The following is a 57,671-nucleotide window of genomic DNA, read 5'->3' on the forward strand; positions in this document are numbered from 1 at the left end:
GCCTCATCCTTCTCTGGCTCCAGCGCCACTGAATCCTTCGGACGCGGGGAGCCGTCGTCGCCCCGACGGCTCCCCGCAACTGGCGGCAGATCTACCAGCTGGCGCCGCGCGACCTCAGCCGCCGCCCGTTGCCCGAGACCGGATTCATCCTGGCCGCTGCACTGTCCCCGATCGAGCAGGCCCGCTCGTAACGCTCTCGCGCTACTCACTACGGGCCCCCATCGAAGGCACGATCAGCGAGTTCGTCAACGGCCACGGCATGCGCCAGTGCCGCTACCGCAGCGAAGACAAGGCCCACGTCCAGCACGTCCTGACCGCCATCGCGGTCAACCTCGAACGCATCGACGTCCACCTGCCCCCGCCCGCCTGCCCCGGCGTCCAACCGCTCTCCAGGGCTTCCTCGACTGGCAGCACATCCCGCGATCGCGGTCCTGGCGCGTCGCCACCCACCCCGCAGGCTGAGCTGATCATTCTCACGGTGGCGGGTCAGGAGCTCAGGTCGGCAGAGCCACGATGCTCAACGCTCGGTAGTCGTAGCCGTCTTGTTTGAAGCCGGGGGCTTCCCACGTGAGGTTCACCTGCTGCCCGGGCGACAAAGCGCGGAAGCCGGTCATCTGGATGTTGGAGTAGTGGCCGAAACAGCCGCCGGGAGTCTCGGGCGAATCGAGCACCCCCCACCCCTCTTCATCGCTCCACCATCGGACAGTCGCAGTCACCATGGCCAGGACCCTACGAGTCCTGAGGCCACCGAGCACAGAAGCGGGGGACTTTTCAAGATCCCCGACAGCGTCAGGCACTAAGGCATCGCCTGAGAACACCGGGCTACTGCCCGGCGGAGGCTTCCGGTGCGGGCTCGAATTCGACCTCGGCGTATCCGCAGCCTTCCGCGAGCTTGAGCAGGGCGTCCTGCTCGGAGCGGTCGACAGTGAGCCCCCAGCGCAGCTTCGTCGATACCCAGTCGGACAGGTAGGTGCACCGTGCGTCGGCGAGCGGCGGGAGCCATTCTGCCGGGTCCTGGTCGCTCTTGCTGCGGTTGGTCTTCGCGGTGACAGCCACCAGCGAGCGCTCGGCACCGAGGTCGTTGGCGTATGCCTGCCGGCGGGCGGCATTCCACTGGGAGGCCCCGGAGTCCCAGGCTTCAGCGAGGGGGACCATGTGGTCGATGTCCAGGCCGCCGGGGGCGGTGACGGTGACGCCGTCGTAGTAGGAGAACCAGCTCCCTGAGAGGACCTTGCAGCCCGTGCCGATCTCGGCGGGGGTGCGGGACTCGGCGACGAGGACCTCCTCGCGGGTGTCGCAGGTGTTGTGGTCGGCGTCGACCCAGTGCTTGAACGAGGTGCGCTGGTAGCCGTCGCGGGCCTCGGCGGCCAGCGGGAGAGCGCTGATTCCTTCGGCCAGGGAGATGACCTGCGGGGGAGCGGCCTGTGCGGGAGCGGCCGTGAGCAGTGGGGTGATGGCGAGGGCGGTCGATGCCAGGGCGTAGGCAAGCTTCTTGATCATGAGAACTGCATAGCGGTCCTGGCAGTCCAACATGCCCATATCGCAGGCGACTTCACCCGTGCGAGTGGGTCAGTCGTACTGGGTAGCCGATCCTGCATCGCAGGCCGACGGCAGCCGGCTGTCGACCACGGTGCGCCTGGATGCGGTCGCGGCCGTACAGGTCGGCGCGGCCGTCGCCGGTCGCCTCACCCCTGCCGAGGACTCCGCCGACGGGCGGGCGGTCCACCGGGTGGCCGACGGGCGGGGCGCCGAATTCCGTGTGGTCGACGGACGGCATGGCAGTTGCCGCTCCGTACGGCTGCGGCACGGGGACTGACGGTCGCCAGCAGCTCGCTGGCCTGCTGATCCTTTCGCGCTCGGGAATCCTACCGGCTACCCTTCGAACAAATATTCGAACATGTGTCGAGGTAGGGCGCCGCCGGTCAGGAGGGAGCTCCCGTGCAAAACCGCTTTATCCTTCGCGTCCACTTCCACCTCCCGCCCGGGGCCGGGAGCGAGGAACTGTACGAGGACCTCCTGGACCTCCTGCAGAGCTTCACTCCCCGGGTCCAGCCGCTGCTGCAGGACTACAGCGCGGAACTCGATATCACCGGGGCCCTGCGGCATTTCGACAAGGAAGCCGCCGCGCTCACCGCCATGATCCAAATGAGGGTGGCCGGTTTGCACGGCATTTCCACCAGCATTGGTGGAGGCCCTACCCGCCTGATTGCCGCGATGGCCGCCGACGTCACCGCGCCCGGCCGCGCCACCCTGATCCCACCCGGCCGGGTGGAGGTGTTCCTGCGGCCCCGCCCGGCCGCTGCCCTTCCCGGGGTGGGCCCCTCGACCGCCCGCACTCTCACCCGGTACGGGCTGCACACCATCGGCGCCCTCGCCGACACCCCGCTGCTCACCCTCCAGCGCATCCTGGGCACCGCGACCGGCAAGCTCCTGCACGATCGCGCCCGCGGCATCGACCCCCGCCCGGTGGAACCCGGCGAGTTGAGCAAATCCCTCAGCGCCCGGCACGACTTCCCCCGCGACGAACTCCTTCCGGACGCTCAGCGGCGGGCACTGCTGGCCCTCGCGGAGGACGTCGGACTGCGCCTGCGCACCACCCGGCAGGTCGCCGGCACCCTCTCGGTGACCGTCCGGTACGCCGACCGCTCCACCACCACCCGCAGCCGGTCCCTGGGCGAACCCACCCAGCACAGCCGGGCCCTGGCCGCGACCGTCTACGACATGCACACCCAGCTCGGACTCCAGCGGGCCCGCGTGCGCGCCTTCACGCTGCGCGCGGAAGGACTCGCGCCCGTCGCCGACGCCGCCCATCAGCTCACCTTCGACCCCGTCGACACCCAGGCCCACGCCGTTGAGGAGGTCGCCGACCGGCTGAGGGCCCGCTTCGGCAGCACCGCGCTGGTGCCCGCTTCGCTCGCGGTGGTGGACCGGAGCCGCTCCCCGCGCGCACGCGCGGCCGCGCGCCGCCAGCACAGTTTCCCCAGGCCCGGGGCTGCCGCAGCCCAGACCGCAGGACTCGCCCGAGACACCCGACCGGAACAGCACCAGGAGCCGTTGCCATGACCCCAAAGCCCAGCCTCTACAGGGGCTACGAGGACGAGTTCGCCCAGCTCGCCGCCACCCACCAGGGACGCCCGGCGGCGACCGTGGTCCCCCTGCTGCGCCGTGCCGCAGACCGCGTCCTGCTCGAATTCACCGAGGCCGACCTCCAGGAGCAGGCCGCCGCCATCAGCTCGGGTGCGCCGTACGGCCTGCGGGTCACTGTCAGTTGACAGCCCACGGGCACCGCAGGGGGATCGTCCCTGGTAGACCCTTCAACAGGCCAGGCCACACCCCCAGGGCGCAGAATGCGAGGGCCGTCCGGCATGCCGGACGGCCCTCGCATTCTGCGCCCGTTTGGAGACGGCGGCGTGCGGCGGCGTAGTTCGTCTGGAGTGTGTTTCACGAACTCACCCCACGCGACTAAACACTTCGTTTAGCGTGGGGTGGGTGAACCTACTTCGCCCATCGCGCAGCACCTCACTCGCCGCTGTCGTCAGCAGCGCCGACATCGCCCGGCTGGCAGGGCTGTCCCGCGGCCGCATCACACAGCTCCGCGCGCCCGGCGCCACCGACCCGCTGCCCCTGCCGGACGCCGAAGCGAGCACCGACCAGCGGCCCCTGTGGCGCGGCAGCACCGTCGCCCGCTGGTGCGCGGCCACCGGACGCCGCCTGGATCCTCGGACGGCGTCGTGGCTGCTTCCCGGCCCGGACGGGCCTCGCCTGCGGCTGGCCGAGCGGCGCACGGTGCAGCTGCGCCAGGAAGCGAAGACGGGCGCTGATCTGCGGCGGCCGCCCATCGACGTCCAGCTCGACCGCTACACCGATACCCAGACGCAGGGGCCGTCAGTGTGGCTGGCGACCGTGCTGACCCCGTCGGAGAGCAATCGCCTGTGGGGGTGGCCGCCGTTCTGGCTGCACGGCAGCCCGCTGAACAACCTGGTGCACGAGGTTCTCGACGGCCTGGAGGGCATGACGGCCGGGCCCGGTGGCCTGCTGGGCACTGTGGTCGTGGCGCCTACGGAGAGCAGGGACCAGTTCGGATCCCTTCCCGGGCTGGTCCGCGTCCTGGACCTGTTCGCAGTGGATGCCGTGCGGGCTGGGAAGAGCCAGGAGGCGGAGCGGTTCGACCGACGGCTTCGGACGCTTCCGGTATCCGCACCGGAGATGGCGGATCTCGCGCAGGCTCTGGGGCACCGTCTGGCGTGGTGGGCACCGGGATGTGCCACACCGGTGCTGGCCACCGCCTGGAAACCCGGAGCCCCAGCCGCCGCGGACATCCCGCCCGCGCTCGCCGAAGCTGACGCGTTCCGGCAGCGATGTCTGGCGGTGGCCGCGAAGCTGGAGGGCAGTCTCGCGGCTTCCGTACGGGAGCTGGGGGAGACCCGCTGGGGCCAGGCGACCGGCGACTGGCGTCCCGGCTACGAGGGTGGTCACAGCAGCCTGCCCACAGCGTGCGATCCCCGCGTCTGGGAGCCCGCGGTGCGTTTCGGCCTGTCCGGTGAACTGCACCCGTACACCGGCGACTTCTGGCAGGGATTGGACTGGCTCATGGAGCAGGCCCCGTCCCGTCGGCTGGCCCAGGACGCCCAGCGCGTCTTCGGGGACCCCAACAGCGCACGCACGGTCCTCCTCGACACCGCGCTCCTGCCGGCACCGGCAGCACCGCACCTGACCAGCGCCGTCGCCCCGGCCGGCCCGAGCACCAGCCACCGCGCACAGTGCGTCTTGGAGACACTCGACGCCCACCCGCTCGGTGCTGCGGGCACCCGGCTGGGCACCTGGCCCGCCCCGGCCGGCCCCGCTTGGTGCGCGACCGCACCCGGCACCCCCCTGATCGCCTTGCACGTCCCCCGCGAGCTGCCCGTCCCCGGCCCTTCCGTAGGCGCCTATCTGGAGGCGGTAGTGCTCCCCGCGGTCGACCCCGCAGCGGAGGCCGGACACATCAGTACGCACGGTGTGGCGCTCGTTGTCACCGATCAGGACCAGGTCGTCGTGCTGCCCGAGTACGGCAGAGCTGACCGTCTCGCGGCAGTCGTCGAGCACACCGTCTGGCACCCCGGAACCCGAGTGCTCTCCGTCGGCCTGGCTCCCAGCACGAACAGCGCTCTGAACGACGCCTTGGATTCACTGCTGCGTTCCGTGCCGCAGTGCACGCCCTGGGAACATCTGGCGGGACTGGTCGGCCCGCATCCGACAAACCGGTACTGCCCGTACTGCCCGTCAGAAGAGCAGTAGCGCAGTACCGGCGAACAGCAGCAGATTCCGGCAGCGGGAAGTTGGCCGGCCCCCGGACGCGCCCGCCCTGATCGAGCGGGCGTGCCCGGTGCTTCCGTTATTTGGCGGCCGTACCAGGCTGCCGTCCGGTGGCGGTCGACTGGTTCAGGCCAGCCTTCTTGAAGATCCGGTGGGGCGGTGGCGCGGTCGCGATACTCGAAGCCGCGTACCCGCCGCGTGCGGGGGCCGGGATCATCTGCGACGGGGGAGAAAGTGGCCGAGACGGAACACGAACTGCGCGCACGGCATGTGCTTCTCACACGTGAGTTAGCAGATCAGCACACGCGCGTTGTCGCGTTGGGGCTCGAAGGGACTGTGCCTGACGAGGCGTTCGCGATCCTGGTGGAACGCGCGGAGAAGCTGTTGGCGTTTGAGCAGCAGCTACCGGGCCGGCTTGCCGAACCGCAGCGGCTGCGCAGCCAGAAGGTGATCTTCTGGTCCTGGCGCCTCCAGTCCGGTGTGGCCGCTGTCCTCATCGCCGCGGTCTTCTTCTTCGACTACACCGGGTGGTGGCTGGTGCTGGCTGTGCCGCATTGCGTGGCCACTGTTGCCGGGTGGTCGCTGAAGGCGACACCCAAGGACCACCGGGCGCGTCGTGCGGCAGCCATCGGCCTGCACCTGCTGGGGGCTTTGCTGGTGCTGGTCGTCCTTGGAGTGCTGTCCGCCTGGTTCATCGTCGCAGTCCTTGTCGGCTGGGCTGCCGTGGGAGTGCTGTCCGCAGACGGACAGGAGGCGGCGAAATGAGTGACGACTTCGAGTACCGGATGCAGAAGACCGACCGGCAGGTCAGGGACCTGGACAGCCGCCTGGATGACCTGGAGAGCGAGCAAGAGAGCCTGAAGGGTCGATTCGGGTACACCGACGACCTGGACTACGAACTGCGCAAGATCCGCAGCGACATCTCCGAATGCGAGGAGAAGGTCGAGCGGGTCGATGAGATCGAAGAGGAACTGGGAGACCGCGTCACGACGGCGGAGCAGGCTGTCCGGCGACTCACCCAGCATGTGCGGCTGCTGGAGGGCCAGATCATGTCTGCCGGCGGAGCATCCGCTGCGGACCTGGACACCTTCACCACTGACCAGCGTGCCCTGGCCGGCGCCCTGCAGTCCGGGTGGGACGCCGCCGACGCCCTGCTTAGTGAGGATGTCCGCGACATGCACCGACGACAGGTCAATCGCTTCCAGGATGCACAGGCCCGGCACCGTGGGGCCCGCGGGGAAGTAGTCGAACTGGTCGGCGCCCTGACCGACAGCCGGTACGGCACACAAGGCCACACCGACACCGCCACGCAATTGCGCAGTGCCATCGCCAGCGAGGCCACCCTCCAGCAGGGCCTGCCCCGGCAGTCGAGCCAGGCAAAGACTGCGGCTGCCGCATTGGCAGCCGACACCGCTGCCCGCGCCGACAAACAGCCGGCGCTCGCCGCGGGCGCCCGGGCGGAGAAGCGGCTGACGCTGGCTCTGCGCAGCAGACTGGCAGAGGCGGTCAGCAACCGGTTGCTCCTGCCCGCCTGGTTCGTCACCGTTCTCGGCCCGGCGCCTCCGGCCCGCGGCACCGAGCAGTGGCTGGAGCGCGCCACCCGCGTTCTGCTGTACCGCCTCACCTACGCCATCAACGACCAGGTCCTCGCACTCGGGCCCCAGCCGGACACCGCCGACCAGCACCGGCACCAGTGGCACAAGGAACTCCTCAAGGACCTGCACCGCTGGTAGAACACCCGGTACGGCACCCCGCCGGAAGGCGGTTCGGGGAAAACCGCTCGGTGCGCGAGCGCCAGCTTCGATACTGGCGGAACGTCACACAAAAGGAGCCCGCACCTTGGACGCTGAACAGCAGCTCGCGGCCCTGCTCAACGATCTGCCCGGCCATCACGAGGCCCGTTTCTGGCGCGACTTGAAAGAATCCGCCGGCCTGTACCGCATACGCTCCACCATGGCTTCTGCCGTGCAGGAGGCGCAGGACGGCGACTTCGAGCCGCTGGCCGCGTTCGTCATGGATGTCTTCAACCGCGAGGACCAGCTCAAGGACATCACCAAAGTCCTCGCCACACATCTCGGCACCACGATGCGGGCACGTTCCTGGATCACCGACGCCATTGCGGCAGCAGACCGCATCAACCGGGCCCATGCCGTGGACCCGCTCGAGGGCCTCGTCGATAAGTGGTGAGCACCGCTACTTGTTCGAGGCGTAGGGCGTGGTGGCAGGGTGTGCCCGGCGGCAGCATCGGCTTCACGAGATGGGCACTGCCGGGCACGCACAGCTTCGCATCGGCCCCTTCCCTGCCCTGAGCGCCCTGAGCAGAGTCGTATCGATGCTGTCCGCGGATCAAGTGGACCAAAATCCTCGTGTCACGCAGGCGGCGTCGCCGACGTTCGAGCCGTGGCAGCGTGCACCGGATGTGGCATGCCCCCCTTCTTGATCGAATTTGCGTTCCCTTTCCGTGATGCGGGCATTACGGTCAGTTGCACGCACGTTCAGCAGGGGGATTCTCATGCACACCAGCACCACTGCGCCCGGACGGCCGCCGGGGATCTGGGAGGACGCGGATGGGCTGACCCTCCGTCAGCGAGCCGTCCTGGAGGCCATCACCGAATCGGTGCGCACGCGGGGATATCCCCCATCCATGCGCGAGATCGGGCACACCGTGGATCTTTCCTCCACGAGCTCGGTCGCCCACCAGATGATGGCGCTGGAACGCAAGGGGTTCCTGCACCGCGACCCGCAACGGCCGCGTGCGTACGCGCTCGCCGCCCGGGCCCTGGCCCTGGTCAGCGATCCCGTGCCCACCCCCTCGGACGACTACCTGGCGGAGCGGGCCGAGGAAGCGGAGCGCGAGGCCGCCGTCGCCCGCGTCCCGCTCCTCAGCCCGATCACCACGGGCACTTTGAACCTGGCCGAGGAGCCGGTCCAGGAGCTGCTGGCGATGCCGCGCCGGGCCGTCGGCCACGGGACGCTCTTCGCGTTGACGGTGACCGGCCAGAGCATGATCGATGCCGGAATATACGAGGGTGACGTGGTGACCGTCCGCGCTCAGAAGACGGCCGCACACGGCGACATCGTCGCCGCCCTCCCCGCCGGCGAAGGATCCAGCCCCACGGTGAAGAAGCTGCGGATCACCGAGGACGGGATGTGGCTGATGCCGTGCAACCTGGCCTTCCAGTCGATCCCGCTGCAGAGCAGCACGGCCATCCTGGGCAAGGTCGTAGCCGTCCTGCGCTCCCTGTAGCGCCGTTCTGGTTCTCCCCTTCCGCGACCACCGCCGGGATCGATCCTTGGCGTTGCGAAGGCGCGCTGTGGCGTTGCCAACGTGCCTGCTGCCAGGATGAGTTGAGCTGGGATCAGGAGTCCACCCATGCCCGAAAGCCCCGGCCCAAGCCAGAAAATCACCGAGTGATCTGCCCTCATCGAAGGCTAGCGATCAACGGGAAAATCAACGCGCAGTGCCGGCGTTACGCCGTAGCGTGCATGCATGACGTTTACGTACGTACCGCCGGTTCCGGCAGAGCAGATTCGGCAGTTGCCCACCCGGAACGTGGCCCTTCTCCTGCTGGAGCATCTCGCCAGCGGCGGCGACCTCCAGCAGTACGGCGGAACGATGGGAGGGGCCCGCCAGGCATTCCACGATGAGCCGGATGTCGATGTTCTCCTTGCACGCTTGTCCGACGCCTGGTCCTGGCTGGAAGCGCATGCACTGTTGTCCCGGGTGCACGGTCAGTCGGAGAACTTTCGCCGCCTGTCCCGTGAGGGCCGCGAGCTGGCGAAGGATCCGCAGGGGATAGCGCGATTCGAGGCGCGTCAGCGGCTGTCCGGTGCCCTGCATCCCGCCCTGGAGGGAACGGTTCGCACCAACTACGACCTGGGTGACTTCGAGACAGCGTGCTTCGCCGCAATGAAAGCGGTTGAGGTCGCTGTCCGCGACGCCGCCGGGCTCGATAACTCCCTGGTCGGCGTGAAGCTGATGAGGGCCGCATTTCTGCCAGCCCAAAATGGCAAGGTGGGTGGGGCGCTCACCGATGAGGGAGCAGAAGGAGGCGAGCAGGATGCCGCTTCCGCACTGTTTGCCGGTGCCATGGGCGTGTACAAGAACCCCGCCAGTCACCGTACGGTCGATTTCGAAGATCCGATCGAGGCAGCCGAGATCATTCAGTTTGCCGACCTTCTGCTGCGCAGAGTGGAGCGCGCCAGACGGCGCCAGAACTGACGGGTACGGGTACGGGTACGGGTACGTACCCGTACCCTGGCGTCATGGGAAGGAGCTCCACCATGTCTGATGCCAACGTCCGGATCCCCGAGGAAGCCAAGGACCGGCTCGCCGCGATCGCGGCCGCCGAAGGACTCTCGCTGCGCGCCTACCTGGCCCGTCTCGCCGACACCCTGCTCACCCCGCAGGAGCGAGCCGACCGCGCGGCCGCGGCCCGGGCCGCGCTCCAGGAATGGAACGGGTACGCCCCGTCCAAGGTCGAGGAGCAAGACCTCGACAGCGAGCTCGACCGCCGTCTCGCCCGGGTGCAGCCCCGGTGAGCGGGACGATGCACATCGTCCTGGACGAGAGCGCGATGGCCGCCGTCGGCCAGGGCAACGTCCTCGCCTCCCGACTCATCCACCGCGCCCATGCCGAAGCCGAGTGGTTTCTCTACGCCCCGGCCTGCGCTCTCGTCGAAGCCGACCGGGCACGCCCCGGCACCGCCGAACACCTGGCCGCGATGCCTGGCATCACGGTCCTGGACCTCGACCTGGCCGCCGTACTCGACATGGCCAGGCGGGAGACGTGGGCTGCCGCACACAGCCAGTACGCAGCCCAGCCCACACCCGACCGCCCGGACGGCGCCGTGATCGCCACGACCCTGCCCAGCCGATGGGAAAAGGAAGCGGTCCGCGTGCTCGACCTCACCCCCTGACGTCACCGGTTCGACTCCCGCCAAAGCTCCTCGTACTGCTGAACCGCCTGCCGGGGGAGGGCGCGGGCCATCCACCTCATCGATGCACCAGCTTTGCGCAGGGTGGCGACCTGCCGTCGATAGTCGTATCCCTCAGGGCTGGCGTGAACGCGCAGGTAGAGAGGGCCATCGTCGGGAGCGTGGCCGAAGTAGAAGGCGCACGTGTGGTCCCACTGGTAAGGAGCGCCCTCGGGCGCGCACCAGCAGAAGCGGTGGGCCAGGTGTACGGGCAGTCCCCAGCGCGGGTGGCACAACCGGTCAACGAACCGATCGTGACCGGAGGCCCGCGGGGAGGCAGTGCGGGCGTCGATCTTCCAGCTGTCGCCGTCGTCCCAGATCTGCACGCGGTAAAAGGTGGCAACGGTGTGGAAGAGCGCGCTACGCCGCAGCAGCCCGCTGCCCACAGCTGCTCGATTCGATCGTGAGCGCTCAAGAAGGGGGTAGGCACCGAGGTAGTCGGCTTCCACGGCGTCCAACTGTCCGTTCGCCCACAGAGGCCGTAGCGTGTTGTCCTCGCACCAGCGCCGGTGCCGGCCTTCGATGTCTACCCAGTCCTCTTCCACCTCCCCGGGGAGCACGAGCGTCAGCTCTGTCTGCTCAGGGTCCTGGACCATGCGCAAGCGGAGCCGCCTGCCGTCCGCCGCAGTCCTGTCGATCCGCAGGCCGGGGATGCCGCGCACTTCGAGTCCCCCTTCCGGTCCGGGAGTGGTGGGAAGGAGCCGGCTGAGGCAGTGCTCCGGAAAGGAGTACTGCCGTCCTCCCAGGAAGGCATCCAGGTGCAGGGTGAGGGACGTGGGGGAGCAGGAAACCGACGCGATTCCCAGCGGATGGGCGCAGAGATCAGGAGACGTGCCCAGTTGCTCCAGTACGAGGCTCTCCAGCCTCTGCTGCGCCCCCGTGGCCTCGGGCGCCGGGTGGGTGGAAGGAAGGCCGGAGCGAGGGGAGTTCCCACTGCACTCAGTCCAGTACCGGAGCTTGCGGGACGTCCACGACGAGCGGGTGTTCACAACAGCGCCTTCCTGACGCATGCGGCCCGATCCCGGCGTCAGTTAAACACTGATGAGCTGGACGTTTTGTGCTGTGGGTGGTGCAGGCCGGTGCAGTACCACGCTCCTTGCGCTCCGCTACGCCGGATCGGGCGGCGAGGGAACGCGGCCCGCCTCGGGCCATTCCGAGCCCACTATCCAGCAGTTGAGCAGAAGAGTGCGGCGGCCCGCCGGGCTGTCACCTGGACGGGCGCTGAAGTGCGTTCCGTGCAGGGCCTTGACTGAGGACGTCAGAGGTTTCAGCTATGCGTTCGCCCGACGGCAGCATCGGCTTCAGAAATGGGCACCGCCGGGCGACGTACAGAGTGACACCCCGGCCTGATGCCGCCGGTGCCGGGGGTCGGAAACGCCTCGCCACCGACATCTCGTTCCGTGCGGCGTGCTGACGACGAGGTGCTGGTCGCGCAGGGCGGCGCTCTCCAGCGCCCAGACCTTTCACCCGCCGGCCGCGCAAAGCACGCGGGGCTTCACGGACTGTCAGAGGGGCGATCGTCCTCGCGGCGGGTCGGAGACAGGGGCGGTGGAGCGTCTGGGGTGCGGCGACGGAGCCGTTTCAGAGCCCAAGTGGTCACAGTGACGGAAACGATGGTGGTGATACCACCAAGGAACTCGGACAGGGCCTGGGTAAGTACGTCGGCCATGTGGTGGTTGCAGCGCGCGGCGAAGGGGCCCGGCCGCGCGCCGGCTCCCGTCGAGACGAGATCGGTCGGCAGTGCACCCCCGGGCCCACGGGTGCTGTCGGGAAGCGGAGAGGGCGTACGGACAGCTCCTGGACGGCCTGCGGAGTGCGGCGGTTGCCCCGTCCGAGGGCTTTACCGGTGGGAGCGGTACTTCACCGCCGCGACGCGGTAGATGGCGGCAATCACGACTTCGATGTCATCGCCGTTGCGCAGCCGGCTGCGGACGGGGACACCGTCGGGTGCCGTACGTTCCAGGACGTCTGCGGTGAAGTGGTGGTCGAGTAGCTCGCGCGCGGCCTCTGGACGGCGGAGGCCCGTAACGGAGGACCAGTGGAGGAACTCCTGCGGATCCGTGACGCGCTGACACCAGTCCCGCGCGAGCTCCCAAGCCTGTGCACGGCTGCACCTGGGCAGGGTGTCGAGCACGTGACGGAAGACGAAGACATCGAGGCCCTGCGTACCCGATCGTGCTTGAGATCCGTTGCGCCGGAAGGGAGTTGCGGTGCGGCTCGAACGGCGAAGATCGGGTCCCAGGCGGAGCCCATGCGCACGGGCGATCTCTGCGGGAGACAGCTGCCGGGTCGGACGCTGCGGCATATGAGCAGGTGTCGGAGGTGTCCCAGCGGGGGCGGGTCGATTCCTGCAGAGGTAGCGGTAGAGAGCGGCTGCTTCTTCGTCGTGACCGAAGTCAGGGTGCATGAGGTTGCCTTCCGGCTGGTTCGAATGATTCCGGACATGAAGAAGGCCCCGTTCCGGAAGAACGGGGCCTTGTGAAGGAACGGGCGCTGGGGGCTCACTGACGGGAGCCGGGCACGTGCGGGCATGAAAAAAGGGCGAGGAACTTAGTTCCTTCACCCTGGTGTTGGCCGGCGGTTTCTGGCACGCCGAAGACGCGGCCCATCCTGGCAGTAACAGAGCCCGAAAACAAGGACATTGAGCGGCACTGGGGAACCCGCTCGGAGTCCAGTGCCGGGCGTGAGCATGAAAAAGGGGCGAAGAACCTGCCCCTTCGCCCTGTCCTCATCCGGTGCGTTTCTGGGCACGCCGGATCTGCGCCCCATCCTGGAGCCAGCAGCCCCAGAAAGCAAGGGCACACGGGCAAGCGTCACGACGGCCCTACACCTCGCTCGGCCGACGATCCAGCGCTGCGCACCTGCCTGACTCACTTAAACCCCGCTGACCTGCACCGAGGTCCAGGGAACGGCGGCAACCCCGCGTCACCATCGTACGGAGGACGCTGCGTTGTCAGACCCGGCTTCTACGGTGCGGTGGTGACTACGACACGAAGCAACAGCGTGATCGAGGACATCGACCCGACGGTGGTCCCGGAGCTGGACAGCACTCTGCAGAAGACACCGCAGTGGGCAGAGGAGCACGCCCTGGTCCTCCTCCAAGGGCTTCCCGAAGGGGAGTCCCTCGTCCACACGACCACCCCAGCACAGCTTGCTGCGCCCGCGTTCATTGCCCTGGCCGCCCGCGCGGGCGCACCCATCTTGTACTGCGGGCCCGACATACTGGCGGGTGCCGATCTGCCAGCCGACGAGGAGTTCAAGGACCTCGGCACACGCTTCTCCCGCCCGGACCACGCCCTGCTGGAGAACCTTGTCGAGCAGCTTTCCGGGGAACAGGGCCGTTGCCGCGAGCTCACTCTGAGTTTCGTGGTCGCCGGAGTCCTTCACGTGTGGCGAGCCGACGCCGCCTGGTGGGTTGAGATCACTGACCAACTCTCCGGGCTGGAGGAGAAGTACGAGCAGCGACCGGCGACTGAGGCAACGACCCCGCCGGAGGATCCCCGGTCCACGCCGCAGGAGGCCAACCGCCTCGCCGGCCTTCTGGAGGATCTTCCGTCGTTCCGGGAAGCCACGAAGAACGCCGAAAGGGAGCGTATCGTCCTGCGCGAATTGCCCCAGCTGCAGTCAGTCCGGCGTACCGGCCTGAGCTGGCTCGGGCACGACGCGATGACTGAGGCGACGCTGCGCGTGGCCGAGGCGACGAAACGCATCTACACAGAGTTCTCAGCCGACTTGCCGAAGCTGGCAACCGAGCTCATGGAGTCAGGGCGGCTGGATCCGGCGGCGAACGCCGCTGCCCGGCGCAGCACTATCCGGGCCTTCGTGCAGGAGCGTTCCGGCGGGTATCCGCCCACGAAGGAATTCGTCGAGCTCCTCTATGGGGAGCCTGCGTTGCGTAAGGCCCGCCCGTAGCAGGCCGGACACCCGGGCCCTGTCGCCTTCGTTCTGTCCGTGATGGGCTGAACCGGCCCGGGCGGCTGGACGCCCGGACCGATGCCGTGGTCACAGCGCATTCTGCAGGGTGTTGTGGCGGGTAGTGACCAGGCTGCGCCATCGTCGCCGCGTGTGCTGGGCACCGTCGATCCAGCGTGCCGGGGAGGCTTCGTCGAGGGGCAGGGCGGCCATGAAGGCGGCGATGTCGCTGTAGTAGGCGAAGTCGCCGTCGCGGGTGTTCTCGCGGAGCCGGGCGATGGTCGCTGTTACCTGGTCCTGGTCGCCTTGGACGGCGTGGTGGAAGGCGAGGGCCAGGTCGAGGGCGAGTTCGGCGTACGTCACGCCCGCTGCGGTGATCTCGGCGCGCAATGCCTGACCGCGGTCGTCGATGTCGGTGTCGGTGCGGCCGGCGTCGCGGGCGAGCGCCGCGATATGTGTGATCAGGGTGGTGACGCGCAGGTCCACACCGGCCAGCAGCTGTTCGGCGAGGGCGAGTTCGCTGTCGGCGACGGACGGGTCGGTGAAGGCCAGGGCGAAGGCGCGGTGGGCCTGGCTGTTGCCGCGTTCACCGGTGACGCCGTGGGTGTCGGCTTCGTCGCGTGCGGCGGCGTACGCGACGGCGGCGCGGTCCATGTCTGCGTGGAGCCACCAGATGTCGCCCTGGACACGGTGGTGTCGGCCTTCCCAGCCCAGGGTGCGGGCGGTGGTGAGGGCGGTGGGGAAGTCGCCGGCCATGCGGGCGAGATGGGCGAGTCCGCGGCGGGCGGCGGGGGCGAGGCGGCCCTGGCCATCGGCGACGGTCTGCATGCCGGTGCGGGAGGCCGGGCTGTCTCCGAGGTCGCGGTGGGCCTTGGCCCGGTAGTACAGGGCCATGTGCTGCAGGTCGTCGGGGAGCAGGTGGCTGTCGATGACCGTGGTGAGGCGGGCGGCGGTGTGCGAGCGGTGCTGGTGCTGGCGGCGGGCGAGTGCGCTGAGGAGTTCGACCAGGGCGTCGGCGGCCGTCTCCAGCTGCACCGGGCTGGCCGGGTGAGGGGCGGGCGGGGCGAGCGGCTCCCACACCGAGTCGCCGACGTACATCCAGGCGGCGTCGGCGAGCCAGCCGAGGGCGAGGCGGAAGTCGCGGGCCAGGATCAGGCCCTGGCGCAGGCAGCCGATCAGGAGCCGGCGGCCGGGCCTGGTGTGTTGCTGCCACTGGGTGCCGAGCGCGGTCAGGGCGCGGTCGGCTGCCTGTGCCCAGTCGGCGGCGGTCCAGGCGTCGTCGGTGGCGTCGTCGGCGGTGCGCAACGTGGTGCGGATCAGGGCGTGCAGGTAGTACGGCCACAATCCGAAGGGGTTGTCGCGGACGAACGGGCGCTCGATGAGCCGTCGGGCGGCGCTCTCGTGGAGGAGCGCGGCGGCGGAGACGGCAAGGGTGGTATCGAAGGCGTCGAAGAGGGAGGCGGCCCGCAGGACGTGCCGTTCCTGCGGGGTGAGGTCCTGGAGGGTGCGGGAGATCAGGGCGGGGAAGCCGCCGTCGAAGTCGGCGGGGACGGGGATGCGGCCGGTGCGGCGGATTTCCAGGACCCGCATCACCGCGAGGTCGAGGTACAGGGGCAGCCCGTGCGAGCGGGCGGCGATCTGCTCGCGCAGTGCCGCAGGAAGGAGCGGCTGTCCCGCGGAGGTGGTGAGGCGGTGGGCGAGGTAGTCCTCGCAGTCCTCACTGCTGAAGTCCCCGACGAGGACCTGCCGCCCCCGGGAGGTGCCGGTTGCGGGGCGGGGGAGCGGAATGTCGTGGGCGGCGAGGCCGGGCCACGCCACCGGGCCCGTCCAGTCGAGCTGCCCTTCCAGGGCGGGGTCGGCCCACTGGAGCCGGGAGCGGCCGGTGATGACGAAGAAGGCGTTGGGCATCAGCCACACCAGGCGTTGCAGCAGGCGCTCCAGGTCGCGGTGGGTGCGGTCACCGACATCCTCGAACGTGTCGAGCAGGACGACCGGCAGCACCCTTTTGTCGGCGGGGAGCTGGGAGAGCTCGAAGGCGAGCAGGTGCGGGTAGTAGGAGAGGGCGTCCAGGTCGGCCTCCGCCTCCAGGAGGTCGGCGAGCCGGGCGCACCCGGCCAGCGCCCGCACGGACTGGCGACGCTCGCGCAGCGCCCCGACCAGCGAGCCTGTGACCTGGCCGACGACCGTGCCGACCGTGCCAGGCAGCAGCAGCGCCTGCGCGACGTCGGACATGGCGGACTGCATCTGCTGCGGCAGGTTCTTCCCGACCTTCGAGGCAAGCGTGCTGCGCCGCAGGTACTCCTCCAGCGGCTCCCCGGGGTGCTGGCGCTCCCAGTAGCGGCGCAGCGCGATGTCGAAGGCGGGCAGGGGGTGTCCGAGTTCGGCGAGCGCGAGGCGGATCGTGAGGATGACGCGTTCGAAGTCGGTGCCGGCGGACCGGGCGAGGTCGATCCGGACGGGCAGGATCTGCCACCCCGCGGGCCACACGGGCTCGCCCCACTGCGCCGGGCGGTCCGCGGCGTCCTTCAGCGTGGCCTCCAGCTTGCGGGAGAGCACGGTCTTCCCGATACCGCCGACGCCGTGGAAGGTCAGGACATTGCGGCGCGGTGCCTCGAAGTCATCAACCCTGAAGCCGGGCTGAGCCAGGTCGTGCAGGTGCTCGGTGAGCGCGGCCGCGACCAGTTGCCACTGGCCCTGCCGGTTCGTGAATGCCTCCCCGGCCGTGAAGTTCCGGTCGTTCGAACCGAACAGCGCTCGCAGATCCCGCCCTGCCATGCCCACCCCCGTGTGTGATCACCGGACTCCAACCTATGTGCGACCCGCAGCAGTTGGGCAGCCACTGCCGGTATCGGGTCTGGTACGCCGCTCTTCCCGGGACTGTGTCGGCACGTGTTGCCTTGGCGGGTTCGTCCCCGCACGCCGAAAATGATCTTTCTTTGCCCGTCGGAACCGGAAGGCACCTCTGATGAACAGCTCGAACCCCCACGGCCCCACACCTGAGCGCGAATCCGGCACCGGTTCCGGTGTGCCGGACCCGGTCAGCATTGAGGCCGCCCTGGAGATGGTGGTCCAGGTGACCGCCGCATACCGGCGGCAGCTCCACACCGAGCGCCAGGCCCTCGCACCGGACCAGGAGCGTCTGGCCGCCCTGGCAGAGTCTGTGCGGGAAGCCCAGGTCGACCAGCGGGCCCTGGAGGAGGCCGACGACGCCGAAATCGCGCGCATCGCCGCACGCTACGAGGCGGCCTTCAAGGACCTCTCCGGCCAGTAGGCCGCCTCGGGGGCAGACGGGACGGGCCCGGGCAGCGCCGCCAGCACCCTGCCCGCGGCGACCCCGCGGGCCTCTACGCGGGGCATCAGCAGGGCGGCGAGCTGGAGGGTTTCCTCTAGTTCGGCCCGGTACTGCGGCAGGGCCCGGCGCAGGTGCTCGTGGATGTCCAGGAAGCGGGCGGCCTCGTCGGCGCTGTAGGGGCGCAGCCGTTCCTCCACCAGCGCCCGTACCCCGGTGGGCTGGTGCAGCCACCGGCCGTCCGGGGTGCGGGTGTTGTGGTGCAGGGCGGTGGTGTCGCGCCGTACGACCCGCACCTCGTCGACGACCGGCCCCGAGCTGTCGTCTTCGGCGGCGGCGAGGGCGTCGGTGGTCGCGGCGAAGCACTGGTCGTGTCCGCCGGTGGCGGTGTAGCGGGCGGGCAGGCCGCGCGCGCTGACCTCGGCGCAGCGGGCGGCGGTGCCCTGACGGCTGTCGGCCGCCCGCACCGCGAGCACCACCAGCTCGACCTCGTACCCGGCCCGGCGGTGCAGGGCGGCCCCGGCCAGGAACTGCTCGGCGTCGCCCGGTGCGATCTCGATGACCATGTCCCCGCGCCGCTCGCGCACATGTGCTTCGGCCTGTGCCTGCCACGCCTTGTAGTCGGCGCGTATCCGGGCCCCTGCCGTACGTGGCTCCTCCTGCAGCAGCCGCAGGTAGTCCGGATGCATCGCCTTGAACCGGTCGGCGACGATCCGCACCGGACGGCGTCCCTGACCGCGCAGTTCCCGCTGCACGAGCCGGGCGGCACGGGTCTTGCCCGCCCCGGGCTGCCCCATCACGTAGACGGCCCGGGGCCGCTCCTGGGCAAGGACGTCGTCCAGGTAGCCGGGCACGATCAGGTTCTCGAAGGTCCACGCGTGTTCGGCGGGGGACAGCCGGTGGTAGTTGACGCCGGGTGCCGTGCGGGTCGCCTGGGCGCGGCGGCGCAGGGGTTCGGCGAGTGCCGCGGCCCGGGCGACGTCCCGCTGGACCGCGAGGCGGCTGTCCTCGGGGAGCGGGGCTGTGTGCAGCAGGCGCTCGCTCAGCGCAAGGTCCTGCAGAAACTGAGACGTCTCGCGGGCAGTCCACGGCCGCCCCTGTTCCGTGGCCACCGCCTGCGCGGCCGCGGGCCGGCGGCGCCAGGTGCCCTCGACGGTCAGCTCGTTGTCGTACAGCAGGGCGCAGTCCCGCCGCACCACGGGCATCCGGTGGGCGAGCTGCTCGTCCTCGACCACCGTCAGGTTGTGCAGGAGCCGCTGAGCGCAGGTGTCGAGGTTGTCCCAGCTCACGAACCGCCCACCCTGCTGGTGGAGGGCGCCGTCGAGGAAGCGGGCGAGGATGCCGGACTGGCAGTGGGCGAGCGAGGCGGCGACGGTGACGAGTTCAAGGCGGGTGCCGTCCCTGCGGGCCGCCGCTGCTGCGGCCCGCAGGTCTTCTACGTCGGCGTCGGTCAGGGCGGTTTCGATCACCGCGTCGAGGCGGTGGGACCGTGCGTGCGCCAGGACAGCCGCCTGCCAGCGGCGGGTGTCGGCCCGCACCCGAGCACCGGCGGTACGGACATCGTCGGCGAGGGCTGCCGCGTAGTGCGGGTGGGCGCTTTTGTAGAGGTCGCTGCAGATCCGGACGGCCCCGCCCCGCTGGTCAAGAGATGTCTGCACCAGGTCCGCGACCGCGGTCTTGCCGCTGCCCGGCGGGCCGGCGACGTAGATGTGCACCGGCTGGTCCTGGCGGACCGCTCTTGCTGTCCAGGTCGGCAGAATGCGCCGGGCAAGGATGCTGTTGCCCCCGAAAGCGGCAAGGCGATCCCGCACTGGCACTCCAAGCAGTCGTCGTGTGGTTGTCTGCGCTGCTTCCCAACGGTCGCTCAGACGGAGTTGAGGACATCAACTCCCCTTGATCATAAGGGAGTTGGGTCAAAGAATCTTGAGAGACTCCTTTGTGTGCGAAAAACGCACGGCGCGAGCCGTTGGGCCTGCGGACGGCGATCGGCGCACTGGTCACCGAGTGGGCGTGGGAGATCCCGGCCGCCGGCGCCACCCTGCGCGAGCGGTGGGCGGCCATCGCCCCGGACTTCGCCGGGCACGTCGCCGGAGCGGGCGCCGAAGACCCGCCTGGAGCGGACCCGCGTCATCGCGGCTGTCAACAAGGCAGCGGGCCGCACCGTCGTACGTATCCTGCGGGGGCTTCGGTGGAACGGCGCACCCAGATGAGGCGCGAGCTCAGCGCCCGCGCATTCCCGGCACCGGACCCGGCGGCAACGGACCCGCTCACGGAGACCCGGCTCCAGCGACGCCGCCAGGCCGCGGCGGCCGCGCTGCGTCGGGCGAGCTGCCCGTCAGCCGGGCGTCGCCATGCTGCTCCCGCAACGGTCGTGGCTCCGCTCCACAGTATGACCACATCGATCATGCGCGGGGGCGTCCGAATTCTCGATCCCCTGAGCCTGGCCTCCGGATTGGAGAGGAAACTCCTTCAGCCATTTGGCCAGGGCTGCTGACTGCGGGAGCAGTTGACCGAGATCCCGCGATGCCTGCTCGATCTTGGCGTGGAGTACTGCCGCGAGGGTTTCAACGGTCTGCTGGAGTTCTTGGAGAAGGTGCCGTTGCTGGTCTGCTCCCCTCGACTGGGGCTGTCAGGTCTCTTTTCAGTTTGGGCGCCAGGCGACGGAGCGCTTCCTTCTGCCCTCGGACAGGGGTGCGGGACTTCGGTGGTGCTGACGGCTACGGGTGGGCGGATGGAGAGGGCGGGCGGTCAACACGGCCTGCGCGAGGTCAATTCCTTCGGCATCGGCCCCGGGCTCGCGAAGTGTCCGGGGGGGTATTGAGACGCCCGACATATGACTTTGTGCCATTTCCCGTCAACTCACCGTCACAACGCGCTTCGTCTCACTAGACAGAGGGGCAGAGGTGGACAGTTCTGGGGGAGGGCCTGGTGATTCTGACCATCAACCTTGCGGTGCTGCTTGCTGTCGTCGTGTTCTTCCGGCTCAAACGGCGCACTCAGGCCCGCAGCCGGGTCGAGGAACGAAACACCGCTCTGATCGTGCTGGTCCTGGGCATCCTGATCGCGCCCACCCCGGTCGGGCAGGGCATCGGGGACTTCCTGAAGCAGCTCGCGCAGTCCATCGCACAGAGCACCCAGTGAGTACTCCCGCCCGCCGCCGACGACGACGGCCGACACGCAAACGAGGGGCCGGTTCACGGCCGCGGCCGCGCACGTCCGGCAAACGGCGCCAGCGGGAGAACGACCAGCTGATCGGTGTCGTCGTGGCCGGGTTCGTGGGCGTGGGCCTGGTGGTGTCGGCCGTCAACTGGCTGCTGGCGAACTGGTGGATTCTCGTCGTCCTGGGAGTGGCGGCGGCGGGAGCCGGGGGCTTCTGGCTGCACCAGAGGCAGCAGCGGGCCCGTTGGGACGCCGTGCAGGCGCGGGCGCTGCGGTACGCGATGCCCCAGCTGGATGCGCTGCACCACTCCCGGTTCGAGGACGCGGTGCGGGACCTGATGTTCCGCGACGGATGCCGGGACGCAGTCCGGGTGGGCGGCGGCGGGGACCAGGGCGCCGACGTGAAGGCCACCGACCCCTACGGCAGGCTGTGGGTCATTCAGTGCAAACACCGTCGCCAGGGCCTCGCCGGTTCCGCCGTCGGCACACCCGACCTCCAGGTCCTCAACGGCACCGCGCGCCCGGTCCACCACGCCGACGTTGCGGTCATCGTGACCAACGGGCGAGTGACCGCGCCCGCAGTGGCCTTCGCCCAGCAGCAGCGGCTCCACGTCGTCGAGCACCACACCCTCGCCGCCTGGGCTTCCGGCTCCCGACCCCTGTGGGATCTGCTTCCCGCCGTGCCCCGGCCGCGCAAACCCGGCGCCCTCTCCTGAGCCCCTGGCATGCCGATCGGTATGAACGGGGCAACGGTCCGGCGGCAGCATCGGCTCCAGGAGATGGGCACCGCCGGGCGACATCCGGTCCGGTGCCGCTGGGGACCGGGGTCTGAAGCGCTCCGCAGTCGACACCTCGCTCCGTGCGCTGCGCTGACGGTCATGGGTGTTGGGCGCTGGGGTGCCGGGTGAGGGTGTAGCCGATTTCGAAGGTCTCGGCTGACATACGGGTGTCATTGATTTCAAGAATGGTGCTGTCGGGGCCCGTAGTGGTGCGGGTGATCCGCAGGAGCGGGACCCCTTCGAGGAGGTGGAGGCGCTCACTTTCGGTGGGGGTAGGCATGCGGGCGCTGACAGCCTCTTCCCAGGACAGCGGGCTGTGGCCCATCCGTTCAAGGAGCTCGTAGATGCCTCCGGGGCCGGTGTCCTTCTGCGCGAGCTGGGTGCCGCGGGCCAGGGAGGCGGGCAGGTAGCTGGTCGCCAGCTGGAGCGGGGCTCCGGTGGCCGGGTCGCCCATGAGGCGGTCGCGCACCAGCACGTCCTGCTGTTCGCCCTCGGGGAGCTCAAGGAGGGCGGCGATGTCGCGGGGGGCGGGGAGAAACTGCTGCGTGCCTGGAACTCGGTGCTCTCCAAAGAGAATCCGGCTGGGTACGCATGGACGGTACTGCGCCACTGCACCACGGACGCCGGCAAAGCGCGGGCCCGCCGCCCGGTGCCCTTTGACACCGCCGCCTTCCAGACAGAAGCCCTCCTCGCGGCCGTTAACCCGGTCGGCCAGTTAGAGGAGAGCCTGAACCTGTTCCACCACGTTCGCAGACTACCGCCGCGGCAGATGGACGTGATCCTGCTATTGCACGCACACGGCATGAGCGCGCCCAAGGTCGCCGAACATCTCGGCTCACCCCCGCGAGTGTGCGTTCCAACGCCCGGCACGCCATTCGCCGCCTGCGAGAACTGCTGCACCTGGACACCGAGAACGAAGGGACTGCTGGATGACCCCCCGCATCGAGGACCTCCTGAACCGGGCCCGCCTCGCCACCACCCCCTACCCCCAGCGCGACGTCGACGCCGCCGAAGCCCGCCTCGCCTCCCGCCTGCGCAACAACGCCCGACAGAGCGGCCCCACCGGGGGAGCCTCCCCCTCCGGGCGCCCGGAGGGGGAGGCCGCACGAGACCTGCGGATCCTGTGCGAGGCGGTCGCAGGCCACCCGGGCGCCCTGGACGAGCTGGAACTCGACGAGGACCGCGAAGAGTTCGCCACCGGAATGATGCCCGCCCCGGCCGGGGCCCGCGTCCTGGGGTGTCTGCTGTACCTGGCCCAGGAAGAAGAAGCCGCACAGTTCTGGTGGCAGTTCGCCGCCGGCGCCGAGGATCTCGCCGCCGCCTACTGCCTCTTCCTGCACCACCTGGCCCACGGCGAGGACAGCGCCGCCAAATTCTGGCTCGCCCAAGCCGCCACCCCCGACCCGGAGGAGGGGACCGTCAGCGCAGCACTCCGGATCCTGCGCCTGCTCAAAAAGGACCACCGCAACATCCCTGACCCGGTGGCCGAAGTCCTCGCTTACATGCCGGTTGCCCTCGCCTACGTCGACGACGACCTCGACCTGCCGCTTCCACAACCCGAGTTCAACGAACACATCCGCCTCCTCGCACTTCTCGCCAACGCCCGCCCCCGCGCTTGGACTCCACCTGCGAGGCCAACCCAAATACCCCGTCCCTGGCGAAGACGTCCCTCTGCCCACCTTCAACCTCATCCACTTCAACGCCCTGCACAGCGCCCTGCTCGGCTCTCAGCGCTGAGCCCAGCATCTCGACTGGCCTCAGCTTCGGTCCCGTTCGGTCCCGCCGACTAATGCATCACGAGCCCACGGGGCTGGCGGGACTCAATTTCCAGGTTGGGCACCGCAAAACGGTGTGGGGGCGGTCCGACGGGTCTGAGTCCCGTCGGGGGCGGTACGGGCTTCAGTCCCGCAGCAGGGAAAACTGCAGGTCAGCGGCCTAACCTCGTTTCCTGCGGGACTGACGGGACTCAAGCACGTAGTTATGAACTGTGTGGAGAAGATCCTCTTGTACGCGCCCGCGCGTCAGGAAAGGAAATGCAAGTGCAACTCATAACTGCACTGTTCAGGCCCGTCAGTCCCGCAGGCAGGAGCAACATGCCCCTGAACTGGTCTTTTCCCCTCACGGGACTGAACCCCCTGACCCTCTGCGGGTCTGAACGCCTCCGAGGCCCACCGCCCGGGCGGGACTCACGGGACTGAACAATTGCGACACGCCAAGGGCCTGCCGTCCCAGCCGTGACCATCCGATACGATCCCTTTCGCTATCCCGAAACCTCAGGCCCGTCAGTCCCGTTGATCCCGCTGCGGGGACTCCCGATCCGCTCCACCCTTTGAGGACGCTCATGAGCGCCAGTGCCGACGGCCGCTTCGACGCCGAACGCGCCGCGCAGGCGATGCGCAGCACCGACCTGCATGTGCTGGAGATGCAGCCGAACCTCCCAGCGCAGCAGGCCGAGGCCTCTGTCCCCGAGGGCGTGGACCTGCGCTGGATGCCGGACGCGCTCACCGACCGCGGGAACGCCAAACTGTTCGCCCGCCTCTTCGGCGAACGCTTCCGCTACGTCATCGGGATGGGCTGGCACAGCTGGGACGAGTACCGCTGGAAGCTCGTCGGAGGCATCGAGGAAGCGATGTGGGCCGCTGGCGACATGGCCGAAGGCATCCCTGCCAAGGACCCCCGCGGACTGTTCAGCGACCGCGAACTCTCAGCCCATCGCCGCCACACCGCCTCAACCTCAGGCCTCACCGCATTGCTGCGCCAGGCCCAGGGAGCTCCTGGCCTACGGCTCGATCCCAACAAGCTCGACGGCCACATCTATGCCCTGTGCACGCCGTCGGGCGTGGTGAACCTCAAGACGGGGGAGCTGCACAAGCCCAACCCGCTTACCGATATGCACTCCCGCGCAACGACGGTGGCCCCGATCGCGATGGACGTGCCGCGCTGGCACAGCTTCCTTGCTGACACCTTCGGCGAGGACGAGAAGGGGCTGGAGACGATCCGGTTCCTGCACCTGCTGCTCGGCTACTCGATCACTGGAGACGTGGGCGCGCAGGTCATGCCGTTCCTCTACGGCTCTGGCGCGAACGGCAAGTCGGTACTCCTGGAAGTTCTCACCAGCCTCCTCGGGGACTACGCGAACGCAGCCCCGCCGGGCTTCCTGATGGAGAAGGGCAAGTTTTCCGAGCACTCCACCGAGCTGACCGAACTCCACGGCCGGCGGATCGTGGTCTGCTCCGAACTCAAGCCCAACGACACCTTCAACGAAGCCAGGGTGAAGCTCCTGACCGGTGGCGACCGGATTACCGCCCGCCGGATGCGGCAGGACTTCTTCAACTTCACCCCCACCCATAAGCTGTGGCTGCTGGGCAACCACCGCCCCGAAGTTGGCACCGGTGGGCACGCCTTCTGGCGCCGCATGCGGATCATCCCGTTCGAGCGGCAGGTCCCCGACGCCCGCAAAATCGACAACCTGGCCGCGGAACTCGTCCGCGACGAAGGCCCCGGCATCCTGCACTGGCTCATCGAGGGTGCCACCCGCTACCTGGCCACCCGGGACCCTCTGGCCGGCCCGGCCTCCGTGAGGGTGGCTACCGCCGCATATCAGACCACCGAGGACCACGTCGGTCGCTTCCTCCAAGAATGCTGCCTCCAAGGGGACAGCACCGACCTGCGCGTCGAGCAGAAAGCCCTTTATGAGACCTACGGCCGCTGGTGCTCCGACGAGGGGATCCGGGCCTCCTCCAGCCGGGCCTTCGCCAGCCGGATCCGTCAGGAACTCGGACTTGCGTCCCCCGCCGATATGATCAAGAACAACGCGACGAAGTACTACCCCCGGCTCGCCCTGCTGGACCTCACTGCACAAGAGCCGCCCCGGGACAACGCCGGATGACCTCACGCGTTCTCCCATCGCCCTCTCATGCGACCTACCATGAGACCCGAGGGCACACCAGATCCCATCCTTGTCACACCCAGCCCCAGCACGGCCAACATCTGGCCCCCGACCTCCAGGAGACCTCGTGAGCGCGACGCCCAACGCAGGCGATCTCGTGCACGAGTCCGAGGTCGTATGGCTGGAAGACCCCGCAGACTTCGACTATGTCCGCCAGTCCCTCGACAAAGTTCCCACCCGCAGAGGCCGCCCCCGCTACGAACGGGACGGCCGACTCGTCGGATACGTCAACCTTCAGCCGAAGGCCAAACCGAGCGCGGACAGCGGTCTCTTCCCCCGCCGTACGTTCTACCTCCTCCCGCACGACCGCCCCAACCTCCCAGACGACCCCACGTGCCCCTACCGGGTGGGGTCACCGCTGGAAGCCGTCGACCCCGCGACCATCGCCCCGGGCGACCCTGGACGCAAAACGTCCCGCTCCCAGGCCACCGGCAGCGGCATAGTCGTGTAACCCCCGCCGCCTGGACACGCAGGTGCCCGACTCCTCTGTACGGCGGACGGTCCGCACACGGGGGTGTGCGGCCGACAACCATCCCGGCGGCTGGTGCGGGACGGCAGCGGGCCGGACGGCTACGCACCCGTCGCGATGGCCACGAGGAGCCCGAGCACCGGCATCGCGAGCATGACGAGGTAGCAGACCATCAGGGTCTTCCGCGACGGGATCCTGATCCTCGTGCGGGCCCCTCCTTCGCACGCTGCTGCGCGGCAGCCTCCTGGGCGGTCAGCCACAGGGCGGACAGCTGTGGGCCCTCGGCCTGCCGGTCCGTGGCGCGCTGCCGCACCGGCAGGCCGGGCACCTGCTGAGGGTCGGGGAGAGGCAGGGGCGGGGCGGGGGTGTCGCTCACGCGGGACTCCGGGGACGGCAGGACGGACGCGACCAGAACGGGCCCGCCGGCCGGGTCGCTGTGGACGCACCCGCAGCGGTCGGCGGGGACAGAGGTGGCGGGCGTCCCGATCTGTGCCGCCGAGAGGGTGCTTCCGGGGACGACGACGGCGACGCTGGCCACGTGTGGGGTGAGGTGGACGAAGACGACCATGGGGGAGGCCGGTGCGGCCGACTGGACGTGCTGCACGAGGTCGGAGGCGAGGGCCCCCAACTGGACGCAGGTGCTGGGGGCGACCCGCCAGGCCGTGGTCCTGATGATGACCTGGGTGCCCGCGATCTCCGCGCTGTCCGCGTCGTTCCCGATCAGCTTCCACGTCGCGTGCACCGACGGGATGACCCCCTGGAGCGGGACCGGGCACAGCACACCAGCACTCACGAGGGCGTCCCGCCGAGGGCGTCGAGCCCTTCGTACAGGTCCAGTACTAGACCGGCCCGCTCACACGCGCTCTCCACGCTGCTCTCCCAATCGTTCGCGACGATTGTTCTCCCCGTGGCGAGGAGCTGCTGCGCCGTCGGGCGCCGTACGTCGTCGGCACGCAGCGCGGGAAGGATCTTCTCGATCTCGCGCATCACCAGTGCGGCGTGATCCGTGAGCGTGCAGGCGTGCTGAGCCCAGTCCCCCCGGGACACTTCGGGCCTCGACGGCCGGGCACGAACCGCACGGGCGAGGGCGCAATAGCGGCCCCGGTCCAGCGGAATGCTGGAGGTCAGTTTCCCACGGGGGTCATACAGCAGGGTGTAGCTCATGAGTGGCCCTTCGCAGCTGCAGGTAGCCCCCGCAGACGAGCGGACCTTCTGCGCGGGATCTGGTGGTTCCTACGCTGTCAAGGCCGACCTCCCCCGTCATGGACACCGGAGTCCCACTTTCCCTGCCTCACAGTCGTCCACCTCGTCCGGGGATGTCCTCGCTGCGCAGGACAAAGTCACCGGCCAGCCCGTCCAGGAGGTGGCCCGAGCCGGTGAATCCGAGCGAGCGCATGCGGCGCAGGACTTGTCGGCACCGGGTGACCGCCTTGTAGCGACCGTCCACCGACAGGCTGCCCTGCTCCTGCAGGTAGGCCATCCGCTGCAGGACGTCGACGATGTCGGTGCGGCCGAGTCGCCGCAGATCCTGACCCTTGTCCAGGCGGTGAAGCCGCAGGCTCGCGGAGAGCCGTTCCAATTCGCGCAGGCCGGACTGGACGGGAAGTCTCCTGAATTCCGGTGATTCAGCGAGCGGTGGAGAGCGGGGAGCGGGAGCCGAACCGGACCCCGACCGAGCAGGGGACAGTGGGGGTCGACGTGTGCGCCGAGAGAAGCTGTTCGGCGTCCGTGCCGACGAGGACGATCTCGATGCGGTCCCCGCTGTCGGGATGGCCCTTGGCGCCGGGGACCAGGACGTGGAAGGAGACATGGCCCTCGTCGTCCACGGATCGGGTGACGGTCCCGTCCACGACGCCGGGTATCAGGGTGTTCCGCATCAGGAGCTCCTTGTCAGGGTGTCCGTACTCGCTGGCCGTACGAGTGTGGCGACCGCATTGGCGAGGCGCTTCCCGTACAGGCTGGTTATGAGTCCGAGAACGATCAGGGCGAGGCAGAGCAGCTTCGGCGTGGACAGCCGCTCGTCGAAGATCACAGCGGAGCCGAGCAGGCCGAAGACGGGGGCGAGCAGGGAGAGCGGTGCCACGGCGGAGACCGGGTACTCCTTGAGCAGCCAGTTCCACACGGCGTACGCGATGACCGTGTTCGGATAGGCCAGGACGAACAGCGGGATCGGGGCCTGCCCGCCGGGTCTGCGCTTCCGACGACCCCTGAAACACACAGAAGGCTCGAGTGCAGTTCTCAAAGCGGTGCCGGAAAGTGTTGTGGTAGGAAACCGGGACACCTATCACGATTTTCCGCGGCCCCCCGCCGCTACATCCTTAACGAGAACTCCTTGAGTTCCTGATCAATACGAGAGCAGACTCACGGTCTTACTCCCACCGGAATGCGAACATAGAGCCTGTTCCGGCAATGAGGGTCACCGCCAGGAGAACCAGAAAGTTGGTCATCGTGGGAGAGCCTCCGCTCCACGAGTTCACCATGGCCTCGTGCGCAGCCCCGAAGGGGGTGTAGGAGGCCACGGTGGCGAGCCAACCGGGGTATTCATTCCGATTGGAGAAGCCGCCGCCTGTTGCCATGAGGGCGAGGAAGCTCACCAGCCCGATCACGCTGGCCGTTCGGGGAGAGGCAGCGAGTGCCGCGATCAGCAAGCCGAGGGAGAACATGGCACAGAGTGTCAGGACGAAGGCCGTGATCACTCCTCCGGGGTTTCTGGGAGCCTCGATGCCGAAGGCGAGGAAACCCAGCGCGAGCGCCAGCGCCACACCCAACACCGTAACAATGAGCAGAATCAGGGCCTGGGCTACGAGGATCATCAACGGCTTGGCTGGCGTGACCGACACTCGGCGCAGAATTCCCATTCTGCGGTATTGTGCTATCCCGGACGGTACGTGCATCAAGCCGATGATGGTGACAATCATGACCGCGGAGAGGGGAACGATATAGGCATCCAGGGCGCTAAGTCCCTTGAACTCGGCGACGGGCTTCTGTGCGTCGTCCGCCATCCCGTTCATCGCGAGTATGATTAGGGGGAGTGCCAGTGGTAGGTAGAACCGCGAGCTTTCTCGGAGGGTCAGCCTGAATTCCATGACAGTAAACTGAGAAAGCGCAGAAATCCGATTCATTCTGCCACCTCGAAGTTCTTTCCAGTAAGTCGCAGGTAGGCGTCCTCAAGGGTGACATTGTCTCGCCCCAGAGCCTGCATGGCCGTGGCTCGCAGTTCGGCCGGGGTGTCACACGCGACGGTCCGGCCGGAATCGATGAGCGCGAGGCGGTCGCAGAGCCGCTCAGCTTCTTCCATGCTGTGCGTCACCAGGAGAACGGTGGTGCCTGAGGCTCGAACCGATTCGACCAACTCCCAGACGTGGCGGCGAGCTTGTGGGTCGAGGCCGGTGGTCAGCTCATCGAAAATGACGATCTGTGGTTGCCCGACGAGAGCCAGTGCAATCGACAAACGCTGCCGCTGTCCCCCTGAGAGGTTCTCGAAGTAGGCCCGCCTCTTGTCTGCGAGACCTACGTCGACAAGGAGCTTTTCGGGATCAGCGGGGTCGCGGTAGAAGGATGAGAAGATGCGGATCGCCTCCTCCACTCGGAGTTTCTCCGGGAGTTTGCATTCCTGCAGCTGTACGCCGAGGATTTCCCGCACCTTCGACCGTTGTGACTGTGGGTCGAGATCTGCGACACGGATTCGGCCGGCATCCTGCTTGCGGAGCCCGGCTATGCACTCAACAACTGTTGTCTTTCCCGCACCATTCGGACCGAGGATCCCAAAGATCTCGCCCTTCCTCACCGTCAGGCTCAAGTGGTTTATGGCCAGCGTGTCGCCGTATCGCTTGCGCAGCCCTTCCACTTCAACTGCCAGCATCTGAATCCCCTTGTATCTCTGTGTTGTTGAGACATATCCCGAATCACCCTAGGCGTCCGGAGCGACGAAGTCCAAGTCGCTTCGGAGTTCGGCATGCCGGCCAGATAAGCACTCATGTCCACCAATAGCGAAGGCGACAACCACCGTCGGCTGGTGAGAGATGGACACCTGCACCGTTCCGACCTCAATCTCTTCGGCTCGGGTACGGGCAAAATGATGCAGCAGGACATAGGGCTTCCCGCTGGGCAATGAACGCAACACTTCGATGTCGCGCCACTTCATTTTCCCCATGAACCCGATGCCGAGAACCTTTGCGATTGCCTCCTTTGCGCTGAATCTCCCCGCCAGGTATTCACTGGTCCGCTCGGGGCTGTAGGCGCTGATCGGTTCGAGCTCCCGCTCCGTGAAGATTGCACGGATCCACCGATCGTTAGCGGCTATGCGTTCGAACCGGGTCTTTTCGAGTATATCTACGCCGATTCTCATGAGCCCCTCCTATTCAGTGCCCCTATTGGTCGCATTTGTCGCGCTCGATCGCATCAGCGAGGAGAGTGAATGACTCCCATGCGTATACGTCCCGGGCGGAAATTTGCCAGCCATGCCGGCTAGCCGCCAGGGTGCACATATGTGTAGCCGCCAGTGAATCACCATATTCGAAGAAATTACGATGTGGATCACACTCGATCCCGAGCACTTCATGTGCAAGGCTCAGTAGCGTGAATATTATTTTCTCATCTGTGTGCACGCGCTCGGTCGGCATTACTTCCCGTCTTCTCTATGATTCTTTAAATACGACGCAAGAATCTCTCGATTTTTCCGGAGTGGGAGCGCGGAAGCGTTTCGACAACGTTGATGGTGAGAGGGATCTTGTACTGGGAGATCTTTCCGCGGCAATGCTCTCGCACCCTCTCGATGTCAGGAGGATTCTTCATGTCGGACGGGACCACCACCGCGTGGACGACGTCGCCCATCAGTGAATCTGGGCGCTTTACGACCACGGCCTCGGAAATTTCGGGGTGGGTCAGTAGTACGCTTTCGACTTCGCGCGTGCTGACGTTTGCTCCGCCCACTAGGATGACGTCGTTGAGGCGACCTGTGAGGTATAGGTAGCCGTCACTGTCCGTGTATCCAAGGTCGCCGACGCTGAGGAAGTCGTGGTTGTCCTTGCGTAGTCTCTGCGGCTCGTTACTCGTGAACACCTCGGTCCACTCGCTCCTCATGAACACCTCGCCGACTTCGCCTGGCGGCAATGCTCGGCCCTCTTCGTCGGCTATCAGTACTTGGTTGGACAGGAAGGGTCTGCCCACGGTGCCAGGGTGTGCCAGCCACTCATTGCCGTCGCAGATCGTCGTACCCACCGCCTGGGTGGAGCCGTAGGTCTCATGTACCCGGTTGCCTCCGAGCCGAGCGATCCATCGTCGCTTCACCTCCTCCGGGCATGGCGCTGAGGTGTGCAGCATGCCGGTCAGTGGCGAGCAGAGAGCGTCCCAGAGGTTCTGGTTGGCATCTATCAAAGCCATTTGATGGGGCGTCAGCTGACACCATGTCGGGGTGAAGCGGTCGATCGCCCGCTTCAGCGAGACTGGATCGAGTCTACGGGGCATCACCACATGGGAGCCGCCACCGATGCCAGCCATGCACATCATGAGCGGTGCCGCGTGGGTGAGCGGTCCGATGCAGAGCTGCACGGCGCCGGGGGACCAGCGGGCGTTCTCCATTAGTCGACGGGCACCGGTGAGCGCTGTACTCGGCCGGGGGCTGACGGGGAACAGGGTGGGCAGTCCTGTGGTGCCACCGGTCGGCAGATACCAGGTGATGCTCGGCTCCACGCCCTGAGGCGAGAACGCCGACCATGACGCGTCCGGCTCCAGCGCTGTGGCGAGTTCGGACTCACTCCATGGGAACGCCTCTTCTGCAACCTCACCCAGATCCTTGAAGAGGACCTGCTTCTCCGAATCGGTCGCCTGCGGAGGAATGATCATCGGCGTGCAGCCGAGCATCCACGACGCAAGGGTGGCCCGGATGAGGCCTTCGCCGTTGGGTAGCGCGATGAGGGTGTGCCGCCCTCGTTGCAGACCGGATGCCAGCGCGTAGCCGGCCGTCGCACTGGCCCTCTCGTAGAGCTGGCGGGTCGTATAGACGGCCCATTCCCCGGCAGCACTTTCCACGCTGAGCGCGGGGCGGTCGGGTGCCGTACGGGCCAGCGACATTAGGCGGCGTGGCTCCGTGGTCTGCAAGCGAAGCAAGGGTGGTCCACCAACTCGCAACTGGGTGTGGATGTCTCGATCGGCCGGGTTTCGGAACCCGGGTCAGGGCTTCTCGCGCCCTCGCGTGTCTGGGCGGTTGAAGTTTTGCCACAGTAATCCTTGCTGGGCTCACGACCGGTGTGATGGCGATTTCTCGCCATCACGCTTCCCAATCCTGCAGAGCCTCTCGATAATCCTGATTCAATCCCCTTGAGCGGAGCCAAACGCGGGATGCTCGGCACCTCGGAGCACTCCTCTTTCGAATCAGACTGAAATTGTGGGCAAGTGTGTACGGAGAAGAGAGGCTTCGAGATGAGCAGTGAAATCGAAGAGCAGGACGATAGTGTGGATTCCACGGTACGGAGCCTCATCCGGAAGTTGGTGGGCGAGCTTTCTCTCGTGACCGGATTTCCGGATGTTCGATCTGATCAAATACTGAGGGATGAATTGGGGTACGACTCGGTTCGTCAAGTCGAACTCACATTCCTTCTGGAAGAGCTCTTCGGGTTCGACTCGCTGGTAATCGAGGAGGCGCCTTTCATGGAGACCGTGGGTGACTTGGAGGATTTCACCCTGGATATGATTTCCCAGGGGCGTGCCAAGAATCCGTCGCAGAGTGATATCGACCGCGTCAGAGAGCTCATTCCGGCCCGATCAGAATGAACCACGAATTGCCGTGCTTGGTAGAGGGATGTATTTCACGCGACGGGTTCCGTGGTATTGAGACGGAATGCGAGAGAAGGTCAGAAGAATGCCGGATTTGACGGTCGCCGATAATCCGGCGGAGGTAGGCGACGCTGGAGTGCAGTTCGTGTGGGACTACGGAACCACGGACGAACGCCTACGGGCCCTGTACGAGAGGGGCAAGGCGGCCCAGTGGAATGCCGTTACGGACATCGACTGGGGCGCCGGTGTCGGCGTGCCGAGCCGAAGTGGCCCCCTCGGCACCCAGTCCCCTCTGGGGTGGAGCGAGAACTGCCCGGTACCGCGCGAGCAATGGGGAGCTTTCCACTGGGAGTTCCATTCCTGGATGACCAGTCAGTTCCTGCACGGCGAGCAGGGCGCGCTCCTGGCGACGAGCCGTCTCGTGACGATGGCTCCCGACATGGACACCAAAATGTTCGCGGCTGGCCAGGTCACCGATGAAGCGCGTCATGTTGAAGCGTACGCACGCTATGTCGAGCTACTCGGGAATAGCTACGAGATCAACCCGTCCCTCAAGCGGATGCTGGACACGGTGGTGGCCGAGAGCCGTTGGGACGTCGTCTTCCTCGGTATGCAGATCATCGTCGAAGGGCTGGCCCTGGCAGCCTTCAGACTCGAACATACTCGGTCGTTCGATCCCGTCATCGCCCAGCTCACGCGGCTCGTGGCCAAGGACGAGGCCCGGCATGTGGCGTTCGGCCTGCTGACACTCCAGGAGATCTATGGGGAGCTCACCTCTCGTGAGCGTGCCGAGCGGGAGGAGTTCGTCAAAGAGGCAGCGCTGCTCATGTCCCGCAGGTTCCGCTTGGGCGAAGTTTGGGCCCGCCTGGACGTGGACGTGGAGGCAGGCACCAACTACGCGCTGCAGGACCAGAAGATGATCGACTTTCGACGGCTGATGTTCACGAAGATTGTGACCTCGCTGGCGAAGGTGGGCCTTCTGACCCCAAGCGTACGTAGCCACCTGGAACAACTCGAACTTCTCCGTACGCTTCCTCCGAAAGTGAGGGCCTCGTGACGACGCCGGCTTTGCCCCCGCACATGATGTCCTGGCTTGAGGCCCCTCCGGCGGAGCACAGCCTGCGCTTCTCCGACGGACACGGGACCTGGACCTCGTACTCCTACAAGGCCATGGCGGAACAGGTGCGCCGCAACGCCCACCGGCTTCATCGCGAGGGCATCGGGTCCGGGGACGTCGTACTTCTCCTCGGACAAAACACGATCGGGTTCGTCACTTCCCTATTCGGAATCCTCCACGCCGGGGCGACACCTGCGATCGTGGCACCTGTTGCCCCTGACATGACGGTGAGTCGCCTGAAGAGCGTGATCGACTCCGTGGGTCCCGCCGCCCTCCTGGCGACGGCCGACCACGCGCCGATCCTTGAGGGCGTCGCCCGCTCGATCGGCCTCCGGGTATTGGCCGAATCGACGGACGGCCCGATGGACGATAGTGGACCCGAACAGCCCGAAGCCGCGCTAATCCAGTTCAGCTCGGGCTCGACCAGCGACCCTCGCGGGGTTCAGATTCCATGGTCGGCGCTGAACACCCACGTCTTCGGCATCCATGAGTGGCTGTCTATAGATGAGGATTCGCGGGTGGTGTCCTGGTTGCCGTTCTACCACGACATGGGGCTCGTGGGCTGTCTACTGATGCCCCTGGCCATCGGGGGATCGGCGTCGTTCATGCCCCCGCAAGAGTTCATCGGTCACCCACTGCGATGGCTCCGGGAGATCTCGGAGAGCGGCGGAACAGCGTGCGCCATTGCCGCATTCTCCTTGAGCCACATCCTGCGGCGGGTGCGCCCGGAGCAGCTAGAGGGGCTCGACCTCAGCAGCATGCGGAGCATGATCATCGGTGCCGAGCGGATCGCCCCGGATGTCCTGAGCGCGTTCCACCAGCTGCTCGCCCCCACCGGCCTGGCCCATGATGCCCTTCTACCCGCTTACGGCCTGGCCGAGGCAACCCTCGCAGTCACGGGTATCAGACCGGACTCCGACGAGATCCACACTCAGCTTGTGGACACCAGCACCCTGGAGATAGGCAAGTCTGTACCGTTCCACGCCGCCGAATCTCCCTCGGCTGCCCGGCTGGTCTCCTGCGGTAGGCCATTGACCGGGATCGGGGTAGACATTCTGGACGCCGATGGCGGCCCGCTACCGGAGGGGACATTCGGCGAGATCGCCGTACGCGGGTACTCGCTCGCGACGGGATACCGGAAGGGCGGACTCACCGCCTTCGGTGACCGGCATGCCACGGGGGATATGGGATTCGTGGTCGACAACGAGCTCTACGTCGTAGGCCGTGCCGGCGACAGCGTAAAGCAGAACGGACGCCCGTTGTTCGCGGAGGACGTCCAGGTCATGGCCGCTGCAGTATCCCCCAAGCCGCAGCGGACCGTTGCCCTGCTCGGCGCGCTGTCGGGTGCCAACGCTGCTGTCATCGTCGTGGAGGACTGCACTGAGGGTGAGGCGTGCGTGGTGGGGAGCTCTGTGGCATCCCGGCTACCGGGGCTGCGCGTCATAGTCCTGCTCGTCCCGCACGGCACGCTCCAGCGCACGACGAGCGGCAAACCTAGGCGCCGGGCCATGTGGCAGGAGCTCGTGATGTCCGACGACACGGCCTCTCGAACGGTCTGGGACTCCCTCGACCCCAGCGTGCGGTCTGCGGACCGCTCGACGGCCAATCTCCGAATCAGCTCAGACGCTGTCGAAGAGAGGAATCCCTTGAAACGCGCTGACATCGTTGAACAGATACGGGTTGCCCTCTGTTCGGCGCTGGGCCGTGAGGTGACCGAACTATCCGAGACCACATCCCTCTTCGAGGACCTGGCCGTGGATTCGTCCAGCGTGCTGGAGCTGTTGCTGACACTGGAGGAATTGGTCGGGCTGGAGATCGATCCAGAAGCGCTGGAACCGGAGATCTTCGAAACGGTCGGCAGCCTTGCCGACTACGTCGAGTCCGATCTCGCCAAGACGACCCGGGTCTGACGCAGTGCCGCGCCCTAGAGAGGCCCGCATGCCCGTTACCCCGTCATCGGACACCGAGCATGGAATAGCCGGGCGCGGAGCAGTTGGACTCTCCCGCGTCTCAGTACGTCTTCCCCGGGGCAGCGAATCGGTGGACCGCATCCTGGAGCGGGCCGGTTCCAGCCTGCTGGAGCGACGGATGTTCGCGAAGTTCCATGGTCTGCGCGACAGCCCAACCCTGGCCCCGGACGAGTCCATGGAGGAACTCCTCGTCGGGGCCGGGCGCGACGCTCTTGGAGGGCGTCGCGCCGACGTCGTTCTCTACGGACACTCGCAGAGCGTGCAGGGATTCGCGTGCGGCCCCGGGTTCGCCCAGCGTCTGCGGGGCAGTCTCGGCTTGGCAGACGCGGGGTTCTACGGAGTGTCCCAGATCAACTGCGTCTCTGTGCTGCGCGCCCTGGAAATGGCCCGCAGCTACCACTCCAGGCCGGCCGCCCGGCCCGGTGAACGGGTCCTTGTGCTCGGCGGGGACCACGGCAGCGTCGCCGACGCAGCACGGATAGTGCCGCGCGTGACGGTCGCTGGCGATGCCGCTGTGGCCGTCGTCGTGCACAGCTCTGACGTGAACGACGTCCCTCGGTACCGCTACCTGTCGGGTGGCGCGCTGCGGGACGGCCGCTTCCACCGGACTCTCCGGATGACGCCCAAGGAACTGTCCCTCTTCTCCCAAAGCTGCGTGGGCCACCTGGTTACGGCCATGCGAGAAGCCGTGGACGGGGCAGGGATCGGCTTTCCAGACATCGACTGGATCATGCCAGACCTTTCTAGTGCCCTGTTCTGGCGCAACTTCTGCCGAGAAACTGGCATCCAGCAAGAACGGATCTGCCTTGACCTGTTGCCGGAGCGGGGCCATAACAACGGAGTCGACGCGCTCTCTGCGCTCCAGCACGCCGACATGACCGGCCAGCTCCAGCCTGGCGACCGCATCGCGCTTGTCGCGCTCGGGCCGGGTGCCTACTTCCAGGTCGTGCTCGTCGAATTTACGCCGGAGTCGTCCGTAGACCTCAGCTGGGAATCTGCCCCCGAGGAAAGCACGGAATAGTGACCAATCTTTACGTGGATGCCCTCGCGATTACAGTTCGTTCGCTCCCTCGGCTCAAACCCGCGACCGCGATGCACCGCACGCACCAGCAACGGCAGGTCGCGCACCTCGTCGCTATGCGGCACGGTGTACCAGAAGCGCGGATCAAGGTGCGACAGCCTGCGGATGACGATCCCGCGGACGCGGGCGACTTCCTCATCACCCAACGGGCCCTAGCCGCACTCGGCCCACCGCCAGAGCAACCGCACACGCTCTACCTCGTGCGCTCCGGCCCCCTGCTCGATCCGATGGTGGCCCCTCTGACGGCCACGGTGCACACCATGGGCTGGCCCGGCGATGAGGTCGGCATCAGTCACCTGGAGGAGCAGGGCGGCACCCTCGTGTTCGACATGCTGGCGTGGGCGGTCCCCACGGACGCCGGGGCGACGGTCATCATCGTCGACGACCCGGCCTACGTGGACGACACGATCGAGAAGCCGGCGTTCGCTGCCGTCGCCCTGAGGCTCGCACCCACGGGCGCCCTGCGGATCCTTGCCTGTGACGAGGGGAGACCACCCCTTGGACCGAAGCCCGAGCCGTACGCGCACGTTTTCTCCGGTACAGGCCCCTGCGACGCGTGGCTTGAACTGTATGCGGCCTTGGAATCCGGTGCGGTCGAGCGAGGCGAAAGCGCTCTGCTTCAGACCGTGGGCAGGGAGAGGCAGGGCTGGGTTCACGTCGAGGCGGTCCGGCCGGATCTACTGCACATGACCGATGTCCGAATCTAGGAGTGACGTTATGGTGACGGATCAATCCCCCCAGCGACTGCTATATGAAGGCTTCTTGCGAAGCCTCGAACGAGGCGAAGAGGCCGAAGCGCTGCGCATCGGCGCGCAACGCATCACTTACCGGCGCCTGCACGACCGCGCGCTGGCCCTCGCCGGCAGCCTGGTGTCGGCCGCCCCGCGACCACTGCGTCGGGTGGGAGTGCTCGCGGCCCGCAGCGAGGATGCGTACGCGGGACTGCTGGCCGCGCTCTATACCGGTGCAGCCGTGGTGCCGCTCAACCCGGCTTTCCCGGCGGAACGGCTCCGGTACATGGTGACCGCCGCTTCACTCGACGGCCTGGTTGTCGACGAGAGGGGCCAGCAGTCCCTGGCCGCGCTCGCCGACGTGCTGGATGGTGTCGGGGTGGTGACCGAACCCGTCGGCCCTGCGTTGGAGGAACCGGTCCCCTCCTCGCCAGCGGATATCGCCTACATCCTCTTCACGTCCGGATCCAGCGGACGGCCCAAGGGCGTGCCGGTGCCGCACGCAAGCGTGGTCGCATACCTCCGTCACGTCCAGGACCGGTACCCCTTCACCCCCGATGATGTGTTCTCCCAGACGTACGACCTGACCTTCGACCTCGCCATGTTCGACCTCTTCGTCGGATGGGGTAGCGGCGGTACCGTGGTCAGCGTGCCGCCGCACGCCTACGTGTCCCTTCCCGAGTTCGTCGCCAGGCACGGCATCACCGTCTGGTTCTCCACCCCCCGGATGATCTCCCTGGCCCGCCAGGCACGGGGCATGGAGCCCGACTCCTTCCCGAGTTTGCGGTGGAGCCTGTTCTGTGGCGAACCCCTGCTGGTGGCGGACGCGGCCCAATGGCAGGACGCCGCGCCGCGGTCGAGCATGGAGAACCTCTACGGTCCGACGGAGTTGACCATCTCGTGCACCGCGCACCGATTCGACCCAGCGACGTCGCCGGGGCGTGCGGTGAACGGCATCGTCCCCATAGGAACCATCCACCCGGATCACCGGTACCTGCTGCTCGGCGCGGACGAAGACGTCGATGGCACCGGCGAGCTGTGCGTGACCGGGGACCAGATGTTCCCCGGCTACCTCGACCCGTCTGACGATGCCGACCGATTTGTGGATCACGACGGGGAGCGCTGGTACCGAACGGGCGACCTGGTCCGGCACACCGAGGGCGGAGAACTGGTGTACATCGGACGGCGTGACCACCAGGTCAGCATCGGCGGCGTACGAGTGGAGCTGGCGGAGATCGAGTCTGGGCTGCGACGCCTACCCAAAGTGCGGGATGCCGTAGCAGTGGCCGCCGATGGCCGGCTGGTGGCGTTCTACGTAGGAGAGGAACAGCCGAGTTCCGTCCTTCTGGCGGAACTCGGATCTTTCCTTCCGCGCTACATGATTCCGCGTCACTTCGTGTACCTTGACGAGCTGCCGCTCAACGCTAACCGCAAGACCGACCGACTCGCACTCGGCGCCCGCGCCCGCTCCCTGCTGCAATCGGGCACCTGACCTCAAACGATATGGGGTGGCTGACAGGGCTGGCCGTCCGTGTGGGGAGCCCTCTCGCCGATCAGGCGGCAGGGTGTGGGTGTGGGTGTGGTGTGACCAGGCGGTCGCTTCGGCGTAGTGAGCGCGGGTTTTAGAAGAAGGGCACCAAGCCGGTCGGGTGGCCTTCCAGCACTGCGGTCTGACCGGGGACGTCCGTAACTTCCAGACCATGGTGATGCTCAGCTACGCCACCAGCGTCGGGCACGTCTTCCTCGACCGCCGCCTGTACCTGCCCGAGGAATGGACTGCCGACCGGGCACGCTGCCGGGAGGCCGGCATCCCCGACGAGACCGGGTTCGCGACCAAGCCCGAGCTGGCCATCGCCATGCTCACCGACGCCCTGGCCGCACGGGTTCCCTTCGCCTGGGTGCTGGCCGATTCCGGCTACGGCCGCGACCCCAGGCTGCGGGCCTTCTGCCACCACAACGCCCTGCCCTACGTGCTGGGCGTTCCCGTCGTTCTCCCGCTGGACGGTCCGCCGGGCAAGCCCCGCACCCCAACCGGCGCGGCAAAAACGGTGAACTCCACCGCGAGATCGCCTACTTCCTCGTGCACGCTCCGGACGGCACCACCGCCTCCGAGATCATCGCCAGGGCGGGCGGCCGCTGGCAGGTCGAGGAGGACAGCGAGATCAACAAGCAACTTGTCGGCCTGGCCCAGTACCAGGTGCGTAAATGGACGCCCTGGCATCGGCATGTCACCGCCTGCATGCTCGCCACCGCCTTCCTCGCCGTCCAGCGCGCCGCCTTCCCCGAACCCGAACCGGAGCCGGACGAGAGCCCCGCCCCAAAAAAGACCAGGCCACGACCGGGAGCAAGATCATCGGCCGATCCCCGGGCCGCTGCTGCGGCCCTCCGTCCACACCATCCGACACTGCCTGGCCGCCACACACCTCACCTCGTCAAGACCATCCTGACCTGCGAGTCCAGGCGGCGCCTCCACCAAACCCGCGCTCTCGTCAGTCACTACCGACGACGCTGCCACCCGCGCCCGCCCCACCTACACGCCTGGTCCCGTCACCAGCCGATACCACCGATCACCGACCCTCAAGATCTCCTGCTGTAGTACCCGTTGCGCATTCGCCTCGACCGGGCGTTGATCACCGCGCAGACGGCCACGGCCACCCAGCTCGCCGAGATTGTGGACGAGCCGGTCTCGCTGGTCAGTTACCACCTGCGCAAGCTCGCCGAGTACGGGTGTGTCAAATTGACGGCTGATCTTGGTTGTTGAGAGGTTCAGTGTCCGGCCGGGGTGAGCCGGCCTTCGAACTCGATCTGGAAGGCGTTCAGGGGTGCCTTCCAGTGCATGGTCCACTTCTTGCGGCCCTTGCCGGTCGGGTCCAGGGACATCAGTGCCATGTAGATGCACTTCATAGCGGCGGCCTCGTTCGGGAAGTGCCCGCGGGCCCGGACGGCCTTGCGTATCCGGGCGTTCACGGATTCGATGGCGTTCGTTGGGCAGATGACCTTGCCGATCTCGACGTCGAATCGGAGGAAGGGCACGAACTCGGCCCAGGCGTCCGACCACAGTTTGACGATCGCCGGGTACTTCTTGCCCCAGGCTTCCTGGAACTCCAGGAACGCTCCTCGGCGGCCTCCTGGCTAGGGGCGGTGTAGACGGGCTTGAGCGCCTTGGCGACCTTGTCCCAGTCCTGACGGGCCGCGTAACGAAAGCTGTTCCTCAGAAGATGAACGACACACGTTTGTACGATCGTGCCAGGCCAGACGGTCTCCACCGCTTCCGGCAGGCCCTTCAGCCCGTCGCAGACCAGCATCAGCACGTCGTCGACCCTGCGGTTCTTGAGCTCTGTGAAGACGTGGAGCCAGTATTTGGCATCCTTGCCGCCGTCGCCGGCCCAGATCCCGAGGATGTCGCGGTGGCCCTCGGCGGTGACCGCCATGACGACGTAGATCGGGCGGTTCGCGACCTGGCTGTCGCGGATCTTGACGTTGATGGCGTCCACGAACAGGACCGGGTAGACGCGGTCGAGCGGGCGGTTGGACCATTCCGCCATGCTGTCCATGACCTTGTCGGTAATCGTGGTGATGGTCCCCTTGGAAACCTCCGCGCCGTAGACCTCCGCCAGGTGCGCGGAAATCTCCCCATGCGTCAGACCCTTCGCGGACAGCGACAGCACCATCTCGTCCACTCCGGTCAGGCGGCGCTGCCGTTTCTTGACGATCTGCGGCTCGAACGTGCCTGCCACGTCACGGGGAACCTTCACCTCCACCGGACCGACGTCCGTCAGGACGGTCTTGGCGCGGGTGCCGTTACGCCTGTTCCCGCTGTTGCGGCCCTCCGTATCATGCCGAGGTGATCGGTTACCTCCCCGTCGAGGGCTCCCTCCAGGACCCGCTTGGTCAACTGCTGCAACAGCCCACCGGCACCGGTCAGTTGCAGACCCTCCGACCGGGCCCGCTCGACCAGCATCCCGATCAGTTGGTCGTCCGACACCGCCTCCGCAGCCGGTACGACGGCCGCCTCCTCGACGGCCTCGGTCTCTACGGCGGTCTCACTCATTAGGCGTCTCCTTGATCATCAGATCCGCCGTTGATTGAATACTCCCGGCCGCGGCGTTCTCCGACCGCTGGGCGGCGCGTAGCCGTGCATCGGAGGAGTCCAGCGACGGCCAGAGACGCGAGCACGTCGAGCTCCAGATGTACGGCTATCCGTTCAAGCCCTGAGCAGATGGCACCGCCGCGTAAGGCGACCGCCCCATGTATATGAATGGCGTGCCCCTGACATCTGACCCGCGCCCTGTCCGCCGTGAGGCCGGTGTCCTGCGCTGGGCTTACCGCCCACGCTCTCTCCAGGCTCTCTACCTGATCGGTGACGACGCCTGCATGGTCGCGCTCCGCTTTGCGACCCTATCCGTCCCACCCGGATTGCCCCAGCCCTGAAAATCTCATAACCGCCGAGTCCCCGTCAGTGAACTGACGGGGACTCATGAACGATCAAGGCGCATTTGGCGGCCTTGGGATTTAACCCGGTAGCTTTCGGAGTGAATAGGAGCGTGCTGGAGGGTCGAGGTTCGGATTATCGCTTGCCGTATTCGCGATCGGCTGAGTGCATGCCTCGTCGACGTATAGAAGCAAGGCTTCGCTGTCGCCGTAGCCGCGCGCAACGGAGCGTGCCGATGAGATTCCGAGTTCGATCACTTTCTTGCACCCTGCCTGATTCGCAACAACGACCATACTCCCCGAGTAATCCGCTTGCGCGAACAGGCAGTAGCCGCTTTCCGTGCATTTGCGATCTGGCTCGCTCGCCAGCGCGGCGGGTGCATTGAGTCCCGCGAATATGGCACCGAATACACTGATTGCTGCCAGTCGAAACACTGTCGCCCCTAGAAGTGAGATCACGTGCACTGATGGATAGGGTAATTAGTTTATCGTGTAGGTGGAGGCAGGGAACCTGTAAGGGTAAATTCGTGAACCTGCTGGGCGAAGTGCTCTTTTCGGCAACGGCACTGCTGACAAGGTCGACCGGGGTAGGGTCTAATGATTCGTTGAGGTCCGAGGGCGGCTGGCGAAAATTCAGCCATGGAGTCGTTCTTCAGTTTGCTGCAGAAGAACGACTCCATGGCCGACAGTGGCCGCCCGGCTAGCCCTCTTCATCAAGCACTTGGCACAGCGGCGCAGCCTGCGGCGTGGTGGATCCAGTGCTCACGCTCTCTCAGGCACGCGATCCATCAGCGGTCGGGTTCCCGACCAGCAGGGGTGCGGTCTAACATCCGAAGTCAGCGCTTCAGGCGGCGATGCGGGACGGTCCTTCATGGACGCGTGTCCTGCCGGCCCCGCTCTTCGATTACGGCCTCTATGCCGGCGGCTGTCGCGCGTAAGGTGCGCCACTGGAAGATCTCTGCCATGGAGAGTTCCACCCGGAACAGCTCAGACATACGGAGGACCAAGCGGACGGCGACGATGGAGCTGCCGCCCAGATCTTGGAAGTCGTCGTCCAGACCGATCCGGTCCACGCCCACCGCCTGCTGCCACAGCGAAGCCAGTGCCTTCTCGACGCTGCTCCTCGGTGGGGCGTAGGACGTCTCGACCTGCCGCTTGCCGAGGGAGCCCACGCCCACGGAGAACGAGGGCCCGCTGGCCACCGTGGACGCGACCCGATCCGCCTGCTTCTCACGTCTACGCAACCCGCCAGGGCTCACGATCACCTGCGGGCCCGAGCGGGTCGCCAGGATCGAACGCAGGACATCGGTTCCTTCGACGGAGGTAAGGGCGCCCTCACCATAGGCCTCCAGCACTTGCTTTGAGCGCAGGGCCATGCCCGTCTCCGACCACTGCGGCCAGTTGACCGAGACCACATGGCGACCGCTGGCCCAATTGGCCTGTGCATAGGCGTCGAGGAACGCGTTCGCGCCGGAATAGTCGGACTGGCCGTAGTCGCCCGTGATAGCTGCTATGGACGAGTACAGCACGAGAAGGCCGGGCCGGAACACGCGGTCGAGGACGTAGGTGCCGTGGATCTTCGGCGTGACGACACGTCCGATCTCCTCTGCGGAACGCAGCCCGATGAGACCGCCCCCCGCTACACCTGCGAGGTGGAAGATGCCAGACACTCGGCCGAAGGTGTGCATCACCTCCGCGCGTATCGCGCGCATCCGTGCCTCGTCCGACACGTCGCCAGCGCACACCATCACCTGACCGCCGGCCTCCTCCACTGCAAGGACCGCCTGGATCCTTCGGACGAGCGTCTCGTCCGACGCGTCCTCGACGAGCGAGGCCCACTCCGAGCGGGGCGGCAGCCCTGACCTTCCCACCAGCACGAGCCGAGCCCGTACAAGTCGCGCCAGCAGCGCAGCGAGCTCCAGACCGAGGCCGCCGAGGCCGCCCGTGATGAGGTAGACGCCCTGTTCCTCCAGGACGGACGGAACGCCCTCTCCTCCGTCTGCCTCGATCCGGGCGTGGGAAGCCACCCACCGCTTGCGCCCTCGGTACGCCACTTCCCGCTCTTTCGCCCCTGCCACGAGCTCCTGGAACAGCTGGCCGGCGACGATGTCCGCGTGCCCTGCCCCGACGTCAATGCCCCTCATGATGATGGAGGGCATCTCACGGGGCGCGGTCCTGATCAGCCCACGCACTGCGGCTTTCACTGGATGCACGTCTCCTGAGCCGAGGACATCCTGCATGCCCCGGGTCACGACGGAGAACTCCAGACCATCCGCCGAGGTCCGACCGGCGAATTGCTGAAGCACCGCGAACAGGCTGTACAGACCCTGGTCGAGAAGGGTGCGGACGGTGGCCTGCTCGGTACGCGAGGGGCGGTCCTCCAAGAGCCAGGCGTGCACGACATGGAGCTGGGAGGGCCCGGCCTCCAGGACGCCGCTGATCAACCGTGCGTAATCGGACGTTTCTCGGGGGCGAATGGTGAAGCGTCCGTCTCCTGTTTGTGTGAACTCCCTGCCGGGGCTCACCACCACGACGTTCCGGGACGTCTCCCGCGCCAATCGAAGCAGGCCAGCGGCCGCGGTGTCGCCCGGAGGGGCGAACACGATCCAGGCACTTTCCTCGTCCTCCATACGCCCGCCCGCCGCGGTGGGTGCGGACGGAAGCACCGTCTCGGTCCACGTGGGGACGAAGAGCGTGCCGCTGTCCTCGGGCGCGGACCCGCCTCCCGCGCTGGCCTGGGGAACTGTGGGATCCACCCAGAACCGGTCACGGTCGTAGGGGTACGTCGGGGTGTGGACCCGGCCACGTTGCTCGTGGGACCAGTAGCGCTCCCACCGCACGGATACGCCGTGTGACCACAGCCTTCCGACGCCCTCCAACAGCACCTGCACATCGTCCCGCCCGTCCTGACCGCCGCCGAGCATGGGCGCGACCACGGCCGGAGCCGCCTCGCCCTTGGCCAGCTCGCTGATCAAATTCGTCAGGGCGTGTCCGGGGCCGACCTCCGCGAAGGAGTATGCACCGTCAGCGAGCAACACCCGTGCGGCGTCGGAGAAGCGGACACACTCGCGGACGTGGCGCGTCCAGTACGCCGGGTCCGTGGCCTGGTCCGCGGTGATCCAATCTCCCGTCACGGTCGAAACGAAGGGGATCGTGGGCGGCCGGAGTGGAACCCGGTTGACCCGCTCGCGGAACTCCTCGAGGACGGGCTCCATCATCCTGGAATGGAAGGCGTGCGAGGTGCGCAGCCGCGTTGTGCCGACACCCCTGAGGGACAGGGATTCCCGCAGGCTTTCGACGGCGTCGGTCCGGCCGGAGACCACGCAGATGCCCGGGGCGTTGACGGCCGCGATGTCCACGTCGGCGGTCAGCAGGGTCAGGAGCTCGGCCTCGGGGAGGAAGACGGCCATCATGGAGCCGGCTGGCAACGACTCCACCAGCGCCCCGCGGTCGGCGACCAGCCGCAGCGCATCGTCGAACTCCATCACTCCCGCCAGAGCCGCCGCGACGTACTCCCCGATGCTGTGACCCAGCATCGCGCCGGGTTCGAGGCCCCACGACCGCAGGAGGGAGGCGAGCGCGTACTCGACCGAGAAGAGAGCCGGCTGGGTGATCGACGTACGGTCGATCTGGCCGCGACCGCCCGTGTCGGAGTCATCGGTGAACAGGATGTCCCAGAGGTCCAGCCCGTGCGACGCGCGGAGCACGTCCGCGCACCGGTCGATCGCAGCCGCGAACTCGGGCTCATGGACGTAGAGACCCCGCGCCATGCCCGCGTACTGGGAACCCTGGCCGGGCAGCACGTAGGCGAGCTTTGGCGTGAGGCCGCGGGGGACCGCGTGCACGGAAGCGCTCAGCTGCCCTTCGCGCACCTGCCGTGCGGCGTCGTCCCGTGTTCTCACCACCAGGGCCTGTCGCAGCGAATGATCGGCGCGCCCCTCGGTGAGGGTGTACGAGATGTCGGCGAGTGAGTCCTGGGTCTGGCTCAGGTACTCATCGAACCTGTCCTCCATGGACTCGACGGCTGCGACCGTACGGGCTGAGAAGGGGAGCAGGTGGTACGGGCGCCTCGACTCCCGGGGAGCGGCCACGGGCGGCTGCTCCAGAATCACGTGGGCGTTGGTGCCGCCCACCCCGAAGGAACTCACGCCTGCTCTTCTCGGGGACCGGGATTCCTGCCATGTCGTCGTCTCGTCCACGACGTAGAAGGGGCCGCCGTTGAAGTCGATACGCGGGTTCGGCTTCGTGAAGTTCAGACTGGCGGGGATGATCCCCTCCCGCACCGTGTGCACAGCCTTGATCAGACCGCAGATCCCGGCGGCCGCACCGAGATGTCCTACGTTCCCCTTTACCGACCCCAGACCGCAGTCGTGGCTGCCCCGGCGACCGGCACTGTAGACACGGTTGAGTGCCGCGATTTCGATGGGATCGCCCACCAGGGTGCCCGTGCCGTGCCCCTCGACGTAACCGACCGACCGCGGATCGATGGCCGCGTGGCGCAGGGCAGCCGTCACGACTTCTGCCTGGCCGTTCTCGTCCGGCGCCGCGTAGGCGGCCTTACCGGCACCGTCGTTGTTGATCGCCGAGCCGAGAACGACAGCATGGATGGCGTCACGGTCGGCGACGGCTTGGCTCAGCCGCTTCAGGACCACGACGCCGGCGCCGGCCCCGAACACCGTCCCCGACGCCTTGGCGTCGAAGGGGCGGATGACTCCGTCGGCGGCCAAGAACCCCGCGCCCTCGCTATACCGGTAGCCGAGTGTCATCGGGATGGGGATCTCCACGCCGCCGGCGATGGCCATCTCGCACTCGTCGTTCAGCAGCGCCGAGCAGGCCATGTGCACTGTGACAAGAGAAGTTGAGCAGGCGGTCACACTGTGGATGGAGGGGCCTCGAAGCCCCAGCCGGAAGGAGACGTTCGTCGTCATGAAGTCGGCGTCGTTGGTGAGGCGAGCACGTGCCTCACCCAGCGCCGCCAGAAACTGAGGGTTGGCACGGACGTTGGAGCCGAGGTAGTCGTTGCTCCGTGCGCCGGAATACATGCCGATGCGGCCTGGGAAGGCGACCGAGTCGTATCCCGCGTCCTGGAGGGCCGTGTGGCAGACCTCCAGCAGGACACGGAACTGCGGGTCCATAGCCTCGGCTTCGCGCGGGGTGATGCCGAACAAGGCGGGTTCAAAGTGGTCGAAGTCGTCGAGTAGTGAGGCGACCCTGACGTAATCGGGATCCGTCAAGTACTGCTCCGCAACCCCGGAACGAAGGAGCTGCTGGTCGGTCAGTTCAGCCAGTGACGCGACACCGGCCTGCAGATTGCTCCAGAACTCAGCCAAATCACCGGCACCGGGAAACCTGCCCGCCATACCGATGATGGCGATCGGCTCTTCTTTTCCGCCTGTCACAGCGCCCCCACTTCTCAAGTCGCGCACATACTGGATGATCTGCCGGCACGGCGTCCGCACGGCGCGGGGCGCAGAGGTACTACTTGCCGGCCCCGCGGTTGTCCCCCATGCGCGTCTTCGCGGATCCGCTTACGAGACCAGCGAACGCGGGGCATCCTGCGGCGTCGGCCGGGAGCTCCGAGGGGTCCACTCCCAGGAGCACCTCGTCGTGTCCGGCTCCCACCGTTTCGGCGAAATTGCGTAGGTGAGCCAGGTCGAAGCCGTACAGACGCGCTGCGTTCCCGGAGAGGATCTTCTCCGCCTCGGCGACCGGAATGCCCTTGAGCGCTGTCTGCATAGCAGCCTTGGAGTACGGATATGAGGCTTCCAGATGCGGGTAGTCGCTTCCCCACAGAATCTTGTCGATGCCGATCTGATCCCGGATATCGACCTCGGAGGGGTGCATGAAGGTGGCGCCCGCGTAGCACTGGCGGTGCCAGTACTCACTCGGTCGCAGGGATAGGTCGTCTATCGCACTGTCAGCGTCGTAGGCCATGTCGGCGTTTCCGCCCTTGCTGCGCATGGAATCCAAGACGAGGTCCATCTTCCTGAGCTCTCGAGGAATCCAACCGATGCCTGACTCGGTGAGAACAACCTTCAGCTCCGGGTGCCGCTCCAGCACGCCTCCCATCAGCAGATGACGAAATCTGCTGATGTCCCACCACCGCAGGTCCAGGAGGAAGAACATGTCGTCGAGCTCGGTAGTTCCTGTCCGGGGACCCGCGCCCCCGCCGTGGCAGTTGACAGGGACTCCAAGATCCGCACAGATCTCCCACAGTTTGTCGTAGGAGGAGTGACGGTAGAGCGGAGGAACGCCCGAACCGGGCGGTGCACCCGGCAGCAGCACGCCACCCGTCAGACCGGCCTCGCGGGCCCATTTCACCTCTGCCACGGCCGCGTCGACGTCGTGCAACATGACCTGGAACACGCCGGCCCTCCGCCCGGGGGCGTCTTGGCAGAACTCTAGGAGCCACCTGTTGTGCGCCCTGAGGCCAGCCCAGCGGTACTCCAGATCACGCGCACTCGCCACCGCTGCCTGGCTGCTCGCCAACGAGGACGAGGCGAAGAACGGGGGAACCGTGTTGGGGAAGATTACCTCCGCCACGATCCCGTCCGACTCGAGCTCGCTCAGGCGCCGCGACGAGTCCCAGTTTCGGGAGGCATTCGGACCCTTCATGTCCTCGTAAGGGATCACGAAGCTCTTCGCCCAGTCGTCGAAATCCTCGATGTAGGCGGGGTCCAGATATTCCCGGTACTGCTTAAGGTCTGCCCCCGCGTGACAGTCCGCGGAAATCACTATGTGACGGTTGTCGCTCGCCATACGAGTCTCTTTCTCGCCCTTGATGAGCGGGGGCGGTGCAGCCCGATGAGCTGCGTCGCCCCCGCTCTTGAACCGACTGATCAGATCCGCGCGTAGCTGAAGCTGTACGCGGTCTCCGTCTCCTCGAGCTCCTCCGCCTCATCGACGGAGACGAGCTCCTCGTCGAGGAGCCAGGACTGAGACTGAACGTTTACATCCCGCATTTCACACACCCCCTTTCCTCGGTGGAAAAACATGACGAGCCGAGCGGACGCGCGACTCGAGATCAAGGAAGAAAGTAGTGATCACTTTCTGGGATAATGAAGTCCATATGGGCCCCGGTGATGCCTTCACCGAAACCGATGTGCATGACGCCCGCACCCTCATTCAGTTGCGAGTTGTGGCGCCAGTCCACGTTCGGCAGCAGCCCCAGGTTGGTCCCGATACCCAGTTCGAGGGCTTGGAGGTTGTGATCCGGATTGGTGACGTCAAGCAGTTCCTCGGTGAATTCCTTGCCTCCAGCACGGGCACTGACGAGCACGTTTCCCTTCAGGGAAAGAGTGATCGAGCCGAGGTCCGTCATCTCCGCACGGAGCCGGTGGGCCCGCCGTATCCTCGCGTCACCCGCTTTGGTGCAGCGTGGATCTCTTGCTGCCAGAACGCCGGAAGCGTGGACAGTTCCTTCCATACTGAAGATGTCGTCACCGATGGAGGACGGCTGCTTCGTGATGGACAGCTCGCAGCAACTGCCGATGCTTACCCAGTCGCCGACACGGATTTCTGCGTGGGGCCAGGCATCCACCGTGAGGGAGGGGCCGAGCGAGCACACGAGGTTTGTGGCCTCGGAGCCTTCACCAAGAGCGTCAAGAGAGCCGAAGACAATCTTCTTGGCTTTGCTCCGAAGTCCGTCGATCCAATACGTCGCAGTCTCTGCGGCCTTGAGGTAGTCGGTCAGCAAGGTCATTCTCAGGGTGTACCTGGCCGCTTCGGAAGTGCCGTCGAAGCTGGCGATGGGGACGACGAGAACCCGGTGGTGCTTGAAGAGGGCTCGGATCTTCTTGCTGATGAGGTGATGGCTGAGGAAGAGGACCACATTCGAACCGGCCGGCAGCGTGGCGACGTTGTCGAGCGACACGTACCTCAGTCCGTGGCTGGCCGCCTCCGAGCCGAGCGGAGCATCGTCGGTGACCGCAACTATGTCACCTTCTGGGAAAATCTGCCGAAGGCAACCGGTCGGATTGACGATGGCTTGCATTCCTGGGTCTCCTTCATCGGGAAGAACTCATTCGTCCGGTTCGCTGCACGGAAGTATCGGGTTCTTTTTGATGAACTCTTCGAGGACGAGCCGTGCCGCAGCCTTTTCGGCAGGCGGAACGATGCATGACGGTTCCCTCATCGCATAGTATTCGTCTCTGAGTATGGAACCGATGAGAGCGTCGTAGTGCTGCCCATCAAGAAAGTAATAATCCCTGAGGATGCCTTCGATCCGCATGATTCCGGAGCAAAAATTTTCGACGGCACCCTTGTTAAACACACCGCAATTGAACTGGACTCTATGAGCATTTCTTGAGTCGAACAACATCCCCACAAGATGAATCACAGATTCCAGTCCGAAGCCGGCCCCCCACATTTCGGAGTCGCCGATCATTGATCCGACGACGTAGTTGCCCGGGGTGTTGGTCTGTTTCCAGCTGACGACGCCGATTGCTTGCCCGTCATCCGTGCAGACCAACAGGAACTCGTCATCGACGTGATCGAAGAAACTCTCCACATCGATCGGGCTCATGTACGCCTGAATTCCGGAAGCGTATACCCAGGCCTTCGAGGAAGTCCATTGGGAAATGATCTCACAGTCGCCCTTGGTTATGGGGCCGAGCGTGACAGAATGCTTACTCATCATTGATTCCCAACCGCATCGTCGCGAAACCTTCTCAGCGCGTCGGGGACACTCTGGCGAAGGGGATTTCCAGGGGCTTCATAATGGGCATAAGGTAGCTACTGATTCTCGGGTGTGAAAGACGGTTGGCGAGTTTTCGCCATCGCTCGGTCCGCTCGGCGAGGATGTCGAACGCAGACTACTCTCCGCACTTCACACGCGCTCTGGCAAGTTTTCGCCACATCCGGAAGTATCTTGCCTTCCCCTGGCGTGACTGCTTAGCTGATCAACCTCTGCTAAATGAAGGGAGGTGACGAGATGAGTAACGAAGAATTTGAGACGGTAGATATCCGTGCTCTCGACGACGTCGAGCTGGACGACGTTGTCGGCGGGTCTGACGCGGTCGCTCCATTCGGTAAGTCGCCGATCTAACCAGTTGGGCGGTATGAGGGCGGATTCAACGTCCCCATACCGCCCAATAGCTTCCTCCGCCACTCGCAGCCGACGGTCACGGGAGTCAAATTGAGCGCCGATGATCAGGATGGGTTCCCGCTGACTTCCGGACAGTTGCAGCATTACCGCATGGCGAAGGAGAACCCGAAACTTCGTACGGCGATCTGGTCGTCGTATCGAATATCGGGTGCCTTGGACATCGACCGGTTCATCGACAGCGTCGAAGCCCTGGTTGCCAGTCACGAAGCCCTACGCATCCAGATCTTTGAGCGTCCCGGGGGTGAGCTGCGGCAACGGGTCGTGGACCCGCCGGATCGAGCCCGTCTGATCACGTGCGAGAGGGTTCTCAGCAGGTCGGAGGACCAATTCAACCGCTACATCCGGCACCTGGTGGCGAGTGAGCAGACGAAGCAGTGGGATGCGAGCGCGCTGCCCTTCAGGTTCCGGCTCGTTCGATACACCCCCACTGTGCACGCGTTCGTCGTCGGCTTCTCCCACACGGCGGTCGACGGTGTTGGCATCGAGGTTCTGATGCGCAGTCTGATGCGCATCCATCGAGAGACCACGACGGGACACACCCCCTCCGGCCCGCCGCGCTGGCGGTTCATGGAGTCCGCGCTGGGCCAGGCCGCCGTCATGGAAAAACGGGCACACAGAGTCAGGGAGCACGATTTCTCCGGAGTGCCCCCGGTCACCCAGTTTCAGGTCGACTCTCCGGCGCGGCCAGAAGACGCTGGCACGCTGAGCCGTAAGTCCGATTTTTCGCTCGCCGGAGAAGAGCTCGCGGCACTGCGGCAGTTGGCCGATCGGCATGGATGCACCGAATTCCACTGGATCCTGGCCGCCTTCGCCATGACGATCTTTCAGGTGACCTGGCAGGACAGACTGAAGATCTCCATTCCGGTGAACCTGCGCGGCACGGCGGATCGCGACGTCGTAGGAATGTACGTCGTCGCTGTCCCCGTGGTGATTGACAGACCCATGCTCCCGGACGACATGCGGAGGTATCCCAGAGAGGTCGGAACCGCCGTGCTTCGCGCCACCACGATGTACCGGATGGGGAGCCCGGAACTCCTTGACAGGTCGCTGGCGGCACAGAGCGAGCGGTGGGGAGCCCCATGCCGGCACGACCTCACCGTCAATTACCGAAGAGTGTCGGGAATGAGCCGTCGCTCGTTCGCCAGCCTGGACTGGAGCGAGTACCGGGCCCGGGTTGACTACTCCTTCCCGGGCGTGGGGTTGCGGATCTTCAGCTTCGAGGACGCTGTGGACGTCGACGCCGTCCTGAACTCCCAGCTGTTCTCGGGCGACACTACGAAGGATCTCATCGAAGCCCTCCGGCAGAACCTCATCTCCCCCGACCACTGGACCAGGAGCCGCGTCCGGCCCTTGCCAGGAGAGGTGGTGGCACTCAAAGACACCAGCGGGGCCACCGTTGTCTCGGCGGACACGGCGAAGGTGGAGGAGGCATTGCTCCGGCACCCACTCATCAGGACGGCTTCCGTGTTCCGCGAAACCGGAAGAGTTGGTGAGACGTACCTGCGCGCGGAGGTCGGCGCGTGCGGATGGTTGACCGAGGATTCTCTCCGCGACGATTGGTTTAAGCTCGGCGCCCACCCGTCCGAGGTGCTCGCGCCCGGCAGGATCTCGATCCTGCCCTCACCGTGATGAAAGCCGCAGCAGCTCTCGAGAGAGCCATCCTCCAGAGGAAGAAGACATTGGCAGACGAGCGGCACGACGCTTCGGTGAATCCAAACCACGTGCGAGACCTGCGGTTTCGGCAGCAGGCGCGTGAGAGCGGGGCGGCTGACCGGGAATGGGGCACGACGATGGAACGCCCCGGATTCCATCTGCCCTCCCGGCGCACGGTACGTGTGCCGACCATCCGCAGACAACGTGCCGTGCCGGTGCAACTCCAGTCGCAGATGAGCGACTGTGGCCCTGCCGCTCTCTTCATGACACTGCGCCACCACGGTATCGACGTGAGTCTGGAACAGCTGCGCATCGACACCGATTGCGGTCGCGACGGTGTGTCCGCCCGGAGGCTTCTGACTACAGCCCGACGCTATGGACTCCCAGGCCGCGGGGTCCGGTCGTCCTTGGCAGGGCTGCGCAGCCTCCCGTCCGGCAGCATCCTGTTCTGGAAGTTCAACCACTTTGTTGTCCTTGAACGTTCCGTACGTGACCATGTCTACGTCGTCGATCCAGCCCATGGTCGTCGGCGACTGCGCATGGAGGATGCCAGTCGGCTGTATACCGGTGTAGCGCTTGAGTTCGAATCGCCCATCCCCGCCAAGGTGGGCAAGAGCAGTGATGACAGGATTCGAAGCCCCTGGCGGCATCTCACCTATTTTTTCCCCCGGTCGAAGAAGTGGTTCTACCTGGCCGCGATGTCGTTGGGCGTCCTGCTCTTCGGTTTGGTCACACCACTGGCCACCGCTTATGCCGTCGAGAATGACGGATTTGGAGGGAGTCTCGGTCCCGGCCAGGCAATTGGGGCTGTGGCTGTATCGGTAACGTCCTTTTTTGTACTTCAACTCCTCCGTGGAATTGTCATCCTTGAGCTGCAAACTGCTGCGGAAAAACGGGTGACGTTCGGAATTTTCAACAGGTTGCTGTCCCTGCCGTACGCCTTCTTCTCCAGGCGCGCCCCTGCCGACCTGGCCCTGCGGGTGAGGACGAGTAGTGCTGTCCGGAATGTGCTGACCAACAGTATGGTCTCCGCGGCCTTCGACGGCGTGTTGGTCCTTTCCTATCTGGCCGCGCTGATGGTGGCGGATCTCGGCACTGCTCTGTGGGTCCTGGGGCTTGTTGTGGTGCAGACGGGAGTCCTCGCCGTGGCGTGGCGGCAACAGGTCTATCTCTCCGCCGACGCCCTGGAGTGTCAGGCCGCGGCCGACAGCGAGCTGAACGAGGTGCTCGAGGGAATCGGTACAGTCAAGAGCGGTGGCCTTGACCAGGTCATGGGAGACCGGTGGGCCAACTCTCTGATGGAAGAGTTGAATGCCCGGACGAGAGGGCGTCGGCACTTCACCCTCATCTCATCCTTCGTCCTCGCGACGCAGTTCACGGCACCTCTGTGCGTGCTGGCAGTCGGCGCCGCCAAGGTGGCGAATGGCGATCTCACGCTGGGGGCGATGACGGCGTTCACGTCCCTGTCCATCGGTGTCTTCGCGCCGCTCACGAATCTGGTGCTTTCAGGGCTCCAAGTCGCCGGTGTGAAAGCTCCGCTGACGCGCATGGGTGACATTCTCGACGCCGAGCCGGACCAGCACGGCCCGGCGGGCATCGCTTCGTTCTCGGACCGGGCCGACCTGCGACTGGAAGGAGTGGGTTTCGCCTACCCGGGTGCGGCCGAGGCAGCCGTGTCGGGCATGGACCTTGTCGTACCGGCTCGCGGTTTCGTGGCCGTGCTCGGGGCCTCCGGATGCGGAAAGTCGACCTTGGCCATGATCCTTTCTGGGCTGTACGCGCCGAACGAAGGCCAGATTCTCATCGGTTCGGATTCGTTCTCCGACATCGATCGGGCCTCACTCAGACGGTCTATATCGTTCGTCAACCAGGATGCGCGGATCTTCGCCGGGTCGCTACGTCAGAACATCACGATGGGGGCGCCCGACGCCACGGAAGCCGATCTGGAATGGGCGGCCGATGTGGCGCACATCCATGACGACATCATGCGGATGCCGATGGCGTACGAGACGCTGTTGGGCTCAGGAGGGGGCGGGTTGTCTGGTGGGCAGAGGCAACGCGTCGCCCTGGCGCGAGCACTGATCCGCCGCCCGAGGATCCTGATCCTCGACGAGGCGACGAGTTCGCTGGACCGGCTGACCGAGGAGCGGGTCATTGCGCGCATCCGCGAGCTGGGCTGCACTCTGGTCGTGATCACCCACCGGGTCGCAGCGGCGGTGGACGCGGACGAGATCGTCGTCGTAGACGCCGGGCGTATCGTGCAGCGCGGGCGCCATCATACGCTCCGCTCCGTCCCCGGACCGTACTGCGACTTCGCTGACTCTTCCGAGGTGTTGGACCGGCTATGACCGGGCACTCGCCACGGTGATGAAGCGCAGCAAGTCGTTCCCGCGCTCGCGGAGGGCCCCAGAAGCCGGCGGGCCTTGGGGGGCCGCCGGGCCGGTCGTCATGGAGGTGCTCGGTGTGCCCGAGGCCGATCCATGCGGCGGCGCGCAGCTGCGTACCTCAGGTCCTTGATCCGCGCGCCCGGGCCTGGTTGGCGTGGTGGATTTTCGTAAGGCTACGGGTTGTCCCGTAAATGATCTTCGGGTTGGCGGGGCAGGGGTCTCGTCGAGTGTGGTGCGTCTGGCTATCCGGCGAGGGTGAGGTTGTGCATCCGGGCGATGCCGAGCATGGCGTGGTGGACGCCGTCGCCTTTGAGGCGGCAGTCTCAGAGGATCTTCCAGGTCTTCATGCGGGCGAAGGTGTGCTCGACGCTGGCGCGGACCTGTTTGAGGTGACCCCCGGAGCCGAGCGCGCTGTGGCGGCGGGCGTTGTAGTAGATGAGCCACTCGAAGATCGCCAGCCTCGCCTGCCGCATCGTCGAGAACAGCCTCCCGTTCATCGTTTCTCGTTTCAGGCCCTGCCAGAAGCTCTCGGCGAGGGCGTTGTCGTAACTCGAGCCGACTCTGCCCATGCTTCTACGGATGCCGTATTGGTCGCATACCTGGGCGAACGCGGCGGACGTATATTGCGATCTGCGGTCCGCGTGGAAGATCACTCCGGTGACGTCACCCCCACGGGCCGCGATCGCGGCCTGGAGCGCGTCGATGACGAGTCCGGCGCGCATGTGCGGGGCCATCGAGTAGCCGAGTACCCGGCGAGAGCGGATGTCGATGACGCAGGCAAGGTAGAGCCATGTGGCTCCGACCTGCACGTATGTGATGTCGCCGCACCACTTCTCATCCAGCGTGCCAGCGGTGAAGTCCCGCTGGACCAAGTCGGGCACCGGCGGCGCGAGCCGGTCCGAAACGGTCGTGCGCTTCTTCTTGCGCAGGTGGCGGCCGACGATCTGGTGCTTGCGCATCAGCCGTGCGACCCGCTTGCGGTTCACCGTGTGACCGAAGCTGCGTAGTTCGGCACGGACGCGAAGTGCCCCGTAGTTGCCATGGTGTTCGGCGTAGATATCGCGGATCTCGGCGACCAGGGCGTCCTCGCCCACCTGCCGGGCGGCCCGAACCTCGGCGCCGGCGATCCACCGGTAGTAGCCCGAACGGGAGACCTCCAGCGTCCGGCATATCCGCTTGATGCCGAAGATCCCGGCGTGGGCGGAGACAAAGTCCCAAGCGGCGGTCTTCACTTCATCTCCCGGGCGAAATAGGCGGCCGCCCGTCGCAGGATCTCCCGCTCGAGCTGCCATTACTTCTCGGCCTTGGCCAGCCGGGCATTCTCCGCTCTCAGCCGGGTCAGCTCGGCCTCGGTGTCCTGCGGCGCGCCGGCCGCGGCCGGACGGCCGTCTGCGTCACGCACCCAGGTCCGCAGCGTCTCGGGGTTGACGTTCAGATCGGCCGCGACGTCCCTGAACGTCCGCCGGCCGGCCGAAGCCCGCCACAACGCGATCGCGTCGGACCGGAACTCCGCACTGTACTTCGAGGGCCTTGCCACGTGCTCTACACCTTCCAGGATCAACAAGATCCATTGTCAGGTGTGTCCACACCAAAGGGATCACCTCACCCGCGAGGGTGACCGCCGCTGCAAGCTCCCTCCGCACCAGCGCGCGCTGGTCGGCCTGGTGTACCTACGCAAGCACGACACACTTGCGCAGATAGCCGGCGGCTTCGGCATCTCCGTCGGCACCGCCCACACCTACACCTGCGCCGTCATCGCTCTGCTTGCCGAACGCCCCGGGCCTGCTGAAGGTCCTGCGCTCGAACGATCCGGACTATGTCCTGCTGGACGGCACCCTGGCGGAGTGCGACCGCGTTGGCGACAGCACGGCCGACTACTCCGCCAAGCACCGCCGCCACGGCGTGAACGTGCAGGTCGTCACTGACCCGGCCGGTAAGATCTGCACCCGGCAGGGGGTTCCCGTCCTCGCCGACCGTGCCTACCAAGGTGCCGGACCGTGGGTGACCACCGGGAAGAAGCGACCGCCCGGCGGAGAACTGACCGCGACCGAACGCACCGTCAACCGAGCCCTGGCCGGAGCAAGAGCACCTGTCGAAAGCGGCATGGCACGGCTCAAGACCTGGCGCATCTTCCGCAGATCACGCTGCAGCCCGAATCGAATGACGTCAATCGCCAAGGCCGTCCTCACCCTGGAGCAGCACCGCTGAAAAAGCTCAATAACTGCCTCGCGCCCGACCAGAATCTGAGGCCGTCACCAGCAGCCGCGACGATCACGCTCCGACTACCCCCTGAGGGTTTGTGTCCGAAGATTGAGCCGTACCTCGTTGAGGTGGGGAAGCATGGCGAGCACCTCGGAATCGGGGGCCCCGAAATCCACCAAGGAGGCGATCTCGTCCACCCCGGCGGCCCGGAGATCGCGAGCGAACGCCGTACACCTCTCGACGGACCCGAACAGCGCGGCCCGGTGGAAGTATCGCTCGAAGGCCATGTTGGCCATTCGCTCTGGATGGCTCCTGCCGAGGTTGTTCCACCGTGACTTCCATAGGTCGATGGAAGAGAGGAGATAGGCGATGAAGGGCTGCCGCACCAGCT

Annotated in this window: 51 protein-coding genes and 6 pseudogenes (1 of these 57 running past the window's edge); 31 read left to right on the forward strand and 26 right to left on the reverse strand. The window is 66.5% G+C overall.

Annotation, left to right across the window (positions count from 1 at the left end; genetic code table 11):
- The first annotated feature begins 259 nt into the window (after positions 1–259).
- Positions 260–550, forward strand: a complete 291-nt coding sequence (locus ACIA73_RS38105) for a hypothetical protein (RefSeq protein WP_399443628.1) — start codon at positions 260–262, stop codon at positions 548–550.
- Here the strand turns inward: ACIA73_RS38105 and ACIA73_RS38110 are convergent.
- The gene (locus ACIA73_RS38110; RefSeq protein WP_399443573.1) at positions 495–719 is read right to left on the reverse strand and encodes a cold-shock protein; all 225 of its coding nucleotides are present in this window, start codon (positions 717–719) and stop codon (positions 495–497) included. The genes ACIA73_RS38105 and ACIA73_RS38110 overlap by 56 nt on opposite strands.
- Before the next feature lie 103 nt (positions 720–822).
- Complete coding sequence (locus ACIA73_RS38115; RefSeq protein WP_399443574.1) at positions 823–1,500, reverse strand: HNH endonuclease family protein; 678 nt, start codon at positions 1,498–1,500, stop codon at positions 823–825.
- 31 nt (positions 1,501–1,531) lie between these two features.
- Here ACIA73_RS38115 and ACIA73_RS38120 point away from each other — a divergent pair, with 31 nt between their 5' ends.
- From ACIA73_RS38120 to ACIA73_RS38170, 11 genes are all read left to right on the forward strand, one after another.
- Positions 1,532–1,816 (forward strand): hypothetical protein, encoded by a 285-nt coding sequence (locus ACIA73_RS38120; RefSeq protein WP_399443575.1) that lies wholly within the window; start codon positions 1,532–1,534, stop codon positions 1,814–1,816.
- Between the two features lie 122 nt (positions 1,817–1,938).
- A complete protein-coding gene (locus ACIA73_RS38125; protein WP_399443576.1) occupies positions 1,939–3,063 on the forward strand; it encodes a DNA polymerase thumb domain-containing protein in 1,125 nt (374 codons plus the stop codon).
- On the forward strand, positions 3,060–3,272 hold the full coding sequence (locus ACIA73_RS38130) for a hypothetical protein (RefSeq protein WP_399443577.1): 213 nt from the start codon (positions 3,060–3,062) through the stop codon (positions 3,270–3,272). Before ACIA73_RS38125 ends, ACIA73_RS38130 begins: the two co-directional genes overlap by 4 nt.
- Positions 3,273–3,489: 217 nt before the next feature.
- Positions 3,490–5,277 carry a hypothetical protein gene (locus ACIA73_RS38135; protein WP_399443578.1) on the forward strand — a complete coding sequence of 596 codons (1,788 nt, stop codon included), beginning with the start codon at positions 3,490–3,492 and terminating at the stop codon, positions 5,275–5,277.
- 354 nt (positions 5,278–5,631) lie between these two features.
- Positions 5,632–6,060, forward strand: coding sequence for a hypothetical protein (locus tag ACIA73_RS38140; RefSeq protein WP_399443579.1), 429 nt, complete (start codon positions 5,632–5,634; stop codon positions 6,058–6,060).
- A complete protein-coding gene (locus ACIA73_RS38145; protein ID WP_399443580.1) occupies positions 6,057–7,028 on the forward strand; it encodes a hypothetical protein in 972 nt (323 codons plus the stop codon). Before ACIA73_RS38140 ends, ACIA73_RS38145 begins: the two co-directional genes overlap by 4 nt.
- Positions 7,029–7,134: 106 nt before the next feature.
- A complete protein-coding gene (locus tag ACIA73_RS38150) occupies positions 7,135–7,482 on the forward strand; it encodes a hypothetical protein (RefSeq protein ID WP_399443581.1) in 348 nt (115 codons plus the stop codon).
- Positions 7,483–7,807: 325 nt separating this feature from the next.
- Positions 7,808–8,542, forward strand: a complete 735-nt coding sequence (gene lexA, locus ACIA73_RS38155; protein ID WP_399443582.1) for a transcriptional repressor LexA — start codon at positions 7,808–7,810, stop codon at positions 8,540–8,542.
- A gap of 243 nt (positions 8,543–8,785) precedes the next feature.
- Positions 8,786–9,517: a TIGR02391 family protein gene (locus ACIA73_RS38160; RefSeq protein ID WP_399443583.1), complete on the forward strand. Its 732-nt coding sequence runs from the start codon at positions 8,786–8,788 to the stop codon at positions 9,515–9,517.
- Positions 9,518–9,579: 62 nt separating this feature from the next.
- Positions 9,580–9,837, forward strand: coding sequence for a hypothetical protein (locus tag ACIA73_RS38165; protein WP_399443584.1), 258 nt, complete (start codon positions 9,580–9,582; stop codon positions 9,835–9,837).
- A gap of 8 nt (positions 9,838–9,845) precedes the next feature.
- Positions 9,846–10,214: a hypothetical protein gene (locus ACIA73_RS38170; protein WP_399443629.1), complete on the forward strand. Its 369-nt coding sequence runs from the start codon at positions 9,846–9,848 to the stop codon at positions 10,212–10,214.
- Positions 10,215–10,216: 2 nt separating this feature from the next.
- On the opposite strand, the gene ACIA73_RS38175 is transcribed toward ACIA73_RS38170, so the two are convergent.
- Together ACIA73_RS38175 and ACIA73_RS38180 are read right to left on the reverse strand one after the other, a co-directional pair.
- Positions 10,217–10,933, reverse strand: coding sequence for a hypothetical protein (locus tag ACIA73_RS38175; protein ID WP_399443585.1), 717 nt, complete (start codon positions 10,931–10,933; stop codon positions 10,217–10,219).
- Positions 10,934–12,111: 1,178 nt separating this feature from the next.
- Positions 12,112–12,405 (reverse strand): hypothetical protein, encoded by a 294-nt coding sequence (locus ACIA73_RS38180; protein WP_399443586.1) that lies wholly within the window; start codon positions 12,403–12,405, stop codon positions 12,112–12,114.
- Positions 12,406–13,274: 869 nt separating this feature from the next.
- Between ACIA73_RS38180 and ACIA73_RS38185 the strand changes: the two genes are divergently transcribed.
- Positions 13,275–14,183: a hypothetical protein gene (locus ACIA73_RS38185; RefSeq protein WP_399443587.1), complete on the forward strand. Its 909-nt coding sequence runs from the start codon at positions 13,275–13,277 to the stop codon at positions 14,181–14,183.
- 90 nt (positions 14,184–14,273) lie between these two features.
- Here the strand turns inward: ACIA73_RS38185 and ACIA73_RS38190 are convergent, their stop codons facing one another.
- Complete coding sequence (locus ACIA73_RS38190) at positions 14,274–16,958, reverse strand: ATP/GTP-binding protein (RefSeq protein WP_399443588.1); 2,685 nt, start codon at positions 16,956–16,958, stop codon at positions 14,274–14,276.
- A 190-nt stretch (positions 16,959–17,148) separates the two neighbouring features.
- Here ACIA73_RS38190 and ACIA73_RS38195 point away from each other — a divergent pair, with 190 nt between their 5' ends.
- A complete protein-coding gene (locus ACIA73_RS38195; RefSeq protein WP_399443589.1) occupies positions 17,149–17,454 on the forward strand; it encodes a hypothetical protein in 306 nt (101 codons plus the stop codon).
- Here the strand turns inward: ACIA73_RS38195 and ACIA73_RS38200 are convergent.
- Entirely contained in the window at positions 17,418–19,283 is a 1,866-nt protein-coding gene (locus ACIA73_RS38200; protein ID WP_399443590.1) for a zeta toxin family protein, read from the reverse strand. The genes ACIA73_RS38195 and ACIA73_RS38200 overlap by 37 nt on opposite strands.
- A gap of 1,120 nt (positions 19,284–20,403) precedes the next feature.
- Here ACIA73_RS38200 and ACIA73_RS38205 point away from each other — a divergent pair.
- Together ACIA73_RS38205 and ACIA73_RS38210 are read left to right on the forward strand one after the other, a co-directional pair.
- Positions 20,404–20,613, forward strand: coding sequence for a hypothetical protein (locus tag ACIA73_RS38205; RefSeq protein WP_399443630.1), 210 nt, complete (start codon positions 20,404–20,406; stop codon positions 20,611–20,613).
- Entirely contained in the window at positions 20,610–21,347 is a 738-nt protein-coding gene (locus tag ACIA73_RS38210) for a restriction endonuclease (protein WP_399443591.1), read from the forward strand. Before ACIA73_RS38205 ends, ACIA73_RS38210 begins: the two co-directional genes overlap by 4 nt.
- 160 nt (positions 21,348–21,507) lie before the next feature.
- On the opposite strand, the gene ACIA73_RS38215 is transcribed toward ACIA73_RS38210, so the two are convergent.
- On the reverse strand, positions 21,508–22,020 hold the full coding sequence (locus ACIA73_RS38215; protein WP_399443592.1) for a GntR family transcriptional regulator: 513 nt from the start codon (positions 22,018–22,020) through the stop codon (positions 21,508–21,510).
- 319 nt (positions 22,021–22,339) lie between these two features.
- On the opposite strand from ACIA73_RS38215, the gene ACIA73_RS38220 reads away from it, so the two are divergent.
- The 3 genes from ACIA73_RS38220 to ACIA73_RS38230 all read left to right on the forward strand — a co-directional run bounded on the left by ACIA73_RS38220 (position 22,340) and on the right by ACIA73_RS38230 (position 25,810).
- Entirely contained in the window at positions 22,340–23,200 is an 861-nt protein-coding gene (locus ACIA73_RS38220) for a hypothetical protein (RefSeq protein ID WP_399443593.1), read from the forward strand.
- Between the two features lie 551 nt (positions 23,201–23,751).
- Positions 23,752–25,299 (forward strand): phage/plasmid primase, P4 family, encoded by a 1,548-nt coding sequence (locus tag ACIA73_RS38225; RefSeq protein WP_399443594.1) that lies wholly within the window; start codon positions 23,752–23,754, stop codon positions 25,297–25,299.
- 127 nt (positions 25,300–25,426) lie between these two features.
- On the forward strand, positions 25,427–25,810 hold the full coding sequence (locus tag ACIA73_RS38230; RefSeq protein ID WP_399443595.1) for a DUF6009 family protein: 384 nt from the start codon (positions 25,427–25,429) through the stop codon (positions 25,808–25,810).
- A gap of 190 nt (positions 25,811–26,000) precedes the next feature.
- Here ACIA73_RS38230 and ACIA73_RS38235 read toward each other — a convergent pair whose 3' ends face one another.
- The 10 genes from ACIA73_RS38235 to ACIA73_RS38280 all read right to left on the reverse strand — a co-directional run bounded on the left by ACIA73_RS38235 (position 26,001) and on the right by ACIA73_RS38280 (position 31,927).
- A complete protein-coding gene (locus ACIA73_RS38235; RefSeq protein WP_399443596.1) occupies positions 26,001–26,621 on the reverse strand; it encodes a hypothetical protein in 621 nt (206 codons plus the stop codon).
- The gene (locus ACIA73_RS38240; protein WP_399443597.1) at positions 26,618–26,992 is read right to left on the reverse strand and encodes a hypothetical protein; all 375 of its coding nucleotides are present in this window, start codon (positions 26,990–26,992) and stop codon (positions 26,618–26,620) included. Before ACIA73_RS38240 ends, ACIA73_RS38235 begins: the two co-directional genes overlap by 4 nt.
- 127 nt (positions 26,993–27,119) lie before the next feature.
- Positions 27,120–27,407: a hypothetical protein gene (locus ACIA73_RS38245; RefSeq protein ID WP_399443598.1), complete on the reverse strand. Its 288-nt coding sequence runs from the start codon at positions 27,405–27,407 to the stop codon at positions 27,120–27,122.
- Between the two features lie 46 nt (positions 27,408–27,453).
- Positions 27,454–27,705, reverse strand: coding sequence for a hypothetical protein (locus ACIA73_RS38250; RefSeq protein ID WP_399443599.1), 252 nt, complete (start codon positions 27,703–27,705; stop codon positions 27,454–27,456).
- On the reverse strand, positions 27,705–28,046 hold the full coding sequence (locus tag ACIA73_RS38255) for an EamA family transporter (RefSeq protein ID WP_399443600.1): 342 nt from the start codon (positions 28,044–28,046) through the stop codon (positions 27,705–27,707). Before ACIA73_RS38255 ends, ACIA73_RS38250 begins: the two co-directional genes overlap by 1 nt.
- 151 nt (positions 28,047–28,197) lie before the next feature.
- Positions 28,198–28,914, reverse strand: a complete 717-nt coding sequence (locus ACIA73_RS38260; protein ID WP_399443601.1) for an ABC transporter permease — start codon at positions 28,912–28,914, stop codon at positions 28,198–28,200.
- A gap of 32 nt (positions 28,915–28,946) precedes the next feature.
- Entirely contained in the window at positions 28,947–29,690 is a 744-nt protein-coding gene (locus ACIA73_RS38265) for an ABC transporter ATP-binding protein (RefSeq protein WP_399443602.1), read from the reverse strand.
- A gap of 48 nt (positions 29,691–29,738) precedes the next feature.
- On the reverse strand, positions 29,739–30,176 hold the full coding sequence (acpS, locus tag ACIA73_RS38270) for a holo-ACP synthase (RefSeq protein WP_399443603.1): 438 nt from the start codon (positions 30,174–30,176) through the stop codon (positions 29,739–29,741).
- 22 nt (positions 30,177–30,198) lie between these two features.
- A complete protein-coding gene (locus tag ACIA73_RS38275) occupies positions 30,199–30,450 on the reverse strand; it encodes an acyl carrier protein (RefSeq protein WP_399443604.1) in 252 nt (83 codons plus the stop codon).
- A 25-nt stretch (positions 30,451–30,475) separates the two neighbouring features.
- Positions 30,476–31,927, reverse strand: coding sequence for a class I adenylate-forming enzyme family protein (locus ACIA73_RS38280; RefSeq protein WP_399443605.1), 1,452 nt, complete (start codon positions 31,925–31,927; stop codon positions 30,476–30,478).
- Between the two features lie 294 nt (positions 31,928–32,221).
- On the opposite strand from ACIA73_RS38280, the gene ACIA73_RS38285 reads away from it, so the two are divergent.
- From ACIA73_RS38285 to ACIA73_RS38325, 9 genes and pseudogenes are all read left to right on the forward strand, one after another.
- Positions 32,222–32,599: a hypothetical protein gene (locus ACIA73_RS38285; protein ID WP_399443606.1), complete on the forward strand. Its 378-nt coding sequence runs from the start codon at positions 32,222–32,224 to the stop codon at positions 32,597–32,599.
- A 67-nt stretch (positions 32,600–32,666) separates the two neighbouring features.
- Entirely contained in the window at positions 32,667–33,659 is a 993-nt protein-coding gene (locus tag ACIA73_RS38290) for a ferritin-like domain-containing protein (RefSeq protein WP_399443607.1), read from the forward strand.
- The gene (locus ACIA73_RS38295; protein ID WP_399443608.1) at positions 33,656–35,629 is read left to right on the forward strand and encodes an AMP-binding protein; all 1,974 of its coding nucleotides are present in this window, start codon (positions 33,656–33,658) and stop codon (positions 35,627–35,629) included. Before ACIA73_RS38290 ends, ACIA73_RS38295 begins: the two co-directional genes overlap by 4 nt.
- A gap of 130 nt (positions 35,630–35,759) precedes the next feature.
- Positions 35,760–36,710 carry a 3-oxoacyl-[acyl-carrier-protein] synthase III C-terminal domain-containing protein gene (locus ACIA73_RS38300; RefSeq protein WP_399443609.1) on the forward strand — a complete coding sequence of 317 codons (951 nt, stop codon included), beginning with the start codon at positions 35,760–35,762 and terminating at the stop codon, positions 36,708–36,710.
- Positions 36,710–37,477, forward strand: a complete 768-nt coding sequence (locus ACIA73_RS38305) for a hypothetical protein (protein WP_399443610.1) — start codon at positions 36,710–36,712, stop codon at positions 37,475–37,477. Before ACIA73_RS38300 ends, ACIA73_RS38305 begins: the two co-directional genes overlap by 1 nt.
- Before the next feature lie 10 nt (positions 37,478–37,487).
- Positions 37,488–38,993, forward strand: coding sequence for an amino acid adenylation domain-containing protein (locus tag ACIA73_RS38310; RefSeq protein WP_399443611.1), 1,506 nt, complete (start codon positions 37,488–37,490; stop codon positions 38,991–38,993).
- Positions 38,994–39,150: 157 nt separating this feature from the next.
- Positions 39,151–39,477, forward strand: a pseudogene (locus ACIA73_RS38315) (transposase); the annotation flags it as partial.
- Positions 39,478–39,581: 104 nt separating this feature from the next.
- The gene (locus ACIA73_RS38320; RefSeq protein ID WP_399443631.1) at positions 39,582–40,097 is read left to right on the forward strand and encodes a hypothetical protein; all 516 of its coding nucleotides are present in this window, start codon (positions 39,582–39,584) and stop codon (positions 40,095–40,097) included.
- A 6-nt stretch (positions 40,098–40,103) separates the two neighbouring features.
- Positions 40,104–40,238: pseudogene (locus ACIA73_RS38325) on the forward strand (winged helix-turn-helix domain-containing protein); the annotation flags it as partial.
- A 29-nt stretch (positions 40,239–40,267) separates the two neighbouring features.
- Here the strand turns inward: ACIA73_RS38325 and ACIA73_RS38330 are convergent.
- From ACIA73_RS38330 to ACIA73_RS38355, 6 genes and pseudogenes are all read right to left on the reverse strand, one after another.
- A pseudogene (locus ACIA73_RS38330) lies at positions 40,268–41,462 on the reverse strand (IS256 family transposase).
- Positions 41,463–42,801: 1,339 nt separating this feature from the next.
- A complete protein-coding gene (locus ACIA73_RS38335; RefSeq protein WP_399443612.1) occupies positions 42,802–47,331 on the reverse strand; it encodes a beta-ketoacyl synthase N-terminal-like domain-containing protein in 4,530 nt (1,509 codons plus the stop codon).
- Between the two features lie 79 nt (positions 47,332–47,410).
- Positions 47,411–48,691 (reverse strand): amidohydrolase family protein, encoded by a 1,281-nt coding sequence (locus ACIA73_RS38340; protein WP_399443613.1) that lies wholly within the window; start codon positions 48,689–48,691, stop codon positions 47,411–47,413.
- 80 nt (positions 48,692–48,771) lie between these two features.
- Entirely contained in the window at positions 48,772–48,894 is a 123-nt protein-coding gene (locus ACIA73_RS38345) for a hypothetical protein (protein WP_399443614.1), read from the reverse strand.
- A gap of 62 nt (positions 48,895–48,956) precedes the next feature.
- Positions 48,957–49,925 carry a hypothetical protein gene (locus ACIA73_RS38350; protein ID WP_399443615.1) on the reverse strand — a complete coding sequence of 323 codons (969 nt, stop codon included), beginning with the start codon at positions 49,923–49,925 and terminating at the stop codon, positions 48,957–48,959.
- Positions 49,926–49,952: 27 nt separating this feature from the next.
- The gene (locus ACIA73_RS38355) at positions 49,953–50,570 is read right to left on the reverse strand and encodes a GNAT family N-acetyltransferase (protein ID WP_399443616.1); all 618 of its coding nucleotides are present in this window, start codon (positions 50,568–50,570) and stop codon (positions 49,953–49,955) included.
- Positions 50,571–51,128: 558 nt separating this feature from the next.
- Between ACIA73_RS38355 and ACIA73_RS38360 the strand changes: the two genes are divergently transcribed.
- Together ACIA73_RS38360 and ACIA73_RS38365 are read left to right on the forward strand one after the other, a co-directional pair.
- The gene (locus ACIA73_RS38360) at positions 51,129–52,667 is read left to right on the forward strand and encodes a condensation domain-containing protein (RefSeq protein ID WP_399443617.1); all 1,539 of its coding nucleotides are present in this window, start codon (positions 51,129–51,131) and stop codon (positions 52,665–52,667) included.
- Positions 52,667–55,039 (forward strand): peptidase domain-containing ABC transporter, encoded by a 2,373-nt coding sequence (locus ACIA73_RS38365; protein ID WP_399443618.1) that lies wholly within the window; start codon positions 52,667–52,669, stop codon positions 55,037–55,039. Before ACIA73_RS38360 ends, ACIA73_RS38365 begins: the two co-directional genes overlap by 1 nt.
- 281 nt (positions 55,040–55,320) lie before the next feature.
- Here ACIA73_RS38365 and ACIA73_RS38370 read toward each other — a convergent pair.
- Both ACIA73_RS38370 and ACIA73_RS38375 read right to left on the reverse strand, forming a co-directional pair.
- Positions 55,321–55,464 (reverse strand): annotated as a pseudogene (locus tag ACIA73_RS38370) (transposase); the annotation flags it as partial.
- 15 nt (positions 55,465–55,479) lie between these two features.
- Positions 55,480–56,615: pseudogene (locus ACIA73_RS38375) on the reverse strand (IS3 family transposase); the annotation flags it as partial.
- A gap of 19 nt (positions 56,616–56,634) precedes the next feature.
- Between ACIA73_RS38375 and ACIA73_RS38380 the strand changes: the two are divergent.
- Positions 56,635–57,286, forward strand: a pseudogene (locus ACIA73_RS38380) (transposase family protein).
- Between the two features lie 74 nt (positions 57,287–57,360).
- Here ACIA73_RS38380 and ACIA73_RS38385 read toward each other — a convergent pair.
- A protein-coding gene (locus tag ACIA73_RS38385; RefSeq protein WP_399443619.1) for a MupA/Atu3671 family FMN-dependent luciferase-like monooxygenase crosses the window boundary here: on the reverse strand, positions 57,361–57,671 show its 3' portion. It continues 724 nt past the right edge of the window; 311 of the gene's 1,035 nt are visible here — the last part of the coding sequence; its start codon lies off the right edge, out of view; it ends in the stop codon at positions 57,361–57,363.

This window comes from Streptomyces sp. NPDC051561 (assembly GCF_044454195.1).
In the GTDB taxonomy this organism is placed as follows: Bacteria; Actinomycetota; Actinomycetes; order Streptomycetales; family Streptomycetaceae; genus Streptomyces.

What these genes read in the sequence shown, in the direction of transcription:
- ACIA73_RS38105 (WP_399443628.1), top strand. Translation starts at nt 260, where the DNA reads ATGCGCCAGTGCCGCTACCGCAGCGAAGACAAGGCCCACGTCCAGCAC.
- ACIA73_RS38110 (WP_399443573.1), bottom strand. Translation starts at nt 719, where the DNA reads ATGGTGACTGCGACTGTCCGATGGTGGAGCGATGAAGAGGGGTGGGGG.
- ACIA73_RS38115 (WP_399443574.1), bottom strand. Translation starts at nt 1,500, where the DNA reads ATGATCAAGAAGCTTGCCTACGCCCTGGCATCGACCGCCCTCGCCATC.
- ACIA73_RS38120 (WP_399443575.1), top strand. Translation starts at nt 1,532, where the DNA reads ATGCCCATATCGCAGGCGACTTCACCCGTGCGAGTGGGTCAGTCGTAC.
- ACIA73_RS38130 (WP_399443577.1), top strand. Translation starts at nt 3,060, where the DNA reads ATGACCCCAAAGCCCAGCCTCTACAGGGGCTACGAGGACGAGTTCGCC.
- ACIA73_RS38145 (WP_399443580.1), top strand. Translation starts at nt 6,057, where the DNA reads ATGAGTGACGACTTCGAGTACCGGATGCAGAAGACCGACCGGCAGGTC.
- lexA (WP_399443582.1), top strand. Translation starts at nt 7,808, where the DNA reads ATGCACACCAGCACCACTGCGCCCGGACGGCCGCCGGGGATCTGGGAG.
- ACIA73_RS38160 (WP_399443583.1), top strand. Translation starts at nt 8,786, where the DNA reads ATGACGTTTACGTACGTACCGCCGGTTCCGGCAGAGCAGATTCGGCAG.
- ACIA73_RS38165 (WP_399443584.1), top strand. Translation starts at nt 9,580, where the DNA reads ATGTCTGATGCCAACGTCCGGATCCCCGAGGAAGCCAAGGACCGGCTC.
- ACIA73_RS38170 (WP_399443629.1), top strand. Translation starts at nt 9,846, where the DNA reads ATGCACATCGTCCTGGACGAGAGCGCGATGGCCGCCGTCGGCCAGGGC.
- ACIA73_RS38190 (WP_399443588.1), bottom strand. Translation starts at nt 16,958, where the DNA reads ATGGCAGGGCGGGATCTGCGAGCGCTGTTCGGTTCGAACGACCGGAAC.
- ACIA73_RS38195 (WP_399443589.1), top strand. Translation starts at nt 17,149, where the DNA reads ATGAACAGCTCGAACCCCCACGGCCCCACACCTGAGCGCGAATCCGGC.
- ACIA73_RS38220 (WP_399443593.1), top strand. Translation starts at nt 22,340, where the DNA reads ATGACCCCCCGCATCGAGGACCTCCTGAACCGGGCCCGCCTCGCCACC.
- ACIA73_RS38225 (WP_399443594.1), top strand. Translation starts at nt 23,752, where the DNA reads ATGAGCGCCAGTGCCGACGGCCGCTTCGACGCCGAACGCGCCGCGCAG.
- ACIA73_RS38240 (WP_399443597.1), bottom strand. Translation starts at nt 26,992, where the DNA reads ATGAGCTACACCCTGCTGTATGACCCCCGTGGGAAACTGACCTCCAGC.
- ACIA73_RS38250 (WP_399443599.1), bottom strand. Translation starts at nt 27,705, where the DNA reads ATGCGGAACACCCTGATACCCGGCGTCGTGGACGGGACCGTCACCCGA.
- ACIA73_RS38260 (WP_399443601.1), bottom strand. Translation starts at nt 28,914, where the DNA reads ATGGAATTCAGGCTGACCCTCCGAGAAAGCTCGCGGTTCTACCTACCA.
- ACIA73_RS38265 (WP_399443602.1), bottom strand. Translation starts at nt 29,690, where the DNA reads ATGCTGGCAGTTGAAGTGGAAGGGCTGCGCAAGCGATACGGCGACACG.
- acpS (WP_399443603.1), bottom strand. Translation starts at nt 30,176, where the DNA reads ATGAGAATCGGCGTAGATATACTCGAAAAGACCCGGTTCGAACGCATA.
- ACIA73_RS38275 (WP_399443604.1), bottom strand. Translation starts at nt 30,450, where the DNA reads ATGCCGACCGAGCGCGTGCACACAGATGAGAAAATAATATTCACGCTA.
- ACIA73_RS38290 (WP_399443607.1), top strand. Translation starts at nt 32,667, where the DNA reads ATGCGAGAGAAGGTCAGAAGAATGCCGGATTTGACGGTCGCCGATAAT.
- ACIA73_RS38310 (WP_399443611.1), top strand. Translation starts at nt 37,488, where the DNA reads ATGGTGACGGATCAATCCCCCCAGCGACTGCTATATGAAGGCTTCTTG.
- ACIA73_RS38340 (WP_399443613.1), bottom strand. Translation starts at nt 48,691, where the DNA reads ATGGCGAGCGACAACCGTCACATAGTGATTTCCGCGGACTGTCACGCG.
- ACIA73_RS38345 (WP_399443614.1), bottom strand. Translation starts at nt 48,894, where the DNA reads ATGCGGGATGTAAACGTTCAGTCTCAGTCCTGGCTCCTCGACGAGGAG.
- ACIA73_RS38350 (WP_399443615.1), bottom strand. Translation starts at nt 49,925, where the DNA reads ATGCAAGCCATCGTCAATCCGACCGGTTGCCTTCGGCAGATTTTCCCA.
- ACIA73_RS38355 (WP_399443616.1), bottom strand. Translation starts at nt 50,570, where the DNA reads ATGATGAGTAAGCATTCTGTCACGCTCGGCCCCATAACCAAGGGCGAC.
- ACIA73_RS38360 (WP_399443617.1), top strand. Translation starts at nt 51,129, where the DNA reads ATGGCGAAGGAGAACCCGAAACTTCGTACGGCGATCTGGTCGTCGTAT.
- ACIA73_RS38365 (WP_399443618.1), top strand. Translation starts at nt 52,667, where the DNA reads ATGAAAGCCGCAGCAGCTCTCGAGAGAGCCATCCTCCAGAGGAAGAAG.